The sequence below is a fragment of the Streptomyces sp. NPDC004610 genome (assembly GCF_040609715.1).
GTDB lineage: Bacteria > Actinomycetota > Actinomycetes > Streptomycetales > Streptomycetaceae > Streptomyces.
In genome coordinates this window covers 111,118-168,788 of the sequence record NZ_JBEXLA010000004.1, presented here as the reverse complement: position 1 = coordinate 168,788, position 57,671 = coordinate 111,118, and the positions used below count along the sequence as shown (strand labels likewise).

43 protein-coding genes and 1 pseudogene (2 of these 44 only partly in view) are annotated in these 57,671 nt (G+C 71.4%); 23 read left to right on the top strand and 21 right to left on the bottom strand.

Going from position 1 to position 57,671, the window contains the following annotated elements; translation table 11 throughout:
- The 5 genes from ABZX40_RS06150 to ABZX40_RS06130 form a co-directional block, all read right to left on the bottom strand.
- Positions 1–11: the beginning of a TadE/TadG family type IV pilus assembly protein gene (locus ABZX40_RS06150; protein WP_355737467.1), read on the bottom strand. Its footprint begins 367 nt before the window's first position; 11 of the gene's 378 nt are visible here — the first part of the coding sequence; its start codon is at positions 9–11; the stop codon falls past the left edge of the window.
- Position 12: 1 nt separating this feature from the next.
- A complete protein-coding gene (locus ABZX40_RS06145; protein WP_355737848.1) occupies positions 13–351 on the bottom strand; it encodes a pilus assembly protein in 339 nt (112 codons plus the stop codon).
- Positions 352–674: 323 nt separating this feature from the next.
- Positions 675–2,000, bottom strand: coding sequence for an AAA family ATPase (locus ABZX40_RS06140; RefSeq protein WP_355737469.1), 1,326 nt, complete (start codon positions 1,998–2,000; stop codon positions 675–677).
- Between the two features lie 31 nt (positions 2,001–2,031).
- Positions 2,032–2,739, bottom strand: a complete 708-nt coding sequence (cpaB, locus tag ABZX40_RS06135; protein WP_355737471.1) for a Flp pilus assembly protein CpaB — start codon at positions 2,737–2,739, stop codon at positions 2,032–2,034.
- Positions 2,740–2,797: 58 nt separating this feature from the next.
- Entirely contained in the window at positions 2,798–3,715 is a 918-nt protein-coding gene (locus tag ABZX40_RS06130) for a hypothetical protein (RefSeq protein ID WP_355737474.1), read from the bottom strand.
- Between the two features lie 495 nt (positions 3,716–4,210).
- On the opposite strand from ABZX40_RS06130, the gene ABZX40_RS06125 reads away from it, so the two are divergent.
- Complete coding sequence (locus ABZX40_RS06125; protein ID WP_355737851.1) at positions 4,211–5,875, top strand: glycosyl hydrolase family 18 protein; 1,665 nt, start codon at positions 4,211–4,213, stop codon at positions 5,873–5,875.
- 116 nt (positions 5,876–5,991) lie between these two features.
- Here ABZX40_RS06125 and ABZX40_RS06120 read toward each other — a convergent pair whose 3' ends face one another.
- The 4 genes from ABZX40_RS06120 to ABZX40_RS06105 all read right to left on the bottom strand — a co-directional run bounded on the left by ABZX40_RS06120 (position 5,992) and on the right by ABZX40_RS06105 (position 11,428).
- Positions 5,992–7,323, bottom strand: coding sequence for an Nramp family divalent metal transporter (locus tag ABZX40_RS06120; protein WP_355737476.1), 1,332 nt, complete (start codon positions 7,321–7,323; stop codon positions 5,992–5,994).
- Positions 7,324–7,507: 184 nt separating this feature from the next.
- Entirely contained in the window at positions 7,508–8,038 is a 531-nt protein-coding gene (locus ABZX40_RS06115; RefSeq protein ID WP_355737479.1) for an ATP-binding protein, read from the bottom strand.
- Between the two features lie 61 nt (positions 8,039–8,099).
- Positions 8,100–9,014: an MEDS domain-containing protein gene (locus ABZX40_RS06110; RefSeq protein WP_356009039.1), complete on the bottom strand. Its 915-nt coding sequence runs from the start codon at positions 9,012–9,014 to the stop codon at positions 8,100–8,102.
- A 44-nt stretch (positions 9,015–9,058) separates the two neighbouring features.
- Complete coding sequence (locus ABZX40_RS06105) at positions 9,059–11,428, bottom strand: LuxR C-terminal-related transcriptional regulator (RefSeq protein ID WP_355737485.1); 2,370 nt, start codon at positions 11,426–11,428, stop codon at positions 9,059–9,061.
- Between the two features lie 397 nt (positions 11,429–11,825).
- Between ABZX40_RS06105 and ABZX40_RS06100 the strand changes: the two genes are divergently transcribed.
- Complete coding sequence (locus ABZX40_RS06100; protein ID WP_355737487.1) at positions 11,826–13,178, top strand: M14 family metallopeptidase; 1,353 nt, start codon at positions 11,826–11,828, stop codon at positions 13,176–13,178.
- Here the strand turns inward: ABZX40_RS06100 and ABZX40_RS06095 are convergent.
- The 5 genes from ABZX40_RS06095 to ABZX40_RS06075 form a co-directional block, all read right to left on the bottom strand.
- On the bottom strand, positions 13,175–13,780 hold the full coding sequence (locus ABZX40_RS06095) for a hypothetical protein (RefSeq protein WP_355737490.1): 606 nt from the start codon (positions 13,778–13,780) through the stop codon (positions 13,175–13,177). The genes ABZX40_RS06100 and ABZX40_RS06095 overlap by 4 nt on opposite strands.
- An 89-nt stretch (positions 13,781–13,869) precedes the next feature.
- Complete coding sequence (locus ABZX40_RS06090) at positions 13,870–15,360, bottom strand: gluconate:H+ symporter (RefSeq protein ID WP_355737493.1); 1,491 nt, start codon at positions 15,358–15,360, stop codon at positions 13,870–13,872.
- Positions 15,361–15,504: 144 nt separating this feature from the next.
- Complete coding sequence (locus ABZX40_RS06085) at positions 15,505–15,915, bottom strand: RidA family protein (protein WP_355737496.1); 411 nt, start codon at positions 15,913–15,915, stop codon at positions 15,505–15,507.
- A gap of 31 nt (positions 15,916–15,946) precedes the next feature.
- The gene (locus tag ABZX40_RS06080; protein WP_355737499.1) at positions 15,947–16,696 is read right to left on the bottom strand and encodes an IclR family transcriptional regulator; all 750 of its coding nucleotides are present in this window, start codon (positions 16,694–16,696) and stop codon (positions 15,947–15,949) included.
- On the bottom strand, positions 16,693–17,742 hold the full coding sequence (locus ABZX40_RS06075; protein ID WP_355737502.1) for a sugar kinase: 1,050 nt from the start codon (positions 17,740–17,742) through the stop codon (positions 16,693–16,695). Before ABZX40_RS06075 ends, ABZX40_RS06080 begins: the two co-directional genes overlap by 4 nt.
- 131 nt (positions 17,743–17,873) lie before the next feature.
- On the opposite strand from ABZX40_RS06075, the gene ABZX40_RS06070 reads away from it, so the two are divergent.
- The 8 genes from ABZX40_RS06070 to ABZX40_RS06035 all read left to right on the top strand — a co-directional run bounded on the left by ABZX40_RS06070 (position 17,874) and on the right by ABZX40_RS06035 (position 27,452).
- Positions 17,874–19,202, top strand: a complete 1,329-nt coding sequence (locus tag ABZX40_RS06070) for an amino acid deaminase (RefSeq protein ID WP_355737504.1) — start codon at positions 17,874–17,876, stop codon at positions 19,200–19,202.
- A 13-nt stretch (positions 19,203–19,215) separates the two neighbouring features.
- Complete coding sequence (locus ABZX40_RS06065; RefSeq protein ID WP_355737506.1) at positions 19,216–20,835, top strand: D-aminoacylase; 1,620 nt, start codon at positions 19,216–19,218, stop codon at positions 20,833–20,835.
- Between the two features lie 93 nt (positions 20,836–20,928).
- On the top strand, positions 20,929–22,140 hold the full coding sequence (locus tag ABZX40_RS06060) for a pyridoxal phosphate-dependent aminotransferase (RefSeq protein WP_355737507.1): 1,212 nt from the start codon (positions 20,929–20,931) through the stop codon (positions 22,138–22,140).
- Between the two features lie 70 nt (positions 22,141–22,210).
- Positions 22,211–22,657 carry a hypothetical protein gene (locus ABZX40_RS06055; protein ID WP_355737510.1) on the top strand — a complete coding sequence of 149 codons (447 nt, stop codon included), beginning with the start codon at positions 22,211–22,213 and terminating at the stop codon, positions 22,655–22,657.
- A gap of 293 nt (positions 22,658–22,950) precedes the next feature.
- Positions 22,951–24,021 carry a hypothetical protein gene (locus tag ABZX40_RS06050; protein WP_355737513.1) on the top strand — a complete coding sequence of 357 codons (1,071 nt, stop codon included), beginning with the start codon at positions 22,951–22,953 and terminating at the stop codon, positions 24,019–24,021.
- 14 nt (positions 24,022–24,035) lie between these two features.
- On the top strand, positions 24,036–25,283 hold the full coding sequence (locus ABZX40_RS06045; protein WP_355737515.1) for a toxic anion resistance protein: 1,248 nt from the start codon (positions 24,036–24,038) through the stop codon (positions 25,281–25,283).
- Positions 25,280–26,839 (top strand): substrate-binding and VWA domain-containing protein, encoded by a 1,560-nt coding sequence (locus ABZX40_RS06040; protein WP_355737518.1) that lies wholly within the window; start codon positions 25,280–25,282, stop codon positions 26,837–26,839. The genes ABZX40_RS06045 and ABZX40_RS06040 overlap by 4 nt, the downstream gene beginning before the upstream one ends.
- The gene (locus tag ABZX40_RS06035) at positions 26,826–27,452 is read left to right on the top strand and encodes a hypothetical protein (protein WP_355737521.1); all 627 of its coding nucleotides are present in this window, start codon (positions 26,826–26,828) and stop codon (positions 27,450–27,452) included. Before ABZX40_RS06040 ends, ABZX40_RS06035 begins: the two co-directional genes overlap by 14 nt.
- A 275-nt stretch (positions 27,453–27,727) precedes the next feature.
- On the opposite strand, the gene ABZX40_RS06030 is transcribed toward ABZX40_RS06035, so the two are convergent.
- Complete coding sequence (locus ABZX40_RS06030) at positions 27,728–29,551, bottom strand: phosphoenolpyruvate carboxykinase (GTP) (protein WP_355737524.1); 1,824 nt, start codon at positions 29,549–29,551, stop codon at positions 27,728–27,730.
- Positions 29,552–29,846: 295 nt separating this feature from the next.
- On the opposite strand from ABZX40_RS06030, the gene ABZX40_RS06025 reads away from it, so the two are divergent.
- From ABZX40_RS06025 to ABZX40_RS06010, 4 genes are all read left to right on the top strand, one after another.
- A complete protein-coding gene (locus tag ABZX40_RS06025) occupies positions 29,847–30,623 on the top strand; it encodes a hemolysin III family protein (RefSeq protein ID WP_355737526.1) in 777 nt (258 codons plus the stop codon).
- A gap of 92 nt (positions 30,624–30,715) precedes the next feature.
- Entirely contained in the window at positions 30,716–32,302 is a 1,587-nt protein-coding gene (locus ABZX40_RS06020) for an MFS transporter (RefSeq protein WP_355737529.1), read from the top strand.
- Positions 32,299–32,940: a TetR family transcriptional regulator gene (locus ABZX40_RS06015; RefSeq protein WP_355737532.1), complete on the top strand. Its 642-nt coding sequence runs from the start codon at positions 32,299–32,301 to the stop codon at positions 32,938–32,940. The genes ABZX40_RS06020 and ABZX40_RS06015 overlap by 4 nt, the downstream gene beginning before the upstream one ends.
- Positions 32,941–32,983: 43 nt before the next feature.
- On the top strand, positions 32,984–33,715 hold the full coding sequence (locus ABZX40_RS06010; protein ID WP_355737853.1) for a Mut7-C RNAse domain-containing protein: 732 nt from the start codon (positions 32,984–32,986) through the stop codon (positions 33,713–33,715).
- A gap of 502 nt (positions 33,716–34,217) precedes the next feature.
- Here ABZX40_RS06010 and ABZX40_RS06005 read toward each other — a convergent pair.
- The 6 genes from ABZX40_RS06005 to ABZX40_RS05980 form a co-directional block, all read right to left on the bottom strand.
- Positions 34,218–36,635, bottom strand: a complete 2,418-nt coding sequence (locus ABZX40_RS06005; RefSeq protein ID WP_355737535.1) for a galactose oxidase-like domain-containing protein — start codon at positions 36,633–36,635, stop codon at positions 34,218–34,220.
- A complete protein-coding gene (locus ABZX40_RS06000) occupies positions 36,632–37,885 on the bottom strand; it encodes a glycosyltransferase family 2 protein (protein ID WP_355737537.1) in 1,254 nt (417 codons plus the stop codon). The genes ABZX40_RS06005 and ABZX40_RS06000 overlap by 4 nt, the downstream gene beginning before the upstream one ends.
- Complete coding sequence (locus ABZX40_RS05995) at positions 37,882–39,537, bottom strand: phospholipid carrier-dependent glycosyltransferase (RefSeq protein ID WP_355737540.1); 1,656 nt, start codon at positions 39,535–39,537, stop codon at positions 37,882–37,884. Before ABZX40_RS05995 ends, ABZX40_RS06000 begins: the two co-directional genes overlap by 4 nt.
- Entirely contained in the window at positions 39,534–40,838 is a 1,305-nt protein-coding gene (locus ABZX40_RS05990) for a glycosyltransferase (protein WP_355737541.1), read from the bottom strand. The genes ABZX40_RS05995 and ABZX40_RS05990 overlap by 4 nt, the downstream gene beginning before the upstream one ends.
- Before the next feature lie 237 nt (positions 40,839–41,075).
- Complete coding sequence (locus ABZX40_RS05985) at positions 41,076–43,109, bottom strand: thioredoxin domain-containing protein (protein WP_355737544.1); 2,034 nt, start codon at positions 43,107–43,109, stop codon at positions 41,076–41,078.
- Positions 43,110–43,219: 110 nt separating this feature from the next.
- A complete protein-coding gene (locus ABZX40_RS05980) occupies positions 43,220–47,212 on the bottom strand; it encodes an ATP-binding protein (protein ID WP_355737547.1) in 3,993 nt (1,330 codons plus the stop codon).
- Between the two features lie 1,330 nt (positions 47,213–48,542).
- Here ABZX40_RS05980 and ABZX40_RS05975 point away from each other — a divergent pair.
- The 9 genes and pseudogenes from ABZX40_RS05975 to ABZX40_RS05935 all read left to right on the top strand — a co-directional run.
- On the top strand, positions 48,543–50,099 hold the full coding sequence (locus ABZX40_RS05975; RefSeq protein ID WP_355737549.1) for a type I-E CRISPR-associated protein Cse1/CasA: 1,557 nt from the start codon (positions 48,543–48,545) through the stop codon (positions 50,097–50,099).
- Positions 50,092–50,688 carry a type I-E CRISPR-associated protein Cse2/CasB gene (casB, locus tag ABZX40_RS05970; RefSeq protein ID WP_355737552.1) on the top strand — a complete coding sequence of 199 codons (597 nt, stop codon included), beginning with the start codon at positions 50,092–50,094 and terminating at the stop codon, positions 50,686–50,688. Before ABZX40_RS05975 ends, casB begins: the two co-directional genes overlap by 8 nt.
- Positions 50,685–52,037: a type I-E CRISPR-associated protein Cas7/Cse4/CasC gene (locus ABZX40_RS05965; protein WP_355737555.1), complete on the top strand. Its 1,353-nt coding sequence runs from the start codon at positions 50,685–50,687 to the stop codon at positions 52,035–52,037. Before casB ends, ABZX40_RS05965 begins: the two co-directional genes overlap by 4 nt.
- Positions 52,034–52,933: a type I-E CRISPR-associated protein Cas5/CasD gene (cas5e, locus tag ABZX40_RS05960; RefSeq protein ID WP_355737558.1), complete on the top strand. Its 900-nt coding sequence runs from the start codon at positions 52,034–52,036 to the stop codon at positions 52,931–52,933. Before ABZX40_RS05965 ends, cas5e begins: the two co-directional genes overlap by 4 nt.
- Positions 52,934–52,947: 14 nt before the next feature.
- On the top strand, positions 52,948–53,679 hold the full coding sequence (locus tag ABZX40_RS05955; protein WP_355737560.1) for a type I-E CRISPR-associated protein Cas6/Cse3/CasE: 732 nt from the start codon (positions 52,948–52,950) through the stop codon (positions 53,677–53,679).
- A 496-nt stretch (positions 53,680–54,175) separates the two neighbouring features.
- Positions 54,176–54,448, top strand: coding sequence for a hypothetical protein (locus ABZX40_RS05950; protein WP_355737563.1), 273 nt, complete (start codon positions 54,176–54,178; stop codon positions 54,446–54,448).
- A 38-nt stretch (positions 54,449–54,486) separates the two neighbouring features.
- A pseudogene (locus ABZX40_RS05945) lies at positions 54,487–54,657 on the top strand (DNA-binding protein); the annotation flags it as partial.
- A 192-nt stretch (positions 54,658–54,849) separates the two neighbouring features.
- The gene (locus ABZX40_RS05940) at positions 54,850–55,416 is read left to right on the top strand and encodes a Uma2 family endonuclease (RefSeq protein WP_355737565.1); all 567 of its coding nucleotides are present in this window, start codon (positions 54,850–54,852) and stop codon (positions 55,414–55,416) included.
- 122 nt (positions 55,417–55,538) lie between these two features.
- Positions 55,539–57,671: the 5' portion of a tetratricopeptide repeat protein gene (locus ABZX40_RS05935; protein ID WP_355737568.1), read on the top strand. 1,071 nt of this gene lie beyond the right edge of the window; only the first 2,133 of its 3,204 coding nucleotides appear in the window; it begins with the start codon at positions 55,539–55,541; its stop codon lies beyond the right edge, outside the window.

Genomic DNA, 57,671 nt, shown 5'->3' with positions numbered 1-57,671 from the left:
GCGTACGGCATGTCAGCCCCCCTCTCCCGTGTCCTCCTCGACCGCGCCCGCCTGGCCCCGCACCTCGAAGGGAAAGGCGACCGTGCCCGGGAAGAGCACCGGGACGCGCAGGACGACCCGCGCGGTCACGAAGCCCCCCGAGGTCCCGCAGTCCACCTCGGCGTTCCCCGCCCAGGCACCCGGCAGCTTGTCGAGGCCCGCCTCCTGGCAGGCCCCCTGCCGCGCCCCCGGCGCCGCCGCCGTCCCGGCCCGCACCGCCTCGTCGGCGGCGTTGCCCGCGAGGGTGAAGGTGTACCCCAGCAGCACGAACTGCCACAGCAGCACCAGCGTGATGACGATCAGCGGGGTCATCCCGAGGAACTCGATGGTGACCTGCCCACGGTCGTCACGGAGGGCGGAACGGGGGTGGGGCGGGGGCGCGTCGAGCGTGGCGGCCCGTCGCTCCGGCGCCGGGCGGGAACGCGCGGGGGCGGGGGTGGGGTGGGCCGATGCCCGGGGTTGCTCCGGGGGCGAGGCGCGGCGCGCCGGAGCCGACCGGGGCCACGCCCAGCGCGGCGCCACCGCCCCGGCATCGCGGGTCGATGCCGGTGGCCGCCCCGTCGCCCCGGCCCGTTGCGCCGGGCGGGGCCGCTCCACCACCCCGGCACCGCGCTCCGGTGCCGGGCGGACCCCGCTCACCGCCCCAGCTCCTTGCGCCGCCGGAACGTCAGCGCCGCCCGGTCGCCGCCTCGGGGCGTCGTGGGCTCGGGCTGGCGGGCGGTGTCGGTGCGGGAGCGGGAGCGCGCGCGGGAGCCGCCGCGGCGGTGGCCCGTGGTGGTGGCCTCGGTGCCCTGGACCAGGCCCAGTTCACCGGCGAGGGTCCACAGGGCCTGCTTGACCGTGCTCTTGGCGTCGAGTTCGTGCAGCCGTCCGGCGTCCACCACCGCCTGGAGTTCCTTGAAGTGGGCGGGGACGACGGTACGGGCGACGGCGGTGCCGGTGATCCGCTGGATCAGGGCGGGCTGGATCTCGGTGCTCTTGGTGTGGCGGTTGACGACGACGGTGGTCTCCTCCGCCTTGCGGATCTGGAGCCGGTCCCAGAGGCGGACCAGGCGTTTCGCGCCCCGGACGGCGACCACGTCCGGTGTGGTGACCAGCAGTGCCGTGTCGGCCATCTCGACGGCCGCCGCCCCGGCGCCGCTCATCTGGGAGCCGCAGTCCAGGACGACGGTCTCGTAGCGGGAGCGCAGCGCGCTGACGATCTGGCGGGTGGCGCGGTCGGTGACCTCCTCGCCGCGTTCGCCCTCGCCGGGGGCGAGCAGCAGGGCCAGCCCGGTGTCATGGCGGAAGACGGCGTCGGCGAGGACGCGGGGCGAGATGTCGGTGATGGTGGCGAGGTCGACGACCGAGCGGCGGAACTGGACATCGAGGTAGGCGGCGATGTCGCCGGTCTGGAGGTCCATGTCGACCACGCAGGTGGAGCGGCCGGACGCCTGCGCGGCGAGGGCGAGCTGCACGGCGGTGAGGGTGGTGCCGACCCCGCCCTTGGCGCCGGAGACGGTGACGACGGTGCCGCCGACGCCGGGGAAGGAGTCGGCGCCGCCGTGCCCGAGATGGCGGCGGACGCCGGTCGACCACTGGGCGACGGCCTGGACGCGGGCGCCCAGCTCCTCGTAGCTGAGCGGGAGGGCGACCAGGCCGCGGGCGCCGGAGTCCATGGCGGCGGCGAACAGCCCGGGTCCGGCGTCGGAGGTGATCAGGATGACGCCGACGGCGGGGAAGCGCAGGGCGACCTCGCGGATCAGCTCCAGCGCGGGCACCGGGCCGATCCGCTCATGGACGACGACGACCTCGGGGAGTTCGTCGACGGACTCGGCGGCGAGCCGGGCGAGGGTGTCGATCAGCTGGGTGGAGTCGAGGACCGGGCCCACGGGTTCGGCGTCCGGGAGCTGGCTGAGGAGTGTGGTGATCGAGCGGACCGCGTCCGCGTCGGACACCGCCGGAAGGATTCTGGTGGGCATGGAGCGGCCTCTCCCTGGTCCCTGCTCGTCGTCACTGGTCGTCGGCGAGTTCGTAGGTGCGGTCCTCTTCGGGGACCGCGCCGTCGCCGCCGGGGGCGACGAGGGCGAGCCGGACCTGCTCGGCGAAGGACTCGGCGTAGGTGATGCGCTGGGCGTCGGGCGCGGACAGCGCGAAGGTGATCGGCACGGCCTCGGTGCCGGCCCGGGAGCGGTCGTTGTCGTCGGGTTCGAGGGGGGTCAGCCGGCCGACGTCCAGGACCCGGGCGCCCGCGATGATCACCCGGGACTGGTCGGGGTCCTCCTCGCGCGCGCCCTCGAAGGTGGCGTAGACATTGACCGTGGCCCCGGGGGTGATCTTGCCGGCGACACCGGTGGCCGCGTCGATCATGATGGCGACCTCCTGCTCGCCCGCCTTCAGCGCGGGCTGGTCGACGATCATGTCGCTCTGGAGCAGGGAGCCCTTCTTCAGGGCGGTGACCGCGATCTTGCCGCGGATCTCGGTGAGATCGGTGACGGCGGTCGGCGACAGCCAGCGCTCGGGCATCTCCACCGCGCTGAACTGGCCCGCGCTGAGCGGGGTGTAGGGCGCCACGTTCGACTTCAGCTCGTACGCGGTGACCTCGGGGCCGACCTTGGAGCTGACGTCGTTGACGACGGAGAGCACGCCGGCGAAGGCGCCGAGGGCGCACAGGATGGACAGGAGCAGGAGTATCACGCCGCGGCGCTGACGGGAGTTCATGAACCGTGCGTCCTCGATGGGGGGTGACGGGGATGGAGGCGGGCGGTGGTGCGGGCGGTCAGGGGGTGAGGGCCCGGCGGGTGCGGGCGGGGCCCTCGGTGAGCCGGCGGTGCGGCGCCGGGTCGCCGGTCGCTCCGTCCGGCTCGGGTGGGTCCCCGGCGTCGGGCGGGGTGGCGCTGCAGAACACACAGAGGTCGCCGATGACATCGAGGCCGCACCAGTGGCAGACGGTCTGGCGGACGGAGGTGACCAGCTGGTACAGCACGGACAGATCGCTCAGATGGGCGCAGAACTCGATCAGCCGTCCGGTGCCCCACCAGCGGGCGGAGTCGGCGGGCAGCGGGACCTCGCGCAGCCCCTGGGCCTGCCAGGCCGGGGCGAGGGTGGCGGTGACCCAGTCGGCGGTGAGCTGCCCCTTGGCGACCACCATCCGGGTCGCGAACTCGGGTCCGGCGAGGGTGGCGTCGGGTCCGAGGCGGACGAGTTGCGGCTGGGGGTGGGCGAGGACGGCGAACTGGCTGCCGGGCATCCAGGACTTGGCGTGCGCCTTGAGGGTGACGGGCACGCGGTCGAGTCGGGCGACGGAGCCGAGCAGGGCGCCGGCGTGGATGTAGTGGGTGAGCAGCCGTCCGGCGGAGGCGAGCACCCCGGGGCTGAGGTCGCAGGAGGCGAGCTGGCGCAGCTGCCGGGCGAGGACGGCGACACCGAGCGGGGGCAGTTCGGGGCGGAACAGGGCGATGCGGTCGCTCTCCAGGAGGGAGCGGACGGTGTGCAGCCGCCGGTACACGGCGGCGGGGGCGGCGCTGGAGCAGACCACGACGAGCTGCCCGTGCTGGTCGAGCAGGATCTGCACCTCGGCGAGCACCTGGTCCAGCGGGCGCCGGTCCAGGTCGGGCAGCACGGCCGCGGGCAGGGTCCGTTCGTCCTGCGCCGGGAGCGCCAGGTCGGCGCCCGTCACGGCAATGGCAGTTGGCACGCGCAGCTCCCCGATTCCGCCGGCCGGTGCGCGGGCGTGACTCCGGTGCACCGAGATGACTTCATTGCGTGACTACGTCAGCACTGTATCCGCGCCTCTGTGGCCGGAGAACAGCGTTTCGGTGGCTCTGCGACAACTGACATCGCACAAGTCGCTTCAAATCAGGGCAGGTTAGACGCGTTCCGTTCCTGTGAACTCGCCACGGACTTGGTCCAGACCTTGACAACACAATTGGTCTGGACCACCTTTGACGCACAGCGGTGGCCACCGTTCCCCTTCCTCTCCACTTCTTCTCAGCTCCCTCTCCTCCCCCACGGCTCCTCCCTGGTTCCTCCCCGGTTCCTTCCCGCAGTCGCTCCCCCTCACGTGCTTTCCCGCACCTGACTTCTCGTGCTCTTCCCCCCTCCTCGTCCCGACTCCCCATCGGAGGCCCGAGTGGACCTCGTACGGAACAGACGCAGCACCGGCACCGCCAGACGCCCGCTCCGCAGGCGGATCTGGGCCGGCGCCACCGTCGCCGCCCTCGCCTTCTCCCTCTCCACGGCCGTGGAAGCGTCCGCGGCGGACATCAACAACGCCCGCAACGCCGGCTTCGAGTCCGGTGTCAGCAACTGGACCTGCTCCGCGAACAGCGGCAGCGCGGTCTCCACCCCGGTGCGCACCGGCACCGGGGCGCTGCGCGCGGCGCCCTCCGGCCAGGACAACGCCCGCTGTTCCCAGGCGGTCGCCGTCCAGCCCAACTCGACGTACACCCTGAGCGCCTGGGTGCAGGGCGGCTTCGCCTATCTCGGCGCCACCGGCACCGGCACCACCGATGTGTCGACGTGGACCCCCGACTCGTCGGCCTGGAAGCAGCTCTCCACCACCTTCACCACCGGCGCGAACACCACCTCGGTGACGGTCTACACCCATGGCTGGTACGGCCAGCAGCCCTACTTCGTCGACGACCTCTCGGTCTTCGGCCCGGACGGCGGCGGCGGTACGGACCCGGGTCCGACGATCCCCACCGCCCCGACCGGCCTCACGGTGGGCGCGACCACCCCGACCGCGGTCAACCTGTCCTGGAGCACGGTCTCCGGCGCCACCGGCTACTCGATCTACCGCGACGGCACCCGGATCACCGCGGTCACCGGCACCTCGGCGACCATCACCGGCCTCACCGCCTCCACCTCGTACTCCTTCCAGGTGACGGCGACCAACGCGGCCGGTGAATCGCCCCGCTCGACCGCGGTCACCGCGACCACCCCGGCCGACGGCGGCAACGGCGGTGGCGGCGTCCCGAGGCACGCGGTGACCGGCTACTGGCAGAACTTCAACAACGGCGCCACCGTCCAGCGGCTCTCCGACGTCCCCGCGGCCTACGACATCATCGCGGTGTCCTTCGCCGACGCGACCCCGACCCCGGGTGCCGTCACCTTCAACCTGGACACCGCGGGCCTGAACGGCTACACGGTCGCCCAGTTCAAGGCGGACATCGTCGCCAAGAAGGCGGCCGGCAAGAAGGTCATCATCTCGATCGGCGGTGAGCTGGGCACGGTCTCCGTGAACAACTCCACCTCCGCGACCAACTTCGCCAACTCGGTCCACGCCCTGATGCAGGAGTACGGCTTCGACGGGGTCGACATCGACCTGGAGAACGGCCTCAACGCCACCTACATGACCCAGGCGCTGCGCTCCCTGTCGGCGCTGGCCGGTCCGTCGCTGGTCCTGACGATGGCCCCGCAGACCATCGACATGCAGTCGACCTCCGGCTCCTACTTCCAGACGGCCCTGAACGTGAAGGACATCCTCACGGTCGTCAACATGCAGTACTACAACAGCGGCACCATGCTGGGCTGCGACGGCCGGGTCTACGCCCAGGGCACCGTCGACTTCCTGACCGCCCTGGCCTGCATCCAGCTGGAGAACGGCCTCGCCCCCTCCCAGGTCGGCCTGGGTGTGCCCGCCTCCACTCGCGCGGCCGGCGGCGGCTATGTCGCCCCGTCGGTGGTCAACAACGCCCTGAACTGCCTCACCCGGGGCACCAACTGCGGCACCTTCACGCCGCCCCGCACCTACCCCGACCTGCGCGGCGCGATGACCTGGTCCACCAACTGGGACGCCACCTCGGGCAACGCCTGGTCGAGCGTGGTCGGCCCGCACGTGGACGCGCTTCCGTAACGCATCCCCACCGCTCACGGACCGGCGCCCGGGACCTCCACGAAGGAGTCCCGGGCGTCACCCGTTCCCACGGGCCGTCAGAGGAAGCCGTCGGAAGGAGCCGTCAGAAGAAGTCGTCAGAAGAAGTCCGCCCAGGGCTGGTCCCAGATCTGCTTGACGCACAGCACCAGGAACAGCAGCCCCGCCGCCGCCAGCAGGGTGTTGCTGACCGGCCCGTTGCGCCACTCCCTCGGCGTGCGCGAGGAGTTGAGCAGCCACAGCAGGGTGCCGGCCAGGAAGGGCAGGAAGGCCGCGCCCAGGACGCCGTAGAGGATGACCAGGCGGAAGGGCTGGTCCTGGAAGAGCAGGACCATCGGGGGGAAGGTCAGCCAGAGCAGATAGCCGCGGAAGGCCCAGGAGCGTTCCCGGGTGCCGGAGGCCACCTCGGCGCCGGTGAGGCCGGTGGCGTCCTTGCCGAAGCGGGCGGCGAAGTCGGCGACCATCAGGCTCACCCCGTGCCAGACGCCGATCAGGGAGGTGAAGGACGTGGCGAAGAAGCCGATCAGGAAGAACTTCGCGGTGGCGGCGCCGTACTCGGCCTCCAGGATGTCGCCGAGCTGGATCAGGCCCTTGTCGCCGGTCTCGATGGCCACGTTCGCGGAGTGCAGGAGTTCCGCGCCGACGAAGAGCATCGCCACCACGAAGACACCGGTCGTCGCGTACGCCACCCGGTTGTCCAGCCGCATCACCTTCATCCAGCCGGTGTCCGTCCAGCCCTTGGCGTTGACCCAGTAGCCGTAGGCGGCCAGCGTGATGGTGCCGCCGACGCCGCCGATCAGGCCGAGGGTGTTGAGGATGGAGTCCTGCGCGTCGGGCAGCACCGGCAGCAGGCCCGCGAAGGCGTCGCCCAGATTGGGGGTGACCCGGACCGCCAGATACACCGTCACCACGAACATGACGCCGACCAGCACCGTCATGACCTTCTCGAAGACGGCGTACTTGTTGAACCAGACGAAGGCCAGGCCCACCAGTCCGCAGGCGATGCCCCACCACTCCAGATCCATCACATCCGGGAACAGCGCCTGGAGCGGCAGCGCGCTGGACGACATCGCGGCGGCCCCGTAGACGAAGCCCCAGATCACCGCGTAGACGGCGAAGAAGTAGAGGGTCCAGCGGCCGAGTCCGGCCCAGCCGTCGAAGAGGGTGCGGCCGGTGGAGAGATGCCAGCGGCCGGCCGCCTCCGCCAGGGCGATCTTCACCAGACAGCCGATGACCGCCGCCCAGAGCAGGGTGTAGCCGAAGTTGCTGCCCGCGATCAGGGTCGCCACCAGGTCCCCGGCGCCGACACCGGTCGCGGCGACCACGATCCCGGGCCCGATATGGCGCCAGCTCGACCTGCGCCGGCCGGGGCCGGTGCCGGTTCCGTCCGGGGTCCTGGTCGGTGAGGTGTCGCCCGTGATGTCGGCCATGGGGTCAAGTAAGCGCACCGGCCGGGGGCGGACAAGAGGGTGCGCGGCGATCTTCACCCGATGTACGCAGCCGCGAAGAAGGGAACGGTCCTTGCCATCCCTGCCGTTGCCCCGCGCTCCTCACGACCCCCGGCGGGAACCGGCCGCCGGGCATCGCCGCCGGGGCCCGCCGGGGTCGCGCGTCCTACGGCTGTCGCCGACCGCAGCCGTCGCACGCGCAGGTGCCGAGCTCGAACCAGACGGTCCTGCCCGGCCCCTCCTCGCGGCGGCCCCAGCGCCGGGCGAGCGCCGCCACCAGGAACATGCCGCGTCCGTGTTCCGCGCCGGACGCCTCCCGCGCCCGCGGGGGCCGCGGGCCGCTGTCGGCCACCTCGCAGCGCAGGGTGCCGTGCGCGGCGGACAGGGTGAGGGTGAAACGGCCGGCGGAGTGCAGCAGGGCCTGGGTGGTCACCTCGCTGACCAGGAGTTCCGCCGTGTCCACCAGGTCGTCGGGGGCGCCGCGCCCCTCGGCCAGGCCCCATTCCTCCAGGTGCCTGCGCACCGTCGCGCGGGCCTCCCGGACCGCGGTGGGGCGGGGGGCGTACGTGACCCTCAGATGGCCGGCCCGCAGCGGTGGCTGGGGGAACGCGCCGTCCGGAGAGTCGTGGCCCGGTGGCCGGTTCCCGGAGAGCTGGAGCATGCCGTCAAGACTGCCCGCCGGGAGCCGGTCGGGCACGGGGAGGACTACCCCATTCACTACCTGTGCCCCCGTGTCCCCCACCACCCCGCCCGTCACCTCAGCGCCCGTACTGCAACCGGATCGTGGTGACCGGGGCCCCGGCCGCGTCCCGGACGTCCACATAGGCGCAGACCTGCCGGGCGAACCACAGGCCCTGGCCGCGCTCCGGGCCCGGTCCCCCGGCCGGGGGCACGAAGCCCGCGAGGGGGTCGCCGAGACGGCCCGGGGCGGTCAGTTCGGCCACGCAGGCCGGGGCGCCGCCCCACACCCGCGCCTCGGCGTCGTCCCCCAGTCCCAGGGCGTCCGCCGCCTCCCGCACGGCCCCCGCGAACAGTTCCGCGTCACTGGCCCCCAGCCCCCGGTCCCCCACCCACCCGGCCACCCCGTCCAGCCCCAGCGCCCGCGCGTCGACCGGCGCCGGTGGCAGGGGTACGGCGTCCAGTGCGGCGGTCAGCCGGTGCGGGTCCTCGTAGGCGGCGGTGCCGGGGTGGGCGCGGCGGGCCCGCTCGATGACCTCGGGGCGGGCGATCCGGGTGTCGTAGACGCACAGGGCGGTGGTGGCGAGGGGGGCGAAGAGCAGATTGGCGAGGGACTCGTAGCGGATCCACTCGGCGCTCTCGCGCGCCGAACTCCCGGCCCGGCCGGCCCAGTCGGGTTCCATGAGGAGATGGACCCGGCCGCCCGCGCCCGCGTTGCGGGCCAGGTATCCGGCGCCCTGGGCGATGGCGTTGGGCGCCGAGCCGGTGTACCAGTCGGTGTGGGTGACGCGGGTGACGGTGTCGCCGAAGGCGTCGCCGAGCAGGGCGAGGCGGGCCGGGGTGGTGATGGCGACCGGCGCCGGTTCGCCGGGGGCGCGCAGGCCCTCGGTGAGGAAGGGCACCGCGGCGCCGAGGAACTCCTCGTCGGTGCCGAACACGGCCATGCGGTGGTCGAAGAGGCCGGGCGGGGTGGGCGTGGTGGGCATGGTGGGCATGGGGCTCCCAGGGGTGAGTGGTCGTCCGGTCGGTCCGGGGGGCGTCACTGGCGGGCCGCGACCCAGGCCGCGATCTGGCTGCGGCTGGTGAAGCCGAGCTTGGTGAGGATGCGTTCGACATGGCCCTCGGCGGTGCGGCGGGCGATGACGAGCCGGTCGGCGATCTGCTGGTTGGCGAGGCCCTCGGCGACCAGCTGGGCGACCTCGTTCTCGCGCCGGGTGAGCGGCGCCGGGGCCGGGGCGGGGGCGGGGACCGGGGCGGGGGCGGCACGCCGCTCCTCCAGGGCGTGGCCGACGATCTCCTCCAGGCCGAGCGAGCCGCCGAGTTCGTACGCCTTCTGGAACAGGGCCGGGCCGAGGGCGGCGCGGGAGCGGGTCTCGGCGTCGGCGCGGGCGGTGTTGAGGGCGTCGGAGCCCCAGCGGTCGCGGGAGACGGCGGCCCAGACCCGGTCGGCGCCGCCGAGCAGGACGGCGGCCCGGTCGGGGGCGCCGCGCAGGACGGTGATGCGGGCCAGCAGATCGAGGGTGAGGCCGATGCCGAGGACGTCGTGGACGGCCCGTTTCAGGCGCAGGGCCTCGCGGGCGTGGCGCTCGGCGCGCGGGAGGTCGTCCTTGACGACATGGGCGAGGGCCAGCATCCGCAGGACATAGGAGAGGACCCAGGCGTCGCCGTGCCGTTCGCACAGGCGGCGGGTCTCCTCGCAGACGGCGATGGCCTGGTCGGCCTCGCCGAGGAAGGCGAGGGCGCAGGCGAGTTCGACCCGGTCCAGGGCGACCATGCTGAGGTGCTGGCCGGGGACGGGGCCGCGGGCGACGCCGGCGCGGAAGTGGGCGAGGGCGGCGGGCAGGTCGTTGCCGAACAGGACGACGACGCCCATGACGTACTCGGCGTGCGCGGCCTCCGCCCGGTCGCCGAGGCGCAGGGCGAGGGCGCGGGCCTCCTCGGCCTGGCTGCGCCCCCGGGTGAGGTCCTCGGGGCAGCCGGCCAGCAGGGCGGAGGTCCACAGGGCGCGGGCGCGTTCGCGGGTGGGGCCGGGGTTGGCGTCGAGGGCGCGGTCGAGCCAGTGGCGGCCCTCGCGGGGGGCGCCGCAGGCGTGCCAGTAGAACCAGAGGGTGCCGGCGAGGCGGAGCCCGGCGAGGGCCTCGCCGGGGTCGGTGAGGGCGAAGTCGAGGGCGGCGCGCAGATTGTCCTGGTCGGCGCGGAGCCGGGCGACGATCTGGCGTTGCGCGGGGCCGAACCAGGCGCTCTCGCTCTCCTCGGCGCGGCGCTGGGTCCAGGCGAGATGGCGGCGGCGGGCGGCGCGTTCCTCGCCGGGGCGGGCGCGGAGCTTCTGGCGGCCGTAGTGGCGCAGGGTGTCCAGGAGGCGGTAGCGGACGGGGGTGCCGGTGTCCTCGGCGGGGGTGTCGGGGGCGTCGGTGGTGTCCGGCTCGGGGGGTGGCGGTTCGCGGCACAGGACGGACTTGTCGAGGAGCCCGGCGACGGCTTCCAGGACGTCGTAGGAGCGGACGAGTTCGCCGTCGGCGCAGACCGCCTCGGCGGCCTCCAGGTCGAAGCCCCCGGCGAGGACGGAGGCGCGCGCCCACACCAACTGCTCGCGCCGGGTGCACAGTTCATGGCTCCAGTCGATGGCGGCGCCCAGGGTCTGGTGGCGGGGCAGGACGGCGGGGCTGCCGGCGGAGAGCAGCCGGTAGCGGTCGTCGAGGCGGGCGATGAGCTGTTCGACGCCGAGGACGCGCATCCGGACGGCGGCGAGTTCGATGGCGAGCGGGAGTCCGTCGAGGCGGCGGCAGAGGCGGGCGACGGCGGCCCGGTTGGCGGCGGTGAGGCGGAAGCCGGGGACGACGGCCGCGGCGCGGTCGGCGAACAGGGTGAGGGCGGGGCCGGGGTGGGCGGTGAGGTCGTCGTCGGGGCCGGGGACGGGCAGTGGCCGTATCTCCAGGAGGTGTTCCTCGGTGAGGCCGAGGCGGTGGCGGCTGGTGGCGAGGACCCGGATGCCGGTGGTGCCGTGCAGCAGGGCGGCGGCGAGTTCGGCGCAGGCGGCGGTGAGGTGCTCGCAGTTGTCGAGGACGAGCAGCAGCCGGCGGTCGCGGACCTGTTCGACCAGGGCGTCCAGGACGGGGCGGGCGGAGTGGTCGTGCAGGCCCAGCGCGTCGGCGGCGGCCAGCGGGACGAGGCCGGGGTCGTGCAGCCCGGCGAGATGGACGAACCGCACCCCGTCGGGGAACGCCCGCTCCACGCGGGCCGCGATCCGGGCGGCGAGGCGGGTCTTGCCCACGCCGCCCGGCCCGGTCAGGGTGACCAGCCGTGCCCGCGCGAGCAGTTCCCGGCCTTCGCTCTGCTCACCGCGCCGGTCGACGAAGCTGGTCGTCTCGACCGGCGGCCGACCGTCCCGTCGTGGCGCTGATCCGCTCATGATCAGCCTGTCCTGTGAGGGTGGGGTACGGGAGCCGGAGTACGGGGCTCCCCTCCGCGAACTGTCACTCTCCCCCCTTTCTCACATATATGCACCCCAGGGTCACGCCCCAGGGTGCAGTTGGGGACTTGGCCCGTGGAAGCCCTCCCATGGCGCGTACACTGCGCCGTTTCTCAGGGGCCGTCAGCTCGGGGCGAGGGCTCGGCAGCCCGGCGTGGGGCGGCTCACCACCCCGGCGCGGGAGGGTCGCTCACAGGCCACTCCCAGACTCGGTCTTGACCTGCGCATGCCACACCCGGACGATGAGCGCCACCCGTACGTCGCACGGAAGAACCACCCCCCGCTCCACACCCCCACCTCCGGAGATCCCGGAGCACCGGAGAAACAAGGAGACTTCATGCGACTTCGCCCACGCGGCTCCACCGCCAGGGGCAGACGCGGCGCCGCGCTCGCCGTGCTGCTCGCCCTCGCCCTGGCCGCCCCGATCTCGGCCACCACCGGCGACGCCAGCGCGGACAGCGCGAGCAAACCGGCCGCGTCCGCCGACGACATCCGCCAGTACGAGATCCTCATGCGCTCCACCCCGCAGGACCGCACCGCGATCCAGCGGACCGGCGTCACCGTCGACGAGGCCGACGAGCACGGGGTCGTGGTCTCCGGCCGCGCCGACCAGATCAAGAAGCTGCGCGCGCTCGGCTACGAGGTCACCCCGCTCGGCGCCGCCCCCGACCGCTCGGCCGGCGAGGACGACGTACGGCTGCTCGACTTCCCGACCGCCGACTCGCAGTACCACAACTACGCGGAGATGACGGCCCAGATCAACACCCTGGTCTCCGCCAACCCCACGATCGCCAGCCAGCGGGTGATCGGCCGCTCCTACCAGGGCCGCAATATCGTCGCCATCAAGATCAGCGACAACGTGGCCACCGACGAGGCCGAGCCGGAGGTGCTGTTCACCCACCACCAGCACGCCCGTGAGCACCTCACCGTCGAGATGGCGCTGTATCTGCTGCGCGAGCTGACCAGCGACTACAGCACCGACTCCCGGGTGAAGAACATGGTCGACAACCGGGAGATCTGGATCATCCCGGACATGAACCCGGACGGCGGCGAGTACGACATCGCCACCGGCTCCTACCGGTCCTGGCGCAAGAACCGCCAGCCCAACACCGGTTCCTCGTACGTCGGCACCGACATGAACCGCAACTGGAACTACAACTGGGGCTGCTGCGGCGGCTCCTCCGGCTCCACCTCCTCCGAGACCTACCGGGGGACCGCCGCCGAGTCGGCGCCCGAGGTGAAGGTGGTCGCCGACTTCGTCCGCAGCCGGGTCGTCGGCGGCGAGCAGCAGATCACCGCGGGCGTGGACTTCCACACCTACAGCGAACTGGTGCTCTGGCCGTACGGCTACACCTACTCCGACACCGCGCCCGGGATGACCGCGGACGACCGCAACGCCTTCGCCGCGGTGGGGCAGAAACTGGCGGCCAGCAACGGGTACACGCCGGAGCAGTCCAGCGACCTCTACATCACGGACGGGTCGATCGACGACTGGCTGTGGGGCAACCAGAAGATCTTCGGCTACACCTTCGAGATGTATCCGCGGACGGCGAGCGGAGGCGGGTTCTACCCGCCCGATGAGGTGATCGAGCGGGAGACCTCGCGGAACCGGGACGCGGTCCTTCAGCTGCTGGAGAACGCGGACTGCATGTACCGGTCGATCGGGAAGGAAGCCCAGTACTGCGCCTAGGCGCTGGGTTCCTCTTCGGCCTTCTCCGGTTCGGGCTTCTCCGGTTCGGGCTTCTTGCCCTCGTCGAAGTACGCGTCGAGGACCGCGTCCAGTGAGTCGTCCCACTTCTTGTGGTCAGACTTGGACTTGGCCTCGATCTCGATGGGGTACCAGCGACGCTCCGGGGTGTGCACGGTCACGGTGAACCGCTTGCCGAAACGGGCCGCCGCGGTCTCCACCGCGGCGATCTCGTCCCAGCGGAACTCGCACCGCTCCTCGTCGAGGCTGAGGCGGACGCCCTCGGCGTCGGCGACGATCCGGGCGCGGCGGTCGGCGGCCTCGAACGCGGGGCCGTCGGCCGCTTCGGCGTCCGCCGCGTCCGCCGTTTCCTCCGGCTCCTCCGGCTCTTCGTTGTCCGCCGCGCTCTCCGTGTCCTCCGTGTCCGGTTCCTCCGGCGCGGGGGCCTCGGCCTCGGCCGGGGTCTCGGGGGCGGTCGTCCGTTCCGCCTCCTCGACCCCGTCCTCCGGCTCCGCCGGCGCGGGCTGTGTGAGCCCGGGGATGTGCGCCGGGTTGACCCCGGCGTCCAGGGGCTGACTGCTCGTACCTATGCGCTGCTGCTCCACAGCCCCGCAGTATGGTCGACAAACCTGTGTCAGAGACAGTCGGGCCCTACTTCGTTATGGCGACGATGCCCAAAACCGGGCCATCCGGCCTAGACGAAGAGGCTCAGCACCGCCGCCGCCACGAAACCGGCCACCGACAGCACCGATTCCAGGACGGTCCAGGTCTTCAGGGTGTCGCGCTCGCTGATGCCGAAGTACTTGGCGACGATCCAGAAGCCGCCGTCGTTGACGTGCGAGGCGAAGATCGAGCCGGCCGAGATCGCCATGATGACCAGCGCGATGAACGCCTGTGAGTGATCGCCCTCGGCGAGCAGCGGGGCCACGATCCCGGCCGTGGTGACGATCGCCACCGTCGCCGAGCCCTGGGCGACCCGCAGGACCAGGGAGATCAGATAGGACAGGACGATGATCGGGAGGCCGACGTCGTTGAAGGTGTCGGAGAGGGCCTGGGCGACCCCGCTGGCCTTCAGGACCGCGCCGAAGACCCCGCCCGCGCCGACCACCAGCAGGATGTTGCCGACCGGCTTCAGGGACGAGGTGGAGACGGTCTCCAGGGACTTGCGGGACCAGCCGCGCCGGATGCCGAGGACGTAGTACGCCATCAGCAGGGCGATGGTCAGGGCCACGAAGGGGTGGCCGAAGAACTCGATCACCGAGCGGAGGGTGGAGGGGTCCAGGGCGATGGAGGAGAAGGTGGCGGCGAGGATCAGGATCAGCGGGGTGCCGATGATGGCGAGGACCGTGCCGAGGGCGACCGGCTCCTCCCGGGGCTCGACGCCCGCGCCGCGCTGTTCGGCGAGGACGGACTCCCTGGCCTCGTCGGCGGCCTCCACCATGTCCTGGGGGACGGGGACGAAGATCTTGCGGCCGATCCAGGCGGAGTAGGCCCAGGCGGCGAGGACGGCCGGGACACCGCAGATCACGCCCATCAGGATGACCCAGCCCAGGTCCACCTTCAGCAGGCCCGCGGCGGCCACCGGGCCGGGGTGCGGGGGCAGGAAGGCATGGGTCATGGAGAGACCGGCGAGCAGCGGCAGACAGTAGAGCAGAATCGATTTGCCGGAGCGCTTGGCGGCGGCGTAGACGATCGGGGCGAGGACGAAGATGCCGACGTCGAAGAAGACCGGGATACCGAAGATCACACCGGTGACGCCCATGGCGAGCGGGGCGCGTTTCTCGCCGAACAGTCCGAGCAGCCGGGAGGCCAGCACCTGGGCGCCGCCGCTGACTTCGAGGATGGCGCCGAGCATGGTGCCCAGGCCGATGATGATGGCGACATGGCCGAGGATGCCGCCCATGCCGGACTCGATGGTGGAGACGGCGTCGGAGCGCTGGACGGTGCCGAAGAGTTCGGTCACCGAGAGACCGGCCATCAGGCCGACGACGATGGAGACGGCGAGCAGCGCGACGAACGGCTGGAGCCGGGTCTTGATGATCAGGAAGAGCAGCAGGGCGATGCCGATCGCGGCGACGGTCAGGAGTCCGGCCGTGCCGTCGATGAGCAGGAGCAGTCCACCGGTGTGGGGTGGCGCTTCGGAGGCCGACGCCGAGGCGGCGAGCGGCAGGGATATATGGGACATGTGGGGGTCCTTCGGACGTTCATCTGGTGCATGGGCGGTGCTTCGAGGTGCTTCAAGGTGTTTCGGGGTGCTTCTGGGCGTGGGGGAGCGCGGCACGGCGTCGTTGTGCGGACGCCGTGCCGTGGACAGCAGGGGGGAGAGGGGTCAGCCGAGGACGGCCAGCGCGTCGATCTCGATCAGCAGACCGGCGGGCAGCCCGACGTAGACCGTGGTGCGGGCGGCGGGCGGGGCGGTGAGGCCCTGCTCCTCGAAGTAGGTGTTGTAGAGCCCGTTCATCTCGGCGAAGTGGTCGACGTCGGTGAGGTAGACGCGGATCATCATCACGTCGTCCCAGCTCGCGCCGCCCTCCTCCAGGATCGCCTTGACATTGGCGAGGGTCTGGAGGGTCTGCTCGCGCAGGGTGGGGCCGGCCGGGGTGGGCGCCTGGCCCTCGACGGCCGGGAGGAAGCCGACCTGGCCGGCGACCTGGAGGATGTTGCCCTTCTTCACGCCGTGCGAGAACTTCGCGGGCGGGGTGGTGTGGGTCTTCGGGGTGAGGGCGGTCTTCTCAGTCATTGCTGTACCTGGGTCCTCGGGTCGGGGTTCGTTAGGCGTGGGTTCTGCCGGAGTACTCGCCGCTGATGGCGTCGGCGGTGCGGCGCACCAGCGGGAGCAGGGTGAGGAGTTCGTCGGCGGTGACGACGACATTGGGCGCGGACACCGACATCGCGGCGACGACCCGGCCGTCGGCGCCGCGGATGGGGGCGCCGACGCAGTTGATGGACTCCTCGTGGCCACCGAGGTCGGTGGCCCAGCCCTGTTCGCGCACCTTGGCCAGCTCCTTGAGGAAGGCGTCGGCGTGAGGGGTCGAACGGGGCGTGAACATGGGGTAGTCGAGCTTCTCGGCGAGGGCGCGGCGCTCGTGCTCGGGGAGGTCGGCGAGCAGCAGTTTGGCGACGGCGGCGACCGTGATGGCGACCGGCTTGCCGATCCGGGAGTACATCCGCACCGGGTAGCGGCTCTCCACCTTGTCGATGTAGAGGACCTCGCCGTCCTCGTGGACGGCGAGATGGACGGTGTGGCCGCAGCTCTCGTTGAGGCGGACGAGATGGGGGTGGGCGATCTCGCGGATGTCCAGGTTCTCCATCGCCTCCTGGGCGAGGGCGAAGAGCCGGGCGCCGAGCCGGTAGCGCTGGTCGGACTGGCGGTAGACGAGGCCGTGGTCGTGCAGGGTGCGCAGCAGGCGCAGGGCGGTGGACTTGTGCACCCCGAGCCGTTCGGCGACCCGGCCGAGGTCCGCGGGGCCCTCGGCGAGCAGCGGAAGGATGCTGAGCGCGCGGTCGACGGTCTGGCTCATGGGGTCGGTACCTCCTCGTCGGCCCGTTCGTCGGCGTGGGTCCAGCCGGGGCCGAGTCGCAGTCTCCCCCACGCCTTGTCGTCGAGGGCGGCAAGGCGGTCGGCGCGGGCGCGGGCGGGGGGTGTGGCGAGATCGCCGGGGACGGTGAGGGCGGCGGCGGCCATCAGATGCCCGTGCCGCAGCCGGTCCCGTACGGGCAGACCGCGCAGGGTGGCGGAGAGGAACCCGGCGGCGAAGGCGTCTCCGGCGCCGGTGGCGGCGACCACGTCGACGCGGGGGGCGGGCACGAAGACCGGCTCGGGGTCGGGGCGGACGTACGCCGTGGCGCCGGTGCCGCCGTCCTTGACCACCAGGACCGCGGGTTCCGGGAGCAGTGCGCGGATCCGGTCGGGGCCGCCGGTCGCGCCCCAGGCGGCTTCCGCCTCGTCCTGGCCGATGAAGACCAGGTCGGCGGTGCGGGCGAGGGTGAGCAGAAGGGCGGGGCCGTCGCCGGTGGGGGGCCAGAGGCGGGGGCGGTGGTTGACGTCGAAGGAGATCAGCGGGCGGTCGGCGGAGGGGGCCATCAGCGCGTGCAGCAGGTCCCGGCAGGTGGGCGAGAGGGCGGCCGTGATGCCGGAGAGATGCAGGATCCGGCCGGTGCGTACGGCGTCCGGGTCGAGGGTGGTGAGGGACATCGCGGAGGCCGCCGAGCCCGCCCGGTAGTAGGCGACCTCATGGGCGTCGGTGGCGCGGTCCCCGGCGGTACGGAAGTAGATGCCGGTGGGGCGGCCGGGGTCGCGCTGGACGGCGGAGGTGTCGACGCCGTAGCCGCCGATGGCCGTGACCAGGTGGTCGCCGAAGGGGTCGGCGCCGACCCGGCTGACCCAGCGGGTGGAGTGCCCGGCGGCGGCCAGCACGCAGGCGAGGTTGGACTCGGCGCCGCCGATGCCCCGCTCGAAGGAGGAGACGTCGGCGAGGCGGCCCGGTGTGGAGGGAAGGAACGTGACCATGGACTCGCCGAGCGCTACGACGTCCACGACGTCGGGGGTGGGTCCGGTGACCGGCACGATGCTGTGGCTCCCTCGGGCGTGGCGAGGCGGCTCCGTTGACCCCGCGTTGGCCGAGATGTTAGACAGCAGTAAGCAATATACGCAATGAGTGTTGCAGACAATGCAACGCGCCGGATCAGGGAGGCTTCATGGCCCACGACACCGACGTCCGTGGCTCAGACGTCCGTGGCTCCGACGTCCCGGACTCAGACACCCCGGGCGCCCGCCTGGCGGGTCTCGCCGAGGAGCGGATCGACCACCGCTTCAAGGGCCTCCCCCCGGACGCCGACGGCCTCACCGTCGCCGAACTCGCCGCCCAGCGCCGCAATCTGTTCACCGGCGGCTTCACCACCCCCGTCCTCGCCCTCTCCGCCGAGCGCCTCGAACACAATCTCGCGCTGATGGAGACGTACACCGCACGCCATGGGCTGGCGTTCGCGCCGCACGGCAAGACCTCGATGGCGCCGCAGCTCTTCCACCGTCAGATCGAGCGCGGGGCCTGGGGCATCACCCTGGCCCTCCCCCATCAGGTGCGGGTGGCGCGGGCGTTCGGGGTCGGGCGGATCTTCCTCGCCAATGAGCTGGTGGACGCCGCCGCGCTGCGCTGGATCGCCGCCGAGCTGGCCGCCGACCCCGGCTTCCGCTTCCTGTGCTACGTCGACTCGGTGCGCGGGGTCGAGCTGATGGACGCGGCGCTGCGCGGGTCGTCCCGCCCGGTGGACGTGGTGGTGGAGCCGGCCGCCGGGGACGGGGCCCGCACCGGGGCGCGCGGCGAGGCGCAGTGCCGGGCCGTCGCCGACGCGGTGGCCGCCACCGGCACCCTGCGTCTCGCCGGGGTCGCCGGGTACGAGGGCGAGGTGCCGGACGCCGACCCGGAGCGGGTGCGGGCGTATCTGCGGCGGCTGGTGGCGCTGGCGGCGGACCTGGACGCGGCGGGCCGTTTCGCCGGGCTGGACGAGATCGTGGTGAGCGCGGGCGGCAGCGCCTGGTTCGACGCGGTCGCCGAGGTCTTCGCCGGGGTACCGGAGCTGTCCGCGCCGGTGCTGAAGCTGCTGCGCTCGGGCGCGTACGTGTCGCACGACGACGGGCACTACCGGGAGCTGACCCCCTTCAACAGGGTCCCGGAGGAGGGCGCGCTGGAGCCCGCGTTCCGGCTCTGGGCCCAGGTCGTCTCCCGCCCCTCCCCGGCCCAGGCGTTCGTGAACGCGGGCAAGCGGGACGCGGCCTACGACCTGCACCTCCCGTTCGCCCAGGTGGTGCGCCGGGACGGGAAGGAGACGGCGGCGACCGGCGTCGAGGTGACCGGCCTGTCCGACCAGCACGGCTGGCTGGCCACCACCCCGGAGGCGGATCTGGAGGTCGGGGACTGGCTCGGCATGGGCCTGTCCCACCCCTGCACCTCGTTCGACAAGTGGCAGCTGATCCCCGTCACGGAGGCGGACGGCACGGTCGTGGACTACATCCGCACGTTCTTCTAGGAGGCCCCGCAGCATGGCAGAGCTGGTTATCAGGGACGCGGACGTCGTGGACGGCACCGGGGCGCCCGCCTACCGGGCGGACGTGGTCGTGGACGGCGGCCGGATCGTGTCGATCGTGCGCGAGGCCGCCGCGTCCGGCTGTCAGCGGCCCACCGCGACCCGGGAGCTGGACGCGGACGGCCTCACCCTCGCCCCCGGCTTCATCGACATGCACGCGCACAGCGATCTGGCGCTGCTGCGCGACCCCGATCACAGCGCCAAGGCCGCCCAGGGCGTCACCCTGGAGGTCATCGGCCAGGACGGGCTGTCCTACGCCCCGGTGGACGACCGCACCCTCGGCGAGGTCCGCACGGCGATCACCGGGTGGAACGGCCACGGCGACGACCTCGACTTCGACTGGCGGTCGGTCGGCGAGTACCTGGACCGGCTGGACCGGGGCATCGCGGTCAACGCCGCCTATCTCATCCCGCAGGGCACGGTCCGGGCGCTGGCCGTCGGCTGGGAGGACCGGGAGCCGACCCCGACCGAGCTGGGCCGGATGAAACGCCTGGTCGCGGAGGGTCTGGAGCAGGGCGCGGTGGGCCTGTCCTCGGGGCTGACCTACACCCCGGGCATGTACGCCAAGGACGCCGAGCTGACCGAGCTGTGCCGGGTGGTGGCCTCGTACGGCGGCTACTACTGCCCGCACCACCGCTCCTACGGGGCCGGGGCGCTGGAGGCGTACCGGGAGATGGTGGCGCTGACCCGGGAGGCGGGCTGCGCGCTGCACCTGGCGCACGCCACCATGAACTTCGGGGTGAACAAGGGCCGCGCCCCCGAACTGCTGGCCCTGCTGGACGAGGCGCTGGCCGCCGGTGCCGACATCAGCCTGGACACCTACCCCTACACCCCCGGCTCCACCACCCTCGCCGCGCTGCTGCCGAGCTGGGCGAGCGAGGGCGGGCCGGCGGAGGCGCTGCGGCGGCTCTCCGACCCGGAGACGGCGGAACGCATCCGCCACCACCTTGAGGTGCTCGGCTCGGACGGCTGCCACGGGGTGCCGGTGGAGTGGGAGACGATCGAGATCTCCGGCGTCACCAGCCCCGACCTGGCGGAATACGTCGGCCGCACCATCGCCGAGTCGTCCGCCGCCCGCTCCGAGCCGCCCTGGACGACCGCCCACCGGCTGCTGGTCCGGGACCGGCTGGGCCCGACGATCCTCCAGCACGTGGGCCATGAGGAGAACGTCCGGCTGATCATGCGGCACGCCGTGCACACCGGCGGCTCGGACGGCATCCTCCAGGGCGCGAAGCCGCATCCCCGGGCGTACGGCACCTTCCCGCACTACCTCGGCCGGTATGTGCGGGAGCTGGGGGTGCTGTCCCTGGAGGAGTGCGTGGCCCGGCTGACGTCCCGCCCGGCGGCCCGGCTGCGGCTGCCCGACCGGGGGACGGTCCGCGAGGGCTTCCGCGCCGACCTGGTGCTCTTCGACGCGGCGACGGTGGCGGCGGGCTCGACCTTCGAGGCACCGCGCACCCTGCCGGTGGGCATCCCGCACGTCCTGATCGACGGACGGTTCGTGATCGAGGACGGCCGGCGCACGGATGTCCTGGCGGGGCGTGCGGTGCGGCGGACGCCGACGGCCGCGGGGTAGCGGTGGGGTCGCCCCCCGTGGGGCGACCCGCCCGTGTCTCATGTGGCGGAAAGCACCACGCGGCCCCCGCTACCCGGTCGTAAGCTCCTTGACATGCAGGTGATCCAGTCGACCAAGCTCGCCAACGTCTGTTACGAGATCCGGGGCCCGGTTCTTGAGGAGGCGATGCGGCTGGAGGCGGCCGGTCACCGCATCCTCAAGCTGAACACCGGCAACCCGGCCGCGTTCGGCTTCGAGTGCCCCCCGGAGATCCTGGAGGACGTCCTCCGCAATGTCTCCACGGCCCATGGCTACGGCGACGCCAAGGGACTCCTCGCCGCCCGCCGCGCGGTCGTCATGCACAACCAGACCCTCGGCATCGAGACCGATGTCGAGCATGTCTTCATCGGCAACGGGGTCTCCGAGCTGATCACCATGGCGATGCAGGGCCTGCTGGACGACGGCGACGAGGTCCTCGTCCCCGCGCCCGACTACCCCCTGTGGACCGCCGCCGTCGCCCTGTCCGGCGGCACCGCCGTGCACTACCGCTGCGACGAGCAGTCCGACTGGATGCCCGACCTCGCCGATGTCGAGCGGAAGATCACCGACCGCACCAAGGCCCTCGTCATCATCAACCCCAACAATCCCACGGGGGCCGTGTACGACGAGGAGATGCTGCGCGGGCTGACCGACATCGCCCGCCGCCACGACCTGCTGGTCTGCTCCGACGAGATCTACGACAAGATCCTCTACGACGGTGCCGTCCACACCCCGACCGCCGCCGTCGCCCCCGATCTGCTCACCCTCACCTTCAACGGGATGTCCAAGGCGTACCGGGTGGCCGGGTACCGGGTCGGCTGGATGGCCGTCTCCGGCCCGCGCGCCCACGCCCAGTCCTATATCGAGGGCCTGACGATCCTGGCCAATATGCGGCTGTGCGCCAATATGCCGGGCCAGCACGGGGTGGCCGCCGCGCTCAGCGGACGCCAGTCCATCGACGATCTGGTGCTGCCGGGCGGCCGGCTCAAGGAACAGCTGGATGTCGCCTACGAGGCCCTCACCCAGATCCCCGGGGTGACCTGCGTACGGCCCAAGGGGGCGCTGTACCTCTTCCCGAGGCTCGACCCCAAGGTGTTCCGGATCAAGGACGACCGGCAGATGGTGCTGGATCTGCTGCGCCGCGAGAAGATCATGGTCGTCCACGGCACCGGCTTCAACTGGCCCGAACCCGATCACTTCCGGGTGGTGACCCTGCCCGGCGCGGCGGATCTCAAGGACGCGATCACCCGGATCGGGAACTTCCTGGACGGGTACGGGCAGCCCTGATCCCGCGAGGCGCCTTGTTTAGACTCAATCCAAGGTAGGATGGTTTCTGTCAGAGCACAGGAGGCCATCCATGTACGAACCGATCCGCACCAAGTCGGTCCACAGCACCCTGGCCGACGCCCCCACCTCCGACTTCCCCCACCGGTCCCGTGAGGAAGAGCTGGACATCCAGCTCGCGGGCCATCTCGCTGCACTGCTCGCCGTCACCGACGAGCTGCGCGCGGTTGCCCCGTCCACCGATCTGGACACCGCGGCCACCCGGCTCGCGGAACAGGTGGCGCGGTTGCGGGGCGGGGCCGCGGTTCCCTCCGGGGGTTCCGCGGTTCCCTCCGGGGGGTCGGCCGGTCCCTCCGGCGGGTCAGCCGATCCCTCGGTACTGCACTCCCGGGCGCATGCCCTCGCCGGGCGGGCGCTGGTCGTCGCGGCGTCTCGGGCGGACACGGTGGTGGTGATTCTGGTGGCGGAGCGGATGGATGTGCATGCGGCTGCCGCGCCGGAGCTGAGCCTCGCCGGGTAGCCCCGGCGGGGGGTGCTCTCGAACGGCCCCGGTCCGCGTGCGCCCGCAGAGACGCGCGGACCGGGTGCCATGGCACTGCGTTGGCTGGAGCGGGGGCGCCCTGTGTGGGGGTGGGTTCCGTCGTCGGGCGGGTGCGGGCCGGTGGTCGCTTCTCGCGCAGTTCCCCGCGCCCCCAACAGCAGGGGCGTCATGGGCGCCCTCTGTTGAAAACGTGGTGATCCGGGACCGGTACGTCACCTCTCGTTCATGCTGCGAGATGGGGAACGTTGGGTTCCGGGAGCACGCTCCGTCAGGTGAGACGAATAACTGGAACAGTCCTCGCGGTTCTGCTGATCGGTGGCGTCGTGGCCGCCGTGCTCGCGGGCCGGACGGAGGACAGCGGCACGGCAACGAAGACCGTGCAGGCCGTCATCGGGTCGGAGAAGGCCGAGTTCTTCGCCGATCCCGAGGTCGTGGCGGCGCTGGCGGCCAAGGGGTACGCCGTCGACGCCGAGCCCTCCGGGTCCTGGGCCATGGAGGGGCTGGACCTCAAGGGGTACGCGTTCGCCTTCCCCTCCAGCCAGGCGCCCGCCGATGAACTGGCCGCGAAGCTGAACGTGCAGCAGCCACTGCCCCGGCCCTTCTACTCGCCGCTGGTCGTCGTCGCCCACCGCAACGCCGCCGAGGTACTGGAGCAGAGCGGTCTCGCCACCGTCGACTCCCATCGGGGCACGCTGAAGATGAGCGCCTTCCTGGCGGCGGCCGAGGACGACGAGCGGTGGCAGGACCTCAAGGGGGCCGCGCCCTACGGGGAGCTGACCGGCACCCTGTCCATCGCCACCACCGACCCCGAGACCTCCAACTCCGGCGCCCTCTACCTCGCCGCCACCTCCTATGTCGCCAATGACGGACGGGTCGTGGCCTCCGACGCCGATCTCGACCGCACCGCGCCCCTGCTGCGCAAGCTGGTCAGTGTGCAGGGCGCCCAGCAGTCCAGCTCCGACGCCGCCTTCCGGGACTTCATCAGCGGCGCCGGAAACCCGCTGGTGTGGGTCTACGAGTCGCAGGTCGCCGCCCTGCTGACGGCCGGTCAGGGCATTGACGACCTGGTCGTGCTGTACCCGGACACCACCGTCAACAGCGACCACACCGTCGTCCCCCTGACCGACGACGGACGGAGGATCGGGGAGCTGCTCAGCACCGATCCGGCGCTGCGGAAGCTGGCGGTCGCGCACGGCTTCCGGCCGCAGGGCGCGGCGCCCGAGTTCATCGAGGCCACCGCGGACCGCACCGACTATCTCAACCAGAAGCTGACCGGCGTCCGGCAGGCGCCCGTGCCCACCTCCGCGGTGCTGCACGAGATGGCCCGCCGGGCGCGCGGATGAGGGGGACAGTGACCATGAACGACACCCACGGCACCGGCGGGTTCGACGGCTTCCTAGGTGCCAGCACCAGCCAGAACAGCAGCCGGAGCAGCGAGGAGACCTTCACCCTCACCCCGCCCGAACCGGTGGCCGCCGTGCCCCGGGAGAGGGCGGGCGGGCTGGTCCCGGTGGAGGAGGGCGTCCGCGCCGACATGGCCCGCAAGGCCGCCGACTATGTGGCCGGGCTCGCCGCGCTCGACGCCCGCTCCCCCGAGTTCGCCGGCAAGGTCGGCGAGATCACCGCGCTGGGCGCCGGGGAGATGCGGACCGCCGCCGCCCAGTCCAACCGGATGCTGGAGCGGACGGTACGCTCCCTGCCCGGCAAGGGCGGGGACCCGTCGGCGAAGGTGGCCGGTTCGCTGGTCGAGCTGCGCCGGGTGGTGGAGGATCTCGACCCGCGCGATCTGCCCGCCGCCAAGAGCCGCAGATTCCTGTCCCGGCTGCCCGGCGGCAACAAACTGCGCGACCACCTCGCCAAGTACGCCTCCGCACAGGGCACCCTCAACCGGATCGTCGGCTCGCTGCGCGGCGGGCAGGACGAACTGCGCCGCGACAACGCCGCGTTGCAGACCGAGCGGGTCCGGCTCTGGGAGACCATGGGCAAGCTCCAGGAGTACGTGGTGCTGACCGAGGCGCTGGACACCGCCGTCGCCTCGCACATCGCCGGGGTGGAGGCCACCGGCGAGCCCGGCGCCGCCGACTCGCTGCGCGCCGATGTGCTCTTCCCCGTCCGGCAGAAGCACCAGGACCTGCTGACCCAGCTCGCGGTCTGCGCCCAGGGCTACCTCGCCATGGATGTCGTACGCCGCAACAACGACGAGCTGATCAAGGGCGTCGACCGGGCCGCCACCACCACGGTGTCCGCGCTGCGGATCTCGGTGATGCTGGCGTCCGCGCTGGACAGCCAGAAGAAGGTCATCGAGCAGGTCAACGCCCTGCGCGGGACCACCGAGGACCTGATCCGGGCCAATGCCGAGATGCTCTCCACCCAGAGCGGCGAGATCCAGCGGATCGCGGCGGACCCGGCGGTCGGCGCCGAGACCCTGCGCGCCGCGTTCCAGCAGATCTACCGCACGCTCGACGCCATCGACTCCTACAAGGTGCAGGCCACCGAGGTCATGGCGAACACCGTCGAGTCCCTCACCACCGAACTCCAGCACGCCGGCGCCTATCTGGAGCGCAGCCGCTCGCAGGGCGCGCTCGAAGGGGGCGGCCTCGTATGAGACGACGACGACACCGGCTGAGCGCCCTCGCCCTCACCTCCCTCGCCTCCCTCACCCTCCTCACCGGCTGCTCGGTGACCGACGACTCCGATCCGGCGCCGGAGCAGACCTACCGGGCCGGCACCCTGCGCGTCCTCGCCTCCAGCGAGCTGAGCGACATGACCCCGGTCCTCGACCGGATCCGCGAGGACACCGGCATCACCGTCGAGCCCACCTACATGGGCACCCTCGACGCCGTCGATCTGATCGCCGAGGGCAGGGCCGACACCTCCTACGACGCGGTGTGGCTGTCCTCCAACGACTCCCTGCGGCTACGGCCCGAGGCCGCGGAGAAGATCGTCTCCGAGACCTCCGTGATGTCCAGCCCGGTCGCCATCGGCGTCCGGTCCGACACCGTCCGCACCCTGGGCTGGGACCCGGCCGACGTCACCTGGACCCAGATCGAGGAGGCGGTCCGGGACGGTGAGCTGACCTACGGCATGACCGACCCGGCCCGCTCCAACTCCGGCTTCGCCACCCTGGTCGCGGTCGCCTCGGCGCTCTCCGGCGCCCAGTCCGCGCTGACCGACGCCGATGTGCGGGAGGCCACGCCCCGCCTCAAGGAGTTCTTCCAGGGCCAGAAGCTGACCTCCGGCTCCTCCGGCTGGCTGGCCGAGGCGTACGACCGGCGCGGCACCGTCGACGCCCTGCTCAACTACGAGTCCGTCCTCACCGGTCTGCCCGGCCTCACCGTGATCCGCCCCACCGACGGCGTGATCACCGCCGACTACCCGCTCTCCTCCCTCGCCGCCTCCCCGAAGTCGGCCCGCGACGACGTCCGCCGCCTCACCGAGGCGCTGCGCAGCCCCGCCATCCAGCGCGAGATCACCGAGCGCACCCACCGCCGCCCGGTCGTCCCCGCCGTCTCCCCCGCCCCGGGCCTGGACACGGACCGCCGCCGCGAACTCCCCTTCCCCGGCACCCGCTCCGTGGCCGACGGCCTCCTCGACTCCTACGAGAACGAACTGCGCCGCCCCTCCCGGACGGTCTACGTCCTCGACACCTCCGGCTCCATGCAGGGCGACCGCCTCGACCGTCTCAAGAGCGCGCTCACCGCCCTGACCGGCGACTTCCGCGAACGCGAGGAGGTCACCCTGATGCCGTTCGGCTCGGAGGTGAAGAGCGTCCGCACCCATGTCCTGGACCCGGGCAACCCCGAGGCGGGCCGCGAGGCCATCCGCCAGGACGCCGACGCCCTGGCCACCGAGGGCGACACCGCGATCTACACCTCGCTGGAGGAGGCGTACGACCAGCTGAGCACCGACCGGGACACCTTCACCTCGATCGTGCTGATGACGGACGGCGAGAACACCACGGGCGCCGCCGCCACCGACTTCGACGGCTTCTACACCGGCCTCGACACCACCGCCCGGCAGACCCCCGTCTTCCCCATCCTCTTCGGCGACTCCTCCCGCGAGGAGCTGGAGCACATCGCCGACCTGACCGGCGGCCGTCTCTTCGACGCCCAGCAGGGCTCCCTGGACGGCGCCTTCGAGGAGATCCGTGGCTACCAATAGGCTCGTCGGCCGGCTGGGATCCTCTCTGGGGTCCTCTCTGGAGTCCCGCAAGAACATCACCGGCAGCGTCTGCGGTCTGCTGGGCCTGGTCCTCACCTTCACCGGTGTCGCGGGCCCCTACTGGCCGGTCGTCGTCCTGGGCCTCTACGGCGCAGGCGCCCTGATCGCCCCACCGGAACGCCCCGCGCTCCCCGACTTCCCCGACCCCTCGGCCCAGCTGAACGAGATCCGCGCCGACTTCACCAAGCTCCAGGACTACCTCTCCGGCGTGGACCTCCCCCCGGCCACCGCGACCCGGCTGCGCACCCTGACCGACCTCCTGGACGCCCTCCTGGACCCGGGCTGGGTCGCCGAGATCCTCGCCCAGGACCCCGAGGGCGTGCACACCGTCTCCCGAGCGGTCCGCCAGGACATCCCGGAAGCGGTCGACGCCTTCGTCCGCACGAGATGGTGGCACCGCATGACCCCGGGCCAGGACCCCCCCGAACAACACCTGGAACGCCAGTTGACAGTCCTCAACGAGGAGGCCCAGCGCTTGGCAACAACCTTGAGAGAAACAGAGGCAAGACGCCAGGAATCGCATACGCGCTACTTGGAAGACCGACAGGGCTAGCCTTTTTCCTCACGGGGACTGCATCGGCTTTTCAGGGGCGCGGGGAACTGCGCGAAGAGCGACCACGGCCCGCACCCGCCAAACCACCCCCGCACACAACGGCGAGAGCCCGCCCCCTTCCCTCCGTCGGGGCGGACGGAGGGGAAGGGAACGGGCCCAAAGAACCACGCACAACACTGGACGCGGCTCCGCCGAAAAAATCCGCGGCCGACCGTGACGATAACGCTGGTCAGGGCACTGTCGGTTCGCAGCCGACCGCGGAGCTCAAGGGGACATCAGCCAAGTCGAGCGACCAGCGCCCGGTATTCATCCCACAACTCCTTCGGCGTGTGCTCCCCGAAGGTGTTCAGATGCTCAGGAACCAGCGCGGCCTCCTCGCGCCAGATCTCCTTGTCGACGGTGAGCAGGTACTCCAGATCCTCCGGAGCGAGGTCCAGCCCGTCCGTGTCCAGCGCGGCAGCGGTCGGCAGGACACCGATCGGCGTCTCCACGCCCTCCGCCCTGCCGTCGAGCCGCTCCACGATCCACTTCAGGACGCGGGAGTTCTCACCGAAGCCGGGCCAGACGAACTTGCCCTCGTCGTTCTTGCGGAACCAGTTGACGTAGTAGATCTTCGGGAGCTTCGAGGCGTCCTTGTCCTTGGCGACATCGACCCAGTGGCCCATGTAGTCGCCCATGTTGTAGCCGCAGAACGGCAGCATGGCGAACGGGTCGCGGCGCAGCTCACCGACCTTGCCCTCGGCCGCGGCGGTCTTCTCGGAGGCCACGTTCGCGCCGAGGAAGACCCCGTGGTTCCAGTCGAAGGACTCCGTCACCAGGGGTACGGCGGTGGCGCGCCGCCCGCCGAAGAGGATCGCGGAGATCGGGACGCCCTTGGGGTCCTCCCACTCGGGCGCGATGATCGGGCACTGGGACGCCGGGACGGTGAAGCGGGCGTTGGGGTGGGCGGCGGGGACGTCGGAGGACGGCGTCCAGTCGTTGCCCTTCCAGTCGGTGAGGTGGGCCGGGGTCTCCTCGGTCATGCCCTCCCACCAGATGTCGTTGTCGTCGGTGAGGGCGACATTGGTGAAGACGGAGTTGCCCCAGAGGGTCTTCATGGCGTTGGCGTTGGTGTGCTCGCCGGTGCCGGGGGCGACGCCGAAGAAACCGGCCTCGGGGTTGATGGCGTAGAGGCGGCCGTCCTCGCCGAAGCGCATCCAGGCGATGTCGTCGCCGATGGTCTCCACCGTCCAGCCGGAGATGGTGGGCTCCAGCATGGCGAGGTTGGTCTTGCCGCAGGCGGAGGGGAAGGCGGCGGCGACGTACTTCGACGCACCGGTGGGCGGGGTGAGCTTGAGGATGAGCATGTGCTCGGCGAGCCAGCCCTCGTCGCGGGCCATGACGGAGGCGATCCGCAGGGCGTAGCACTTCTTGCCGAGCAGGGCGTTGCCGCCGTAGCCGGAGCCGTAGGACCAGATCTCGCGGGACTCGGGGAAGTGGGAGATGTACTTGGTCTGGTTGCAGGGCCAGGGGACATCGGCCTCGCCCGGCTCCAGGGGGGCGCCGAGGGTGTGCACGGCCTTCACGAAGAAGCCCTCGGAGCCCAGCTCGTCCAGGACCGGCTGCCCCATGCGGGTCATGGTGCGCATGGCGACGGCGACGTACGCCGAGTCGGTGATCTCGACACCGATGGCGGACAGCGGCGAGCCGAGGGGGCCCATGCAGAACGGGACGACGTACATCGTGCGACCGCGCATCGAGCCGCGGAAGAGCCCCTTGTCACCGGCGAAGATGTCCCGCATCTCGGCGGGGTCCTTCCAGTGGTTGGTGGGGCCGGCGTCCTCTTCCTTCTCGGAGCAGATGAAGGTGCGGTCCTCGACGCGGGCGACATCGGTGGGGTCGGAGGCCGCGTAGTAGGAGTTGGGGCGCTTGATCGGGTCGAGCCTGCGGAAGGTGCCCTTGTCGACCAGTTCCTCGCAGAGGCGGTCGTACTCCGCCTCGGATCCGTCACACCAGACGACGCTGTCCGGTTCGGTCAGTTCGGCGATCTCGTTGACCCACGAGATCAGTTCCTGGTGTCGGGTCGGGATGACGGGGGGAGCCGCGATATCGCGCGCCACGATCGCTCCTTGTTGAGGGTTTTTGTCTGTTCTGCCCCATGGGGGCCGCGGCCCGGATGCTTCGCAGCTGCCGCACTCGTGCTGCACTTGGCGCTCATCCGGTGCCGACCGCACTCATCTGATCATGCGAGTTGCACGCCCATCTGTCCAGAGGGCCGCACACCTGAGCGGCGTGAGGAATCACACGTAACCCTGTGTTTCCATTCGTCTCTTTACGTACACGTTGAGTTCGCATGACCGGCCTTTGGGGGACTCCCTGATTCGCGACCTACGGTGGCGTCGCTACCATCGGCGCATGACTGCGCCTTCCTCCGACGCGCCGGAGGACTCGACGAAGGACTCGACGAGAGACTCGATGAAGGACTCGGCGAAAGACGCGACGAAAGACGCGACGACGGTCGCCGATCGCGTCTCCGCCGCCCTCTCCCTTCCGCATCCGGTCAAGCCGAAGCTGCGCGGCTGGCTGCATCTGGGGATGTTCCCGGCGGTGATCGTCGCGGGACTGGTGCTCACCGCACTGGCCGAGACCCCGCGCGCCCGGCTGGCCTGCGCGATCTACGCCCTGACGGCCTGTCTGCTGTTCGGGGTGAGCGCGCTCTACCACCGGGGCGACTGGAGCCCGCGCATGGACGGCATCCTCCGCCGTCTGGACCACTCGAACATCTTTCTGATCATCGCGGGCACCTACACCCCGCTGACCATGCTGCTCCTGCCCGAGGCCAAGGGGCAGTGGCTGCTGTGGAGCATCTGGGCGGCGGCGCTCGCCGGGATCGCCTTCCGGGTCTTCTGGGTCGGCGCCCCGCGCTGGCTCTACACCCCCTGCTACATCGCGATGGGCTGGGCGGCCGTCTTCTTCCTCCCGGACTTCCTGCGCACGGGCGGTATCGCGGTCCTGGTCCTGGTCGTCGTCGGCGGGCTGCTCTACAGCGCGGGCGGTGTGATCTACGGCATGAAGCGGCCGAACCCGTCACCGCGCTGGTTCGGCTTCCACGAGGTGTTCCACTCCTTCACCCTGGCAGCGTTCGTCGTCCACTACGTGGGGATCTCCCTGGTGGCGTACCAGCACGCGTAACACCCCCTCCGTCCACTCCGGGCCACGGCTTCTCATGAGCCGTGGCCCTTTCTCATTGACAGTCACTAGATTTTGAGAGTAACTGTCAATTCATGCCTACTGTCACTGACGCTCTCGCCGTCACCCAGGATTCCCCTCCCGACCGCCGACGCTGGTGGGCGCTGGCCGCGCTGGTCACAAGCATGCTCACGCTCAGTTTCGATATGACGATCCTCAATGTCGCCCTGCCGACCATGGCCGGTGACCTCGACGCGAGCACCGGCCAGCAGCAGTGGATGGCGGACTCGTACGTCGTCGTCTTCGCGGCGCTGATGCTGCCCGCCGGGCTGCTCGGCGACCGGTTCGGGCGGCGCCGGATGCTGGTCACCGGGCTCGCGATCTTTCTGGCCGGTTCGGTGGTGGGCGCCCTCGCCCCCGATGTGACCTGGGTGATCGTCGGCCGCGCGGTGATGGGCATGGGCGGCGCGCTGGTGATGCCGCTGGCGCTGTCGGTGCTGCCGTCGCTGTTCAGCGGGGCGGAGCGGACCCGGGCCGTCGCCATCAACTCGGCCGCCGCCGCGCTCGGGATGCCGCTGGGCCCGATCATCGGCGGCTGGCTGCTGAACCACTTCTGGTGGGGCTCGGTCTTCCTGATCAATGTCCCGATGGTCGCCATCGGCATCGCCGCCTGTGTCTTCCTGCTGCCCGAGACCCGCGACCCGGCCTCTCCCAGAGTCGACCTCGTCTCCACCGCGCTCACCGCGCTGGGCCTGGGCGCGCTGATCTACGCGATCATCGAGGCGCCCGTGAAGGGCTGGGGCGACGCGCTGGTGCTCGGGCCGGTCGCGGGCGCGCTGGTGCTGCTCACCCTGCTGGTGCTGCGCGAGCGGAAGTCGCCGCGGCCGATGCTGGATCTGACCCTGCTCGCCGAGCGTGGCTTCCTGCTGAACGCGCTCGCCGCGACCCTGGTGACCTTCATCCTCTCCGGCCTGCTGTTCGTCCTCCCCCAGTACCTCCAGACCGTGCTGGGCAACGACGCCTTCGGCACCGGGCTGCGGCTGCTGCCGATGGGCGCCGGGCTGATCGTCGCCGCGCGGGCCGCGCAGCCGGTCACCGCCCGGTTCGGGCCGCGCGCGGTGGTCACGGCGGGGCTGGTGGTGCTGGCGTTCGCCGCGCTGCTCGGCACCCGCACCACCGCCGACTCCGGCTACGGCTTCACCGCGCTGTGGCTGTCGATCGCCGGTCTCGGCTTCGGCTTCTCCATCGTCCCGGCGATGGACGGGGCCGTCGGACGCCTCCCGCGCGACCGGGCAGGCAGCGGCGCCGGGCTGCTGATGACCCTGCGCCAGGTCGGCGGCGCGATCGGCATCGCCGCGCTGGGCAGCCTCCTCGCCACCGCCTTCCGGGACCGGCTGGACGTCTCCGCGCTGGCCGGGTCCGCCGCGGACACCGCGCGGGAGTCGGTGGTCGCCGCCCATCTGACCGCCGAGCGCTCCGGTGTCCCCGCGCTGACCGGCTCCGCCGACGAGGCGTACGTCCACGGCATGGTCCTGGTACTGCTGGTGTGCGGCATCGCCGCCCTCGCCACGGCCCTGATGACGGCGGCCCTGCTGCCCGGCGCCCCGGAGGCGGAGCCCGCCGGGAAGGACGGGAGCGACGCCCCGGCCATGGCCGCCGTCCCGGCGGATGCCGGACAATGACCACTATGACGGCCGCACAGACCACCTCCCCCGCCGACCGCCCCCCGCTGGGACTCCGTGAACGGAAGAAGATCAAGACCCGCACGGCGATCCGCACGGCGACCTATGAACTGGTCGGGGAGCAGGGGTACGACGCCACCACGATCGAGCAGATCGCGGACCGGGCCGAGGTGTCGCCGTCGACCGTCTTCCGCTACTTCCCGACCAAGGAGGACATCGTCCTCACGGACGAGTACGACCCGCTGATGCTGGACGATCTGCGGCAGCGGCCCGTGGACGAGCCGCTGGTGGAGTCCCTGCGGTTCCTGGTGCGGCGGGCGGTCACCATGGGCCTCGCGGAGAGCCCGGAACTGGTCCGGCTGCGGATGCGGCTGATGCTGGACGTACCGGCGGTGCGGTCGCGGGCCATGGAGAGCATGTCCGCCACGGGCGGGGTGCTGTGCCGGGCCATCGGCGAGCGCACCGGCCGCGACCCCGGCTCCCTGGAGGTCCGGATCTGGGCGATGGCCCTGGTCGGCGGCATGATGGAGGCGTCGCTGTACTGGGCCGAGAACGGCTGCCGCGAAGACCTCCCGGAACTCTTCGACCGGGCCGTGGACATCCTGGCCCACGGCCCGGCGCCGCGCGAAAACCCCTGAGGCGGTACGCCGTCCACGTGCCATCCTGGCTGGTGTGACGGATGTGAACGGACCCGAGATCCAGGTCGAAGTCGCCCCCGGGCTGGCCCTGTTCGTGCCGCATGCCCGGCGCTCGGGGGTGAGCGCGCTCGCCGTGGACGGGGTGTCCACACTGGGTCATGTGATCGAGTCGCTGGGCGTGCCGCTCACCGAGGTCGGCGCGCTGGTGGTGGACGGGCGGGAGGTGCCGGTGGGGCACATCCCGGCGGACGGCGAGCGGGTGGCCGTCCGGCCGGTGGCGCGTCCGCAGCGGGTACCGGGCGCTCCGCTGCGGTTTCTGCTGGACGTCCATCTGGGGACGCTGGCGCGGCGGCTGCGGCTGCTCGGGGTGGATGCGGCGTACTCCTCGGCGGACCCCGGCGATCCCGCGCTGGCCGCGCGGTCGGCGGCGGAACGGCGGGTGCTGCTGAGCCGGGACCGGGGGTTGCTGCGGCGGCGGGAGCTGTGGGCGGGCGCGTACGTCTACAGCACGCGGCCGGAGGAACAGCTCGATGACATCCTCGACCGGTTCGATCCCGAACTGCGCCCGTGGTCGCGCTGCACGGCGTGCAACGGGCCGCTCCGCGCGGCGACGAAGGACGAGGTCGCGGGGCAGCTGAAGGACGGGACGGAACGGTCGTATGACGTGTTCGCCCGCTGCGAGGAGTGTGGGCGGGCGTATTGGAAGGGCGCGCACCACGATCAGCTGAACGCGATCGTGGAGCGGGCCCTCGCGGTAGCGGGTCGGGGGAGGTAGGGGGCGGTCACGGTAGGGGGGCGGGTGCGGGTGCGTCGTGGCTGATCGCGCAGTTCCCCGCGCCCCCAATAGCAGGGCGCTGCCCTGCGGCCCGATTCGACCTCGCGACGTGCAGCCACGGCAGCCGCGGGCATCCGCCCGAGCCACGCGCGCCCGCCGTCGCCCTGCCCATCCGCCCGCGCCGCGCGCCGCGCCCAGACGATGGCCACCCCCGCCCCAGCCGCAGTCGCCCCACCGCCCTAGCCGCGGGCACCCCCACCGCCCCTAGCCGCGGGCAGTCGTGCCGCTGGGGCGATGGGGGTCCCCCCGCGCGAGCGAAGCCGAGCGTGGGGGAGGGTGGGCGCAGCGGCACCCGCCAACGCGGTGAGTGACACGCCCCGCCCCAGCCACAGACGCCCCGCCGCCCTAGCCGCGGGCAGCCGCACGGGTGGGCGCCGCGGCACCCGCCAACGCGGTGAGTGACACGCCCCGCCCCCCACCCGCGCCGCGCCCCCCTCCAGGGCTACCTCCGCCGCACATCCCCCTTCCCGCAAGCCACGCCGTCCCGGTTCGGGTCGAGGCGGAGGGGGTCGTCCTTGCCGTTGACCTTCAGGCGGCCGTACTCATGGGCGGTCAGCCACGCGCAGCGGGCCGTCGTCGTCCTCTTCACGTCGGCCGGGAAGGCCGTCGGGACGCAGACGTTGGCGGAGCCGTAGTGCGGGTCGCAGCCGGAGACGGTCGGGGACACCGGTGCCGACGCGCGCTTCTTGCCGGGCTTGGTGACCTTGCCCGTCAGGGAGTCCGCGAAGTCGTGGACATGAGCGGACGCGTCCGTCGCCGCGAGGGCCTGCGGGCCCTGGAGGTGGACCCACTTCGCCACCGACGGGACCCCGGCGGCGTCCACCGCGAAGAGCATGTACCACCCCGGAGGGGCGAGGTTGGGGTTGCTGGTGACGTTGAGGTCGATGTTGTTGCCGTCGACCGTCAGGGGGAGGTCGACGAAGCGCTGGTTGGGGTCGGAGGAGTGGGTGACGGCGGCCGGGCGGATGAGTTCCGCCTTGGCGATGGGCCGGTCGACCGTGATCCGCTGGGTGTCGCCGTAGTTCCACTCGGTGTCGATGACGGAGGTGATGGCGGGGCGGTCGCCGCGGAGCAGGTACGGCGGGGTGTAGAGGGAGACGTTGTGGTTCCAGGAGCCGTTGCCCGGGTTGTCGCCGGTGGTCATCACCCGGCCGTCGGGCAGCAGGAACGCGGAGGAGTGGTACCCCCGGGCCTCGGGATCGGCGGCTACGGGGTCGAAGGTGTTGGTCCCCGGGTCGTAGAGGGACGACTCGAAGACCGGGTTGGCCCGGTTGTGCAGGGCGCCGCCCGTCTCCAGGACCTTGCCGTCCGGGAGCAGTACCGCGGAGACGTACATCTTGCCCTGGTCGCCGGTCTGCGGGACCGGCCCGGCGCCGAGGTCGACGGTGCCCTGCGGGATGGGCGGTCCGGCGACATACGCGGGGTCGGGGTCCTTCAGGTCGATGACGTCGGTGAGGCGGTTGGCCTCGGGGTTGGAGTCGATGTTGCCGCCGCCGAGGGTGAGGACCTTCTGGTCCTGGGCCGGAGGCAGCAGCACGCTGGCCGACTGGTCGCGCTCGTCCTTGTCCTGGAGGCCCGGGATCTGGGTGATGGTGTTGGCGTCGTAGTCGTAGATCGCGGAGCCGGTGCCGGGGATGTTGTTGCCGAAGACATGGCTGCCGGAGTAGAAGAGGCGGCCGTCCTGCATCAGGATCATCGACGGGTACAGGCCCCAGTAGGACCAGGTCTGGTTGACCTGCCAGGTCGGCAGCCACTTCTGCTGGGCGTCGGACCAGAGTTCGGCGGTGACGGACCCGGTGGAGTCCTCCTTCAGTCCGCCGAAGGAGAGCACGTCACCGTTGCCGAGGACCGTCGCCGACGGGTACCAGTGCCCGTCGTTCATGTTGTTGGTCTTGGTGTAGGTCTCCGTGTCGGGGTCGAAGATGTAGGAGTCCTTGTAGCCCTGGTAGCCGATGGAGCCGTCGGCGGAGGGGTAGCCCTTGTTGCCGCTCATCACCAGCACCCGGCCGTCCTGGAGCTGGACATGGCCGGCGCAGAACATGTCGTCGGGGGTGGGGATGATCTCGTAGCTGCCGTCGGCCGGGTCGTAGACGGCGGAGGTGAAGGTGCCGGCCTCGAACATCGTCGGGTCGTTGCCGGAGCCGGCGATGAGCAGCACCTTGCCGTTGTGCAGGACGACGGAGTGCATGGAGCGGACCGGGTTCTGCACCGGGAGGACGTCCCAGCGGCCGTTGGCGCACTCCTCGGCGGTGCCGGTGCACTCGGGCTGCGGCATCGGTTCGGCGACCTGCTCCATGGTGTAGTCGTCGGTGGTGGCGGAGCCGGTGCCGTAGACAGAGACGCCCCAGGTGATGCGGTCGGTGCCGGCCGGGATCTCGGGGGTGCGGACGCCCGCCTCGGTCCAGGTCGCGGCCATGTCGAGGGTCTTGAGGTCGGTCCAGTACTGCCAGCCGGCGGTGGTGTCGTGCCGGAAGAGGGTGATGTTGGCGTCGGGGGTGGTCGTCTTGTACCAGAGGGAGAGGTCGTACTGCTTGCCGGCGGTGACGACGGGCGCGCACGCCGCGGACTCGGTGAGCATCGCCTTGCGGTCGCCCTCGGTGCGGCGGGTGAGGGTGACCTTCATGGCGCTGTCGCCGGAGTGGGCGTCGGAGGTGGTCTCGAAGGTGAAGTCGTTGTCGCCCCAACCGGACTTGGACCAGCAGGACGGCATGTCCCCGCTGCCGGCCGTCTCGAAGCCGGGGTTGGTGATGAGGTTGGCGGCGGACGCGGACTGCGGCGCGGTGAGCAGCAGTCCGCCCGTGAGTGCGGCTACGGCGAGCAGCGCGGTGGAGGTACGGTGTCGTCTCCCCCTGCGTCTCATGCGGCTCTCCCTTCACTGCTGCTGGTCACACTGGTCTCGTTCACTCGGCTCTCGCTCTCCCTTGCTGTACCGCTCTCTTCCTGGTCGCCCCGTGTTCCCCTGCGGGGCAGATAGACCAGCGCCTCGGTCCCGACGAAGCGCAGGACGAATGTCGTCACCAGCGCGAGCGCGGTGGCGGGCAGTGCCTCCATACCGAACCGGCCGACCAGCAGCGCGATCAGCGGGATGCGCAGCAGCAGATCGGCGTTGGCGAGCAGGGCGAACCGGCCGAGCCGGTCCCACCAGCGGCGGAAGTGGCGGCGGTCGCGGAACAGCAGCCGCTCGATGAGCAGGAAATTCCAGGCGACGCCGAACTGGTTGGCGACCACCTCGGCGGGGACGTAGTGCATCCCGGCGGTGGTCAGGCCCCACAGGCCCAGCAGATTGGGCAGGAAGCCGGTGGCGCCGATCAGCCCGAAGACGGCCATCCGGGCGACCGGGGAGGCGGTGCGCAGTCCGCCGAGATGGCGCAGGAAGCGCAGGCCCTCGCGGGCGGTGGACTTGGACTCCCCGGCGTAGCGGTCCTGGAAGACGAAGGGCACCTCGCTGACCTGGCGGGGTCGGCTGCGGACGGCGAGTTCGAGGAGGATCTTGTAGCCGAGCGGCTTGAGGATCTCGGCGGTGACGGCGGAGCGGCGGATGGCGAAGAAGCCGCTCATCGGGTCGCTGATGCCGTGCAGCCGGCGGGGGAAGAGGGATTTGGTGAGCCAGGTGGCGAGCCGGGAGACGGCGACCCGGTAGCTGCCGGCGAGTCCGGCGCGGCTGCCGCCCTTGATGTACCGGGAGGCGACGACGAGTCCGGCGCCGGTCCGCTCGCCGGTGGCGACGAGTTCGGGGACCAGGGACGGGGGGTGCTGGCAGTCGCCGTCCATGACGACGATCCAGTCGGACCCGGCGGACCTGATGCCCTCGACGACCGCGCCGCCGAGCCCTCCGGCGGGTTCGTCGCGGTGCAGCACGGTGACCGGGTAGGGGCAGTCGCGGGCGGCGGCCCGGATGACATCGGGGGTGTCGTCGGTGGAGTCGTCCACGAAGACCACCTCGCAGGGCAGCCGCGCGGGCACCGCCTCGGTGATCTGCCGCAGCAGCTGCCGTACGTTGGCGGACTCGTTGAAGGTCGGGACGACGATGGTGACGGCGCCGGGTTCGGGGACCTCGGTGGTGACCCGGGGGACCCGCGCGGGGTCGCCGAGGATGTGGTCCTGGCTCATCGGGCGCCCCCAGCGGTGGCGTCGGCGGTGATCCGGCGTATCTCGACCCGGTCCTCGCCCTCGCCGAACACGGCGACCGGGGTGGAGTGCTCGATGGCGGCCTTGACATTGGGCAGATCGACGGCGTCCCGGCGGACGGTCGGGGAGGCGACCACGTAGTCCAGGTCGCGCCAGCCGTCGGGCATGGTCTTGGTGACGGCGGGGTCGAGGTCGGCCTTGTAGAACCAGATGACGCCGAGGCCGGGTTCGTAGCCCGCGTGCACCAGGTCGAGCCACATCGCGTCGTCGACCAGGACGCGGGTGCCCGCCGGGTCGGGGACCTCGGTGGACATCCAGCGGGAGGCGGCCTGGTAGGGGGCGTTGGCGTCGGCGGTCATGGCGGTGCGGTCGCCCTCGTACCAGCGGGGGACGACATACGCCCCGGCGGCGAGCGCGAGGACCGCGGCGAGGGCGTACCGGCCGTGGGTGAGGGCCCGCTTCTCGCCCGGGTTCCGCCATCGGCGCAGTACGGCGTGGGCGACGGACGCGGTGCCTCCGGCGCAGACCAGGGCGAGGAAGGGCAGCGCCTGGATGATGTACATCGCGGGGAGGTAGCCGCTGGGGCGCAGGGCGACCAGGGCGAGGATGGCGACGGTGAGGCAGGGCCCGGCGAGGGCGCGGGCGGTGACCGACCAGCGCCAGGTCACCAGGAGCAGCAGCGCGCCCGCGAGGCCGCCGAGGAGCAGGACCCGGTCGTAGTACAGCCAGGACTGGAGGACGCCCCAGGAGCCGGTGCCCTGGTCGAGGATGAACCCGGAGCCGGGGCGGGTCATCTGGTAGGTGATGCCGTCCCAGAGCGACACATGCCCCTCGCCGGGCAGGAGTTCCCCCTTGAGCAGGGCGAACAGGGGGTAGGAGAAGCCGATCAGGGCGCAGGCGGTGATGGCGCCGGTGACGGCGAACTTGCGGGTGTCGCGATGGCTGTGCCGCCACATGGTGAGCAGCAGCGCGGGCAGGACGACGAGCATCGTCTCCTTGGTGAGCACGGCGGTCGCGGCGGCGATCCCGGCGCCGAAGTGGTGCCAGAGGTGGCGGTTGGGGGAGGCCGCGAGGCAGAACGCCAGCAGGGTCCACATCACGGCGAGGTTGTCGAGGAATATCTCGCGCTGGAGGACCACGGAGAGCGGGGAGAGCCCGAAGAGGGCCATGGCGAGTCCGGCGGCCCAGCGGGGCAGGGCGAGACGGCGGGCCAGGACATAGAGAAGCACCGCGGAGGCCGCGCTGATCAGCAGCATCGCGGTGCGCATGGAGCCGACGGTCATCGACTCGGGGCTGAGCCAGGCCGGTATCCAGGTGAGGACGGCGAGTTGTATCCAGCCGAGCGGGGGATGGTCGTACCAGTAGGTGTAGTGGGCGAGGCCCCGGCCCTCCTGGACGGCCCACGCCTGGGCGAGGTAGGTGCCCTCGTCGTCGCTGAGGGTGGGGTAGTCGGCGATGTTCCAGCCCTGGACGACCATGATCGCGATCAGCAGGGCGCCGCACAGCAGCAGATCGGGCCGGGACGAGCGGAGCCGCCGGGGCGGGGTGGGCCGGCCGGTGGGCCGGGTCGTCGGCCGGGCATGCCGGGGCTGCGCGGGGACCGTGGTGGTCACCGCGTCGAGGGTGGAGGTCACGCGGGGACGTCCTCTCGGATGTCTCGGAGGTCTCGGGTGGCGCGGGCGGGCCGGGTCTCGCTGTCCGGGCCGAGATGGGCGCCGACATGGGTGGTCAGCTCCCAGTCGTTGCGTCCGCGCTGCTCGCGCCAGACCGCGCGGACCGCGGCCCCGGCGAGGAGCACCTGGTAGAAGGGGCCGCCCACGACGAGCTTGAGGTAGTGGACGAACCGGACGCGCAGTCCGTACTGCTTGCCGAAGTCGTGCAGGCCGACGAGTTCGAAGACAAAGGTGACCAGGGCGGTGACGGCCGGCAGGAAGGTGATGAAGGCGATGCCGACGGGGACGTCGAGGAAGAGCGCTATGGCGATGTTGAGCGGGATGATCAGCCCGGTGAACGCCTGCATGAACGGGGTCATCAGGGTGTAGCGGGCGAGCAGGCGCTGCCCCAGGGTGGGCAGTTGCTTCCAGTCCTTCTTCCGGTACACCTGGAGGAAGCCCTGGTTCCAGCGGGTGCGCTGTTTGAGCAGGGACATCAGGGAGCCCGGGGTCTCCTCGCGGGTGACCATCTCGGAGTCGTAGGCGACGACGACCTTCTTGCCGACGCTGGAGAGCCGTACCCCGAGGTCGCAGTCCTCGGCGAGGCAGTCGGGATCCCAGCCGTCGGCCTCCCGCAGCACATCCGTGCGGACGAAGACGGTGTTGCCGCCGAGCGGGATGAACCCTTTCTGCGCGTGCAGATGCAGCCGGGAGCGGAACCAGAAGAAGTACTCCAGGCAGTTGCGCAGGCTGTACCAGCTGGAGTGGAAGTTGATCAGCTGCACCCCGCCCTGGACGACATCGGCGCCGGTGGTGCGGAAGGCGTGGTCGACATGGGCGAGCAGCTCGGGATGGACCTGGTCCTCGGCGTCGAAGACCCCGACGACATCGCCCCGGCAGTGCGGCAGGGCGGTGTTCATCGCTTTTGGCTTGTTCTTCTTCTCATGGGTGTCGACGACGACCCGGACGCGCGGGTCGCGCTCCTCGGCCGCCCGTGCCACTTCGGTGGTCTCCGGGTCGTCATGGCCGACGATGACGATGATCTCGTAGTCGGTGTGCGAGGACTCCAGCAGCCGCTGGATGGTGTGGTCGAGCACGGCCTGTTCATGGCGGGCCGGCAGCAGCAGCGAGAACGAGACATGTCCGGTCCCGTCCGGTCTGCCGAACCGGGTGGAGGCCAGTACCTCCGGTGTACGCCACGCGTGCATCTGCCACCACAGGGTGAACGCGGCCATCCAGAACAGGGCGAGCGAAACCGTGGCGACGAAGACAGACGTCAGCAAGAAAGATCCCCCCAGATCTTCAAATCCCCCCGGGCGCGACGACAGGTCTGAGTCGTCGCGTCACCGTGGAGAGATTAAGGGGGATGTGTGAAGCGCGGAGGCTGTTCCGATAAAAAGCGTGTTTCGGATCGGTGGGTCGGAAGGGGGCGTACCCGAACAGGTGCTCACATTCGGGCTGCCCGTAAGGGTCGAAAACCGGCCACTGCCGGGTATTTCCTCGTGGCCGGGAACCCCGTCTCACCCCCCGAGCGCGGCCCGCAGGGTGTCCGGATCCGTCGTCGGCGCGTCGCAGGTGAAGCTACGACAGACGTAGGCCGCCGCCTGGCCACCCACGAGCGGACGCCCGTCGAGCAACGGGAACTCACCGCTGTCCGGCACCCCGTACGCGACCACGGCCCCCGGCGCGGTCCCCAGCAGCGCGACCCGGTGCAGTTCCTTCGCCTCCACGTCATCCAACCGCCCGGACCCGACGACCGCCACCTCCTTCGGCCCGTCCACCAACGCCTCGGCGACGGCCAGCCCCCACCCGATGAACCGCGGCACCCGGGGCCCGAGCGCCTTCACCACCCCGAGCGCCCGTTCGGCCGCGGTCCGGTGCGGTTCGGAGCCGGTCTGGGCGGCGTACCCGAGCAGCGCGCCCGCGGCGGCGGTCCAGCCGGAGGGCACGGCGTTGTCGGTGGGGTCCTGAGGCCGCCGGATCAGCCGCTCGGCATCGACGGCGGTGTCATACAGCGCCCCGCTCTCCGCGTCCCTGAACGAGAGGAGCACATGGTCGAGCAGAAACCCCGCGAACTCCAGCCACACCCCCTCCCCGGTGACCGCGGCCAGCGCGAGGAACCCCTCCGCCACATCGGCGTAGTCCTCCAGCACCCCGGCGTTCGCCCCGACCCGCCCGTCCCTGCTGGTCCGGGCGAGCCGCGCGTGCTCGTCCAGATGCACCCGGACGACGAGATCGGCGGCGGCGACGGCCGCGTCCACCAGATCGGGACGGCCGAAGTAGGCCCCGGTCTCGGCGAGCGCCGCGATCGCCAGCCCGTTCCAGGCGGCGACCACCTTGTCGTCCCGGCCGGGCGCGGGCCGCGCGTCCCGCGCCGCGAGCAGCCGCTCCCGCACGGAGGCGATCCGCCCGGCGTCGAAGACCCCCTCCTCCTGCGGAAGCTGAAGCACGGAGGCGCCTTCCTCGAAGGTCCCGTCCTCGGTCACCCCGAAGTACCGCGCGGCCAGCTCCGCGTCCTCCTCCCCCAACACCCCCCGCAACTGCGCGGGCGTCCACACGTAGTACGCCCCCTCCACCTGCCGCCCGCCACCGTCGTCGCTGTCGGCATCGAGCGCGGAGGCGAAACCCCCCTCGGCGGTGCGCAGTTCACGGACCATGAAGTCGGCGGTCTCCAGCGCCACGCGCCGGGCCAGATCGGACCCGGTGGCCCGCCACAGATGCGCGTACACGCGACACAGCAGGGCGTTGTCGTACAGCATCTTCTCGAAGTGCGGCACGACCCAGTCCCGGTCCACCGAATACCGGGCGAACCCGCCCCCGAGCTGGTCGTAGATCCCGCCCCGGGCCATCCGCTCCCCGGTGTCGGCGGCCATCTGCAACGCCCCTTCGGCCCCCGTCCGCGCATGATGCCGCACCAAAAACTCCATCACCATGGACGGCGGAAACTTCGGCGCCCCGCCGAACCCGCCGCGCTGCGGGTCGTACTCCCGCGTCAGCCCGAGCAGCGCCTGCGCCAGCTCCTCCTCGCCCGGCACCTGGTCGTCCCCGTAGGAGATCTCCCGCCCCGCCAGATCCCGGACGATCTTCTCCGCGACCTCGGTCACCTCGTCCCGCCGCTCCCCCCACGCCTGACTCACCCCTTGCAGCACCTGCCGGAAGCCGGGCATGCCGTGCCGGGGCGCGGGCGGGAAGTACGTACCGAAGTAGAAGGGCTCGGCGTCCGGCGTGAGAAACACGGTCATGGGCCACCCGCCCTGCCCGGTGGCCGCCTGCACCGCCTCCATGTACACCGCGTCGACATCGGGCCGCTCCTCCCGGTCGACCTTGATATTGACGAAGTGGGCGTTCATGACGGCGGCGGTGTCTTTGTCCTCGAAGGACTCGTGGGCCATGACGTGGCACCAGTGGCACGCCGAGTAGCCGACCGACAGCAGGACGGGGACATCACGCCGCCGCGCCTCCTCGAAGGCTTCCGGCGTCCAGGGCCACCAGTCGACGGGATTGTCGGCATGCTGGAGCAGATACGGCGAGGTCACACCGGCCAACCGATTCATGCGGAACAGCCTCTCACGCCACCCGACCCGTCAGGGGAAGCCCGCGCAGGCTCCACATGACTCCGTCGGGGCGAGCCCTCCCTCGACACAATGGGGGCAGAGCCCGGACCTCACGATGACCCGCTGCCGTCAGCGGTTCCTTCCAGAGACCGGTTCATGTCCCTCGCCATGGCACCCAGGTGCCTCAGCGCCCCAGGGGCGAGAGAGGGCAGCAACGGGATCGTGCGAGTCCACTCCTCGGATCGCAAGAGCCCCAGCGCGATGTGCCGGGCCGTCTCTTCGCCGGGAGGGCTGCCATCGCCGGAGGCGTGGGCGAGTGCCAGGCAGGTGCGGATCACCCGGTCGTCGGAGCCGCTGTCCGTGGCCAGCGCCACCTGGGCGCCCGCCAGGTACGCGGCAGCGGTACGGAGCGCCGTCGCTCGGCCGTCAGGCGTCCGCGCACTGTTGGCGTGCCGCCACACGGCGGCGGTGTCGCCGTCCATCCCGGCCAGCAGGGCCAGTTCCGCCGAGAGCTGTGATTCCGCCTCCAGGGCGCGCCGCCAGCTGTAGACCGAGCCTTCGACAGCCTCCGCGGCTTCGTCCGGAAGGCACCCGAGCCGTGACAGCAGGGCGAGGACGGCCCTCGACCGTGCCGAAGCCGCCGTGGCGGGGTCGGCGATGTGCATCGCGGCGCGACGGAGTACGTCGCTCAGCTTCGGGGCAGGGGCCCTGACGTCCGGGAAGGCGAGAAGCAGCGCCGCCAGTTCGGGGACGCGGTCGAGTGGGTCGCCCCGGGCCCCGATCCGCCGTGCGAGGGCCTCCACCAGAGGCCCGGCGACGCGTGCCGCCGCCTCCGGACAGTGTCGTAGGAGCCCGGCGGCGACAGCCGTCAGCCCCTGTCGCCGTTGCCTCGCGGGACCTCCCATCGCCATCGCTGTCGCTGCGGGCTCGTCCCCGGTGTGGGCAAGAGCCTGGGCCACGGCGTACGCCAGGTCGGGGGCGGCACCGTCGGGCACCAGGCGGGCCGCCGCTCGCGCGTAGCGGGTGCCCTGGTCGTCGTACCCGGCGAGGGAGCAGCCGAGGGAGAGGGCCGCCAGGTGCCGCGCACGGGCATGTGTGTCGGGCAGGTTCCGCGTGAGCGCTTCGGCCTCGTCCGACGCACCTGCCGCGCCCATGGCCTGGCAGAGGTCCGCCGTCCAGCCTGCCGGCAGGGACGGGGTGTGCGCGGGCTGTGCTGCGGGGCGGTTCCGCAGGGCCGCCTCCAGGAGTTCGCGGCTGCGGAGGAGATGGCCCATGCCCAGCTGGTCGTCCGCCTCCAGGAGCAAGGGGAGGAGAAGCCGGTCCGGGCGATCGGGGTACGGGCTGTCGCCAGGGCGCGGCAGACCGGTCGATGGCCGGTGCGGCTTCGGGCGGCGGGATGTGCGCTCGCGCCGGGGTGGGAGTGGGGGCTGGGTGTCCTCGGGTTCTGACGGTGTGGGCCGTGGCGTCCGGATGGCTTGCGCCTTGCGCACCTTGTACGCTTTGCGCGCCTTGTCCGATGCTTCGCGCTCGGCGTCACCGGCCCTGCGCTTCGCCTTGCGTTTCTCGGCAGCATCGTCCGCTTCCTTGCTCCTCCATCGCGCCATGGCTTCCTCGGCGTCTTCCTCGGCTGTGTCGAGGGTCCACTGCGCCCTCTCCGACAAGCGGTCCCCGAGGACCCCGATGCGCAGATCTTCCGGCAGTGCCTCCATCAGCTGTCTGATGCCGCCCGGGTCGCCCCTCACGCCCATGTCGGCTGTGGCCCTGGCAAGGCGCGCCAGTGTCCCGGCGAGTTCACGGCGCAGGTGGGCCCGATCGGCTTCGGCCAGGGCATCGGACGGGGAGACGGATATCGTCAGGACGTCGATCACCTTGCGCAGCCGGGCCCGGGCCTTCCGCAGTTGTTCGGCGGCTCGGCCATGTCGCTGGGCGGGCAGAGCGATCAGCGCCGAGGCCGCGGTGGCGAGGAGGTCGACCGCTGTCAGCCCTTCCTCGTCGCCGACTTCCTCGCAGATGGCCTCGATGCGATCACCGGGGTACGGGCCGAGAGAGGGCGCGGCCTGCGCCAGCGCGCCGTACAGTTCCACCGCCACGGTCCGGGCACGCAGGTCGCCCGCACTGAGTGTCTCCGCCCGGCAGTGCAACGCCATCACAGCGTCCAGCCTCCCTGCCGCCTCGGTCATCGCCGCTGTTCCGGCGGCCGGGTCCTGAAGCACGGCGAGGAGCAACGGCCGGGCGGCGCCGGGACCGAGCAGACGCGCGAGCGTTCCGGCAGCGTGGAGGATCCGTGCGTACGACTCGGGGTCTCGTAAGGAACCGGGAAAGCCCTGGTGGGCCCGGTCCTTGACCAGCCACTCGACTGTCTCCTGCACGACGACGTCGACATCCGGGTCGGTCGGTCCCACAGGGGGCTGCCCCGCGTACGCCAGTTCCACCGCCACGTCCGCCAGGTGCACCGCCCTGCCGAAGGCGGTGGGCGCGGAGCGGGCCAGGCCGCGTGCGCGCTCCGCGTCCCCGAGTCTGACGAAGAGGGCGGCAGCCCCGTCGGGCACGTCCGCATCGTGCGCCTGGCGCAGCAGGGACCGCGCGCCGCAGAGGCGTACGAGGGTCGCCAGACCATCGGCATCGGACGGGACGTCCACCGCTGCGCCGATCTCCTTCTCGAAGGAGTCCAGTTGGGCGAGCGCGACGTCCGGCCCGGCCGTGCGGGCGAGTCGGCGCAGGCGGGGCAGGTCGAGGACGTACGCGGCGCGTTCGGCGGTGCCGGTCAGCAGACGGAGCTGATGCCTCAAGGGGTACGGCGGAGTGCCGTCCGGCCAGCCCGCCGCGCACCACCTCCGCGACCAGGCCAGCAGTTCCCGGGTGTACCGCCGGACTTCTGCCGCTCCCAGGTTCTCGCGAACCGCTCGGACGAGTCGGGAGTCCGCCAGGGCATACGTAGGGGACACCGGATCCTCGGTCACGAGAGCGCGGCCCGTCGGGCCCTGCGCCAAGCGGTCGAGGTGGTCCGCGGAGAGCCCGGTCAGCTCCGCCAGGTCCGTCGTCCGCAGGCCGCCGTCCGCTACGGCCAGCAGCCCCGCGACCGGTTCGCCCAGCGCGGTGGCGTCCGGTGCGGGCTGACGGATCTGCGGCACGCCTTCGACGGGGAGGAGGGTCCGCAGATACCGGCTCTGGCGCAGTGGATGCCGCTTCGCGGGGACATCAGGGGGGAGGGGGGCACAGCGCCGCAGCGAGACGATGACGCGCGTGTTGGGTGGCGGCCGGGAGGGCAGAAGCGCGGCGATGCTCTCGCGCCCGGCCCTCCGGACGGTTCCGGCCCGACCCGTGGACGTGGCCCCGGGGTGGGCCCCGGAATCCGGTGTCCCGCTCTTGCCCATGGGCCCCGACCAGGCCACATCGTCGTCGAGTCCGTCGACCACGAGCAGGAGATTCCGTCCGTGGCGTGCGCTCTTCGCGGCGACTTCGGCGAAGAGGGCTTTCCATCCTTGGGTGCCACGCGGGACAGGGCTCCGGGACCTGCCGAGGAAGACGTCGGTCTGACGGACGATCTCCTCCGCGAAGTCGGCGCGTGTGTCCGTGCCGTGGGCCGCGGAGACGAAGAAGGTCAGGACGTCGATGTCGGCCGGGGGCCGATGGCGGATGTACTCGGCGAGCAGCGTTGTCTTGCCCACGGGGCGGTCGGCGTGCCAGCACAGGTAGGAAGGCGCCTCGGGGCGGGAGTCCTGGGCGAACCGGTCCATCTCCGCACGCTCGTCCGCCCGCCCCCGGACCTCGGCGGCGGAGGAGCCGGGGGCCGACCGGTGCAGCCCGATGAAGCGGAGGCCGGGGTCCGCCGTCCGCCGGTTCACGTGGATCTGCCCGTGCTTCGCGGCCGTTGCTTCCTCGTGAGCCGCGCGCAGGGCGGCTTCCCACACGGCGTCCGGGTAGATCGTGGAGCCGACCGCGTTGCGCATCATCGCTACTACGGTCCAGAAGTCGCGGGCGCGATCCAGCGAGGGGACCGCCTTCCCCTTGATCCAGCCTCTCAGCGTCGTGACAGAGGAATCCAACTGCCCGGCCACTCCGGGATAGGTCAGCCCTGCGGCTTCCCACGCCCCTTGCAGCATGCCATGCAGTGCGTCTCGCTCGCGTCTCACCGAAGCCGCCACCGTCCCGCCCCTGTTCTTGTCCGTGCCCGTGTCCATCTCTGTGTCCGGTGCCCGGAAATCCAGCCGCCGCCGTATGACCTCAGGGCGCTGACGTGCGGAAATCGTGGCACGGAGGTCGGCGCAACTCGCCTTCACCGTGCCGCCGCCGCCAGTCTGGAGCCATCACCCCAGCAGCCGAGAACCGGCTCCGGACATAAGGATGGCCCGTGTTCCCGTTCCACCAACTACTCCATTACACGCTGCGCTTGAGCAGGTCAGCCAGCGTTCTCCACGCGGTCGTCCTGCTCGCCGTGGCCCTCGTCTCCGTCCTCGCCTCCGCACCGGATCGCCGCGAGGACGCGTGGACGAGGCTCAGCATCCTCATGCGTCGACAGCCACGTTGAGGGCGGGACGGAGATTGCGTACGACGCCAGGTGGATCGGCCGCGTCCGCGCTTGCAGGGGGTCGCTGTTCAAGGGAATCGGCTGCGGGTCTTTTGCTGGAAGTCGGGTGCTTGGAGGGTGCTCCATTAGATACGGGTGAGCATCTCCTGACTCAGGTGGCCTGAACTCGCCCCCAGGAGCGCCCATTGGTGTACTACTTCTCCCGTGCTGCCCCACCCATCCACGCCGTGTCGGGGCCCGCAGCTCTGCATCCGCGGTGCTGCGGGCCCCGACACGGAAGGAGAGAAATGGCGAAAGCAGCACGTGAGTGGCTGGGGCGGCGCGGGGAGGACCTGGTCCTCCTCGTGGTGGCGGCAGTGGTAAGCGCATTCGTTGCCAAGGTGGTCGACTACCTCTGCTAGACGGCCGTTCTCGACGCAATCAACGCGTCGAGAACGGCCTGCCCCAGCAACGAGTGGTTCCCGTCCCGTGCGCTCGGAACGGGAACCACTCGCAACTCACCGTTCTCCGGTGGAGTACGGCCGGGGTTGCCGAGACATCGGCAACCCCGAAGTTTAGATCCTGCGTCGATATTTACGGCCGGATGGTCCGCTTCCGGCACGGACAAGCGGCTTCAAGTCCCGCCAAAGCACTTCCCGCTCACTGCGGGAGTGGCCCGTCGGGAGCCTGAAGGGTTCTGGAATGGGTTTTCCCCGCGTGGGCGGGGGTGTCCCGCACTCCGGATTTCATGGAGTGCGGGACAGCGGCTGGAAGCCGCGGAACGCGCCCCCGCCAGCGCCACCACCTGTTAGTTTCATGCCGGTTGGTCCAGAAGGAGGTGTCACGGCGTGCACGAGGCCCGACCGCTGGTTCCTGCGGGGCAGCGCCTCAGCTGGGACCCTCGCTTACAGCCATGTGTCCCCGCCGTGGCCCTCGACGGCGCGACGGCGCACCACTCCCTGTGCGGGCTCTTCACGCAGGCCGACGATCTGGCCGCCCTCGACTGTGCCTCGCCGGGCGAGACCGTCGCCGTCATCGAGTACTTATTGGCCATCTGCTTCGCCGCCGGCATCTGTCCGTCCTCCGACGAGGACTGGACGGCCTGGATCCTCGGCGGCAAGACCCTCGCCCCGGTCTCCGATTGGCTGTCGCGGCAGCCGGCGGACTCCTGGGACCTGTTTCACCCCACAGAGCCCCTGGCGCAGAATTCCGATCTGGCGAGGGATCTCCGCAAGAGCGGCACCGGCACCGCCCAGCTGATCATCGAGCATGCCGGTGACTACAACCAGCACTTCGACCATCATCACCTCGAACGCGACAACCCGCTCCCGGCGGCGGACGCGTTCCGCGCCACCCTCACACAACATGTCTACGGCCCTTATGGCCGGGCCCGCATGTCCGGGGATCTGCTCGGTGCCAAGATCACCAACCTCGCGGCGGGACGGCTGGTGGGACGGATCCGGGTCGTCGCCCTGGGGCGGACGCTCGGCGAGACGCTGCGCCTGAACCTCTATCCGCCCGACGGGCCGGGGAAGCCGCTCAACACCTCCTGGACCACGGACGGTTTCGAGCGGCGCCGGTTCAAGGAGAAGCCGAAGCCCAGGGCGCCGCGAAGCTCCGCGGATCTGCACAGTTCCCTGGGACGTTCCGTACTGCTGCGTCCGGCACCAGGGCCGCATGGGCAGGTCCTGGTCGACCGGGTTCTGATCGGAGCCGGTGAGGTACTGGAACTCGACCCGGCGCGTCATCTCCAGGACGCCGTGTACAGCAAGACGACGACCGGCGTGGCAAAGCCGCTGTGGCCGTCGCCCAGCCGGGCCCTCTGGCAGCAGGCCCATGCCCTGTACGGCGCGGTCAGGGACGACCGGACCGGGATGTACGCGCGGCTGCGGTCGCTTCTCCCGTACCGGCGAACAGAGGTGGAGGACCCGTACGAGGAGACCCGGCAGGGTGCGCCCTACCAGCTCTGGGCTGTCGGGCTGCTGGCCAACAAGGCGCTCCCGGTCATCTGGACCCATGGCGCCTACCCGTACGCCCCGGGCATGGCCGCGCATCTCTACCGGGCGTCCCGCCGTGGCTCGGTCATCGCCGAATACCTGGCGTGGACCTTGAAGAAGGCGGCGATCGTGGCCGCGGAGACCGCGTTCCCCGCCATGAGGGCCGCCGAGGAAGTAGGTCAGGTGACGCGGCTCGACGCCCGGTACGCCTTCTGGCCCGCGGCCGAGGAACCCTTCCACGAACTGCTGGACGACGTGATCGACCGGGGGTTCGAGGACGACGACGACCCGGTCACCGTTCCCCTGGTCGCCTACGCCATGACGCTGATGGGCATGGCTCGCACCCAGTTGCTCCAGCGCCTCGACACCCTGCCGCCCAGCGACCGCAATCACCGAGCGCGGGCCCGGGCCGTGGAGCTTTTCGAGGGGGCCATGTCCGGCAAACAGGCCCCGGCCGAGTTTCGAGGGGAGATCGCACTTGACTGAGCAGAATCTTTCGGCCGGTACGGACAGGGAGCCGCTCCACTTCCCGCACGACAGCCCGGCGCTCACCACCTGGCTCACCACGCTCGTCCGCAACCGCGAGTACGGGACACTCGCCGACCTCCGCCGGGCCCGCGTCCGGACCAACGCGCACATCCGCGCGGGCTGGTACGGCGGCGACGACCACCGCGACCTCTTCGAACAGGTGGCCTTCCTGTTCGCGCTGTACCACCAGGGGCGCCCCACCCCCTCCTACGGCCACGGCAGCCTCGGCGCCGCGGCCCGCAGGATCGGGGACGGGACCGGACACGGGCCGGACAATCCCGGCGCTCAGCGGCTCCTGGACCGTGTCGTCGCGAGCCGGCGCGTTCCCTGGCGTCACCTCCAGCACGCGATCACCCGGCTCCGGTCCTGCGAACAGCCCCCACCGTCCTGGGCCGTCCTGACCGAGGACCTCATCCAATGGAACGACCGCAGGGCGCGCGTCGCCTATCAGTGGTCGGTCGAGTTCCACACCCCGCCGGGGCGCGGCCGGGAAGCACCGGCAGAAGCCATGACGCGAACGACGACACGGAAGGACACCACCCCGTGACCGAGTCACCTCGGAGCCAGTTCCTCTCCTTGCATCTCATCGAGACCCTGGCTGCGGTCCTTCCCGTACGCGACGAGAACGGACAGCCCAAATCGCTGGTCTTCGGCGGTGTGGAACGCCACATGATCACAAGCCAGGCCCGCAGGCGCGCCGAGCGGGTCCACGCCCGCAACCGGGCCAACGCCGGCCTGGGGGCGCTCAAGGGACGAAGCATGGGCGTCCGCACCCGGGAGTGGGCCCTTCTGGCCGGACGTGAACTTGAGTCCGCCCATGACTGGGACCGGGACAGGGCTCTGGCCACGGCCCGCGCGGTGATGGAAGCCAGCGGTCTCAAATTCGGCGATCCGAAGAAGAAGACCGTGGCCAATCTGACCAAGGTGCTCATCTTCGCGCCGTCCGACGCCGGAGCGAGGATCGCGCGCCATATCGTCGACCGGGCGGCGGAGGTCGAGGAGTGGCGCGACAGCTATCTCGAAGCCCAGGCGCACGCCGAGGCGGCGAAGAAAGCACGGCGCGTAGCCAGGAAGAAGGACGCGACAGCACCGGAGACGGAGGAGGCCACCGAGGAAGCCGCCACGGCCGTCGCCCTGCCTCCGCTGCCCAAGGCCACCCGCGACGCCGTTCTGCTGGCCCTCGCTCCTCGCGACGCCGTGGACATCGCCCTCTACGGTCGGTTCCTGGCCGAGATTCCCGACTCGCCGAACGTCGACGGCGCCGTCCAGACAGGGCACGCCTTCACCGTGCACGAGGCGGAGCAGATCGAAGACTTCTACGCGGCGGCCGATGACGCGAAGCTCGATCGCAAACGCAACGCTCTCGACTTCCTCGACGCCGCGGACGACGCGGGCGCGGGCATGACCGGATACCAGTCCCTGATCTCCGGCACTTTCTATCGACACGCTGTCCTCGACCGTACGCAGCTTCGCATCAATCTGAGGGCAGCCGGAATGAACGAGGCCGAGGCCGAGCAAGTGGCGTCCGAGGCCGAGAAGGAGTTCGTGAACTCCTTCGTGGAGGCATTTCCAGAGGCGAAGAAGAACTCCACCGCGTCCACCGGATCACTCCCGGCGTTCGTCCTCGCCTTCGAGGGGGAACGCCCCTACAACTACGCGTCCGCCTTTCAGAAGGCGGTCGACGAGGGGCCCTTGTCAGTTGGTGGGGAAGGACCGGCGGGACCCGCCGCCGTACACAGACTGCTGCGCCACCACACCTTCGTCAGCCGCCGGCGAGGCGATCTGCGCACCACGCGGGTGCTCACGTACGACCCTGAGATCGACCTGCTCCTGGAAGAGCTGGAGCTGCCGGAGTCGCTGTCCGTGGTGGAACGGGCCGAGGACCTCACCCCGTGAGCGACACGAACGGCTCGCACGTCCTCCTCGTCCGGCTGGCCGGACCCCTTCAGTCCTGGGGCATCACCGGCAGATTCGCCCGTCGCGACACACACAGCCGCCCCACGAAGTCGGGCGTGATCGGCCTGTGCGCCGCAGCTCTCGGGCTACCCCGGGAAGAACCTCTTGGGCAACTCGCCGAGCTGCGCTTCGGGGTGCGGGCCGACCGGCCCGGCACGTCGCTCCGCGACTACCACACGGTCGGCGGCGGAAGGTATCCGCTGCGTCCGCGTGACCTCATCACCGACCACCGGCGAGCTGCCGGAGCGACCACGGACCCACTGCCGTTGCCGCCGTCCGACGACGCCCCGGAGCCCGGTCCGTTCGGACGCGCCGAGCTTCCGGCATGGTACGGCTCACCGAAGTACGTCACCGCCGACCCCGTGTCAGGAGCGCTCGTCTCCGCAGAGGTTCGCCGCCACAGCCTGATCACCGAGCGCTGGTACCTCGCCGACGCCGCCTTCCTCGTCGGTCTGGAACACCAGGACAGGGCTCTCCTGGAACGGGTCGCCCACGCCCTGGAGTACCCGAGGAGGCTGCTCTGGCTCGGCCGCAAAGCCTGTCCGCCGTCGGGGGACCTCGCTGTCGGCATCGCTCCGGGCCTGCTCAAGGAAGCCTTCGAGACACACGCTCTGCTTCCCGACGCCGTCGGACATGAAGCCGAACCGTCGGCTGCCGTGCCGCGCGTACGCCCATGGGCCTGGATCGAGAGTCGGCGGCCACTGCCCGGCGTCGGCCCCCTGTCCGACCAGCCCGTGCACTTCGGAGCGGACGGAGGGACCCACAGCCTCCGCTGGGAGACCCGCCACCGCATCACCATCGCCGCGCATGCCCGTGGATGGGACATCATCCTGTGAACACGAACACCGCCGTGTCGAATGCGCCGTCGGGCGCGGGTGGGGCCGCCAGATTCGTCGCCGCGCAGACCCTGCTGACCCTGGATGCCCGTCATCCGTTCGCCGGGAAATCACTCATCGACGCACAGGACATGCACCGAACCGTCATGAGCGGCTTCCCCGGCTGGGTGGACGACGGCAGCTCGGACCCGCGTGCCCAGATGGGCATCCTGTCGACCTGGACCGTCGACCTCCGTCAGGCGCGGCTCAACCTGGTCGTCCAGTCGTCACTGCCCGCCGACTGGAGCGGCATCCCTCGTGCGGCCCTGGCCGAGAAGCCGGAGCCCCTCACCCTCGACCGCACCTTCCGCTTCGGCGACCGGGTCGCCTTCCGCACGGTTGTCAACCCCGTCCGCAGTATTCCGCCTGCACCGGGCTCGCCGCCGAAGACCCGGGGTACCCGCGTCCCCCACACCCGCCCCGAACATGTGAAGGGGTGGTTCGCGCGCCGCCTCCAACCGCCCGGCGAACCCGCGATCGCCCCGGACGGCGTCATCCGCATCGGAGCGGACACCGACACCGATCGGATCGCCGTGCGCATGCTTCCGAGCGTCTCAAGCCCGGCACCGCACAAGGGTCTGCGCATCGCTCGCGCGGAAATCAAAGGCACCCTCACGGTCACCGACCCCAAGGTGTTCGTCGCGGCCCTCGCCCAGGGCATCGGCCACGCGCGTGCGTACAGCTGCGGGCTGATCCTCGTCCGCTGAATCCCTTCGACCGCCGGCCGGAGGCGGACGTCCTCTCTCGCGGATGCCGCCTCCAGCGCTCGGCGTCGCCGGCGGAGCCCTCCAGGAACGAGCAGACAGGGACGCGGCACTCGGGAACCCATGCACACGCGACGGAGGGACGGTGGCCCGTGGGAGAGACGGGGCATTGGCCGGTCGCGGACGACCCGCCCCACCCGACCCTCGTCCAAGGGCCCGGCGGAGCCTGTCCGGCCGACACCGGGCGGAGCCGACCGCAGGAGCACGGCGCCGAGGGCGGCACCCGGCTCGTGGCGGGCCCGCCGTCCGGAAGGACCGTGGGTGGCAAGGCGGCCCGCACCCTCGCCTGTCAGCCGGTCCCCGGCTTCCCAGTCTCCGTGACCCACTCCCGCTTCGTGTCCGTGGTGCGCTAGATACCCCGGAATCCGCTCCCCAGGCAGCCGCCGATCGCCATGGCCGCCACCACGGCCGTGAGGGCGAAGAGCAGCCTCGGTGTCAAATGAAGTCCACCCGTGCCGGAGGCACGGAGAACATCTCCGTGTCCATGCCTGCCGACCTCCTCACCGAGCTTCGCTCACGAGCCGGACGCCGTGGCGTGTCCAGCTACATCACCGAGGCGGTCCGACACCAACTCGCCATGGACGGCCTCGCGGAAATCGTTGCTTCGCATGAGGCTGATCACGGCGCCTTGACGGAGCCAGAGGTCGAAGAAGCTCGTCGCGAGCTGTTCGGGGAAGACCACTCTCAGGACGCCGGACGGGACGCTGCGTGAAGGAGCAGCCCGCCTGGTCGCTGGTGCTCGACGCCCAGGCGCTCGCGCTGCTTCGGGAGGCAGGTGGACTGCAAGGGCACATGTACGCCATTGACGCCCTCGTCGCCGCACTCGCGCTCCGTGTCCGGGCCCCGGCGGTCGTCCTGGCCTCCGACCGTGACGACTGGTCGAAGCTCTACGCGAGCCGCGTGATCATCAGAGAGGTGTGAGCGCCACCGACGTCCAGGGCCACGAATCGACGGGATCGTCGGCATGCTGGAGCTGATACGGCGAGGTCACACCGGCCACCCGATGCATGCGGACCGGCCTCTCACAGGGCGATCGGCTGTTCCGGGATCGCTGGACAGTACGCTGGGCACGAGCACCGCTGGACCACCGAGGCTCCACGAAGGAGGCACACCATGACCGCCGAGATGGTGGCGCCCACATGGATGCACACGCAGATCAGCGCGGAGCAGTACGACTCCTGGTCCGAAGAGCAGTGCGCCGGCATCGAGATCGTGGACGGAATGGTCGTCGCGAGTCCGAGCGCGTCCAAGCGGCACAACCGGCTCGGCCGGATCCTGGCCAATGCGCTGGACTCGGCAGCGGGCCCGGACTGGAACGCCGACACGGACTTCGACGTCCGTCTGCAGGACGTCCCGCTCACCAATCGCCGCCCGGACGTCGTTGTCTACCGGGCGGAGACCATCGACCTCACGCCCACCCGGCCCGAGCACCTCCTCCTGGTCGTCGAGGTCGTCTCACCCGGCTCGGAGACCACGGATCGCGTGGTGAAGGTGGACCAGTACGCCAAGGCCGGCATCCCCTTCTACTGGCGCGTCGAGCAGGCGGCCACCGGTGTCCCCATCGTCTACACCTACGTTCTCGACCCCGCGACCAGGGTGTACCGGGAGGGCGAGATGTTCACCGGTGTGATCGAGGCGGCCGTGCCGTTCTCCGTGACCGTCGATCTCGGCGTCGTCTGACCGCCGTATCCCTTCGTCCGCCCTCCCCCCCCCACCCGTCCGGAACCCGATCGCCCCCTCGCCACCGTGCCCCGTCCGCAGGACACTTGACCGACGAACTGGTCTGCGGAGGGGGACGGGACATGCAGGACAGTCATCGGGTCGACGCCGAGAGGCTGTTGGCGCGGGCTGTGGAGGAGGAGGTACGGCGCTCAGGAGGCCGTACGGACGCGAAGGTGCTGATGTCCAGGGCGCGGGGCGCGCTGGACACGATGGCGCGGACCGCCGCCGAGGAGTACACGGCGTACACCCGGGCGCTGGACGAGTCCGAGGCCGGGCGGCTGACGTTCGGTCAGCGGTACGCGCGGGACGGGGGCGGGACGCCGCTGCTGGTGGCGGGCGTGGGCGCGGTCGCCGCGGTGGTCGCCGACCTGGCGCTGGGCACCGGCGCCACGACGGCGGTCGGCGCGGGGGTGGCCGTCGGGGTGGTGGGCGCCGCGGCGACGGTGGTGAAGGTGGCCGGCGCCCATCTGCCGGCCGCGCATCACCAGGCCGGGGCGGTCGGGCAGCCGGGCGGGCCGGAGCAGTTGCGGTTGCAGTGGCTGACCGCGCTGGAGGTGCGCGGTATCCGGCCGTTCCTGGACCAGCAGCGGGTGCTGGCCGCGTCCACCGGGCCCAAGAAGCCGGGGCCCCGGCTGTTCGGCGCGGACAAGAGCGGGGCGGCGCGGGGGCGGAGCGTGCTGGAGCAGTCGTTCGGTCAGCTCCCGGACCCGTCGGGCCCGTTCGCCGGGCGGCGGCCGGAGATGGCCCGGATCCGGCAGTGGGTCCAGGCGGGCCGCGCCAGCACCCGGACCCGGCCGACGGTGGTCGTGCTGCACGGCCCGCCGGGCAGCGGCCGGACGACGCTCGCGGTGCGGGCCGCGCTGGATCTGAGGGACCAGTTCCGCGGCGCCTGTGTGGTCGATCTGCGCGGCGACACCACCGGCGAGCCGCCGCTGTCCACCCGGGACGCGCTGCTGCATCTGCTGAACCGGCTGGGCGCCCCGCGCGAGCAACTGCTCTTCCGTGAGCGGTCGTCGGCCGATCAGCAGGTCAAACGGCTCAGCGAGCTGTACCACCAGCATCTGACCGGCGTACCGGTCACGATCGTCCTGGACGACGCCTCCGATCTCGGCCAGATCCGCACCCTGGTCCCCGAGCGCTCCGACAGCCTGGTGCTGGTCACCGCCCGTGAGCCGCTCGCCCTGCCGCCCGATCTCCAGGCGTCGGTGCATCAGCTGCCGGTGCCGCCCCTGGAGGCGGCCGGTGCGGAGGAACTGCTCGGGGCCGTGGCGCAGGACCGTTCGGGGCCGTACGACGCCGAGTCCGGCGACCGGATCACCGGGCTGTGCGGCGGGCTGCCGCTCGCGCTGCGCATCGCCGGTTCCTCGCTCGGCGCCCGCTCACCCCGCCAGCTCGCCGCCGACCTGGGCGCGTACGGGCCGGTCGACCCGGTGGAGCGGGCGCTGTGGCTGCGCTACACCGATCAGTCCGACCCGGCCCGGCGGCTGCTGCGGCGGCTCGCCCTCGCCGGGCGGGCCTCACTGGGCGCCGCCGCGGCGGCCTCGCTGCTGGCCACCGACCAGGCCGAGGCGACCCGTCAGCTGACCGCGCTGGCCCGCGCCGGGCTGATCGACCAGGTGCGCGGCGACCGCTTCCGGCTGCACGACCTGGTGCGCGCCTTCGCCCACGCCCGGCTGCTGGACGAGGAGGAGGCCGCCGAGCGCACGGCAGCGCAGGAGCGGCTGATCGTCAACTACGCCGAGCTGGCCGACTCCGTACTGCGCCTGGTCGACGGCAATATGTCCACCCGCTCGGACCGCTTCGGCCCGCACGGCTTCACCTCCCTGGACGAGGCGCTGCGCTGGCTGGACGACGAGTCCAGTTTCATCACCGCCGCCCTGCGGCACGCCGAGGGCGTCGACCAGGGCGCGGTGCTCAATCTGCTGGGCGCGCTGTGCGACTACTGCCTGCTGCGCGGCGACCTCTACCGGCTCGGCGAGATCAGCGAGCTGGCGCAGGCGGTGGACCAGGGCCTGCTGATCCGCTCGGTGCAGTGGCGCACCGGTATCGCGGCCCGCCAGCTCGGCGAACTCGACAAGGCCCGCACCACGCTGACCTCCGTCGTCGACCTCTATATGGAGGCCCATCACGACGCGGGCGCGGCCCGTGCCCTGTGCTCGCTCGGCATCACCCTGCACCACCAGGGCAATCTGGTGGAGGCGGCGGCCAAGCTC

What these genes read in the sequence shown, in the direction of transcription:
- ABZX40_RS06090 (WP_355737493.1), bottom strand. Translation starts at nt 15,360, where the DNA reads ATGTCCCATATATCCCTGCCGCTCGCCGCCTCGGCGTCGGCCTCCGAA.
- ABZX40_RS06025 (WP_355737526.1), top strand. Translation starts at nt 29,847, where the DNA reads ATGACTGCGCCTTCCTCCGACGCGCCGGAGGACTCGACGAAGGACTCG.
- ABZX40_RS06065 (WP_355737506.1), top strand. Translation starts at nt 19,216, where the DNA reads ATGGCAGAGCTGGTTATCAGGGACGCGGACGTCGTGGACGGCACCGGG.
- ABZX40_RS06070 (WP_355737504.1), top strand. Translation starts at nt 17,874, where the DNA reads ATGGCCCACGACACCGACGTCCGTGGCTCAGACGTCCGTGGCTCCGAC.
- ABZX40_RS06040 (WP_355737518.1), top strand. Translation starts at nt 25,280, where the DNA reads ATGAGACGACGACGACACCGGCTGAGCGCCCTCGCCCTCACCTCCCTC.
- ABZX40_RS05985 (WP_355737544.1), bottom strand. Translation starts at nt 43,109, where the DNA reads ATGAATCGGTTGGCCGGTGTGACCTCGCCGTATCTGCTCCAGCATGCC.
- ABZX40_RS06080 (WP_355737499.1), bottom strand. Translation starts at nt 16,696, where the DNA reads ATGAGCCAGACCGTCGACCGCGCGCTCAGCATCCTTCCGCTGCTCGCC.
- ABZX40_RS06145 (WP_355737848.1), bottom strand. Translation starts at nt 351, where the DNA reads ATGACCCCGCTGATCGTCATCACGCTGGTGCTGCTGTGGCAGTTCGTG.
- ABZX40_RS06110 (WP_356009039.1), bottom strand. Translation starts at nt 9,014, where the DNA reads ATGCCCACCATGCCCACCACGCCCACCCCGCCCGGCCTCTTCGACCAC.
- ABZX40_RS06015 (WP_355737532.1), top strand. Translation starts at nt 32,299, where the DNA reads ATGACCACTATGACGGCCGCACAGACCACCTCCCCCGCCGACCGCCCC.
- ABZX40_RS05980 (WP_355737547.1), bottom strand. Translation starts at nt 47,212, where the DNA reads ATGCTGCAAGGGGCGTGGGAAGCCGCAGGGCTGACCTATCCCGGAGTG.
- ABZX40_RS06020 (WP_355737529.1), top strand. Translation starts at nt 30,716, where the DNA reads ATGCCTACTGTCACTGACGCTCTCGCCGTCACCCAGGATTCCCCTCCC.
- ABZX40_RS06105 (WP_355737485.1), bottom strand. Translation starts at nt 11,428, where the DNA reads ATGAGCGGATCAGCGCCACGACGGGACGGTCGGCCGCCGGTCGAGACG.
- ABZX40_RS05950 (WP_355737563.1), top strand. Translation starts at nt 54,176, where the DNA reads ATGAAGTCCACCCGTGCCGGAGGCACGGAGAACATCTCCGTGTCCATG.
- ABZX40_RS05940 (WP_355737565.1), top strand. Translation starts at nt 54,850, where the DNA reads ATGACCGCCGAGATGGTGGCGCCCACATGGATGCACACGCAGATCAGC.
- ABZX40_RS06055 (WP_355737510.1), top strand. Translation starts at nt 22,211, where the DNA reads ATGTACGAACCGATCCGCACCAAGTCGGTCCACAGCACCCTGGCCGAC.
- ABZX40_RS06100 (WP_355737487.1), top strand. Translation starts at nt 11,826, where the DNA reads ATGCGACTTCGCCCACGCGGCTCCACCGCCAGGGGCAGACGCGGCGCC.
- ABZX40_RS06005 (WP_355737535.1), bottom strand. Translation starts at nt 36,635, where the DNA reads ATGAGACGCAGGGGGAGACGACACCGTACCTCCACCGCGCTGCTCGCC.
- ABZX40_RS06085 (WP_355737496.1), bottom strand. Translation starts at nt 15,915, where the DNA reads ATGACTGAGAAGACCGCCCTCACCCCGAAGACCCACACCACCCCGCCC.
- ABZX40_RS06120 (WP_355737476.1), bottom strand. Translation starts at nt 7,323, where the DNA reads ATGGCCGACATCACGGGCGACACCTCACCGACCAGGACCCCGGACGGA.
- ABZX40_RS06140 (WP_355737469.1), bottom strand. Translation starts at nt 2,000, where the DNA reads ATGCCCACCAGAATCCTTCCGGCGGTGTCCGACGCGGACGCGGTCCGC.
- ABZX40_RS06000 (WP_355737537.1), bottom strand. Translation starts at nt 37,885, where the DNA reads ATGAGCCAGGACCACATCCTCGGCGACCCCGCGCGGGTCCCCCGGGTC.
- ABZX40_RS06045 (WP_355737515.1), top strand. Translation starts at nt 24,036, where the DNA reads ATGAACGACACCCACGGCACCGGCGGGTTCGACGGCTTCCTAGGTGCC.
- cpaB (WP_355737471.1), bottom strand. Translation starts at nt 2,739, where the DNA reads ATGAACTCCCGTCAGCGCCGCGGCGTGATACTCCTGCTCCTGTCCATC.
- ABZX40_RS06060 (WP_355737507.1), top strand. Translation starts at nt 20,929, where the DNA reads ATGCAGGTGATCCAGTCGACCAAGCTCGCCAACGTCTGTTACGAGATC.